The sequence below is a fragment of the Paraburkholderia sp. RL17-347-BIC-D genome (assembly GCF_046027915.1).
Lineage (GTDB): Bacteria > Pseudomonadota > Gammaproteobacteria > Burkholderiales > Burkholderiaceae > Paraburkholderia.
Map to the genome: position 1 here is coordinate 230,448 of NZ_JARESS010000006.1, position 57,671 is coordinate 288,118.

At 63.7% G+C, this 57,671-nt stretch carries 47 protein-coding genes, 6 tRNA genes and 1 pseudogene (2 of these 54 cut by a window edge); 33 read left to right on the plus strand and 21 right to left on the minus strand.

What is annotated here, in order from left to right; translation table 11 throughout:
- On the minus strand, positions 1-535 hold the 5' portion of the coding sequence (locus P0D96_RS11290) for a tetratricopeptide repeat protein (RefSeq protein WP_408313426.1). 266 nt of this gene lie to the left of the window's left edge; only the first 535 of its 801 coding nucleotides appear in the window; its start codon is at positions 533-535; its stop codon lies off the left edge, out of view.
- Between the two features lie 231 nt (positions 536-766).
- Between P0D96_RS11290 and cysS the strand changes: the two genes are divergently transcribed.
- The 6 genes from cysS (at position 767) to P0D96_RS11320 (ending at position 7,752) form a co-directional block, all read left to right on the plus strand.
- Positions 767-2,164, plus strand: a complete 1,398-nt coding sequence (gene cysS, locus P0D96_RS11295) for a cysteine--tRNA ligase (protein WP_408313428.1) — start codon at positions 767-769, stop codon at positions 2,162-2,164.
- Positions 2,165-2,211: 47 nt separating this feature from the next.
- A complete protein-coding gene (locus P0D96_RS11300) occupies positions 2,212-3,261 on the plus strand; it encodes a DNA-3-methyladenine glycosylase family protein (RefSeq protein ID WP_132373882.1) in 1,050 nt (349 codons plus the stop codon).
- Positions 3,262-3,385: 124 nt separating this feature from the next.
- A complete protein-coding gene (locus P0D96_RS11305) occupies positions 3,386-4,357 on the plus strand; it encodes an acetyl-CoA carboxylase carboxyltransferase subunit alpha (protein WP_007181378.1) in 972 nt (323 codons plus the stop codon).
- A 48-nt stretch (positions 4,358-4,405) separates the two neighbouring features.
- Positions 4,406-5,842 (plus strand): tRNA lysidine(34) synthetase TilS, encoded by a 1,437-nt coding sequence (tilS, locus tag P0D96_RS11310; protein WP_408313430.1) that lies wholly within the window; start codon positions 4,406-4,408, stop codon positions 5,840-5,842.
- 384 nt (positions 5,843-6,226) lie between these two features.
- Entirely contained in the window at positions 6,227-7,477 is a 1,251-nt protein-coding gene (locus P0D96_RS11315) for an aspartate kinase (protein ID WP_132373884.1), read from the plus strand.
- Positions 7,478-7,658: 181 nt separating this feature from the next.
- Positions 7,659-7,752: transfer RNA gene (locus P0D96_RS11320), tRNA-Ser, on the plus strand.
- 158 nt (positions 7,753-7,910) lie between these two features.
- Here the strand turns inward: P0D96_RS11320 and P0D96_RS11325 are convergent.
- The gene (locus P0D96_RS11325; RefSeq protein ID WP_408313432.1) at positions 7,911-8,825 is read right to left on the minus strand and encodes an amidohydrolase family protein; all 915 of its coding nucleotides are present in this window, start codon (positions 8,823-8,825) and stop codon (positions 7,911-7,913) included.
- Positions 8,826-9,100: 275 nt separating this feature from the next.
- A pseudogene (locus P0D96_RS11330) lies at positions 9,101-9,459 on the minus strand (porin); the annotation flags it as partial.
- Between the two features lie 668 nt (positions 9,460-10,127).
- Between P0D96_RS11330 and P0D96_RS11335 the strand changes: the two are divergent.
- Positions 10,128-10,475 carry a hypothetical protein gene (locus tag P0D96_RS11335; RefSeq protein ID WP_132373886.1) on the plus strand — a complete coding sequence of 116 codons (348 nt, stop codon included), beginning with the start codon at positions 10,128-10,130 and terminating at the stop codon, positions 10,473-10,475.
- A gap of 145 nt (positions 10,476-10,620) precedes the next feature.
- On the opposite strand, the gene fabI is transcribed toward P0D96_RS11335, so the two are convergent.
- Positions 10,621-11,412: an enoyl-ACP reductase FabI gene (fabI, locus tag P0D96_RS11340; RefSeq protein ID WP_408313434.1), complete on the minus strand. Its 792-nt coding sequence runs from the start codon at positions 11,410-11,412 to the stop codon at positions 10,621-10,623.
- Positions 11,413-11,538: 126 nt separating this feature from the next.
- On the opposite strand from fabI, the gene P0D96_RS11345 reads away from it, so the two are divergent.
- The 5 genes from P0D96_RS11345 (at position 11,539) to P0D96_RS11365 (ending at position 18,113) form a co-directional block, all read left to right on the plus strand.
- Positions 11,539-13,500, plus strand: coding sequence for an extracellular solute-binding protein (locus tag P0D96_RS11345; RefSeq protein ID WP_408313436.1), 1,962 nt, complete (start codon positions 11,539-11,541; stop codon positions 13,498-13,500).
- 35 nt (positions 13,501-13,535) lie between these two features.
- Positions 13,536-14,573 carry a microcin C ABC transporter permease YejB gene (locus tag P0D96_RS11350; RefSeq protein WP_132373889.1) on the plus strand — a complete coding sequence of 346 codons (1,038 nt, stop codon included), beginning with the start codon at positions 13,536-13,538 and terminating at the stop codon, positions 14,571-14,573.
- A complete protein-coding gene (locus tag P0D96_RS11355; RefSeq protein WP_408251236.1) occupies positions 14,573-15,679 on the plus strand; it encodes an ABC transporter permease in 1,107 nt (368 codons plus the stop codon). Before P0D96_RS11350 ends, P0D96_RS11355 begins: the two co-directional genes overlap by 1 nt.
- Complete coding sequence (locus P0D96_RS11360) at positions 15,676-17,310, plus strand: ABC transporter ATP-binding protein (RefSeq protein ID WP_408313438.1); 1,635 nt, start codon at positions 15,676-15,678, stop codon at positions 17,308-17,310. Before P0D96_RS11355 ends, P0D96_RS11360 begins: the two co-directional genes overlap by 4 nt.
- Positions 17,311-17,447: 137 nt before the next feature.
- Positions 17,448-18,113, plus strand: a complete 666-nt coding sequence (locus P0D96_RS11365) for a C40 family peptidase (protein WP_408175917.1) — start codon at positions 17,448-17,450, stop codon at positions 18,111-18,113.
- A gap of 141 nt (positions 18,114-18,254) precedes the next feature.
- Here P0D96_RS11365 and P0D96_RS11370 read toward each other — a convergent pair whose 3' ends face one another.
- The gene (locus P0D96_RS11370) at positions 18,255-19,202 is read right to left on the minus strand and encodes a patatin-like phospholipase family protein (RefSeq protein WP_408313440.1); all 948 of its coding nucleotides are present in this window, start codon (positions 19,200-19,202) and stop codon (positions 18,255-18,257) included.
- A gap of 408 nt (positions 19,203-19,610) precedes the next feature.
- On the opposite strand from P0D96_RS11370, the gene gltX reads away from it, so the two are divergent.
- From gltX to P0D96_RS11405, 7 genes are all read left to right on the plus strand, one after another.
- Positions 19,611-21,020 carry a glutamate--tRNA ligase gene (gltX, locus tag P0D96_RS11375; RefSeq protein ID WP_408175920.1) on the plus strand — a complete coding sequence of 470 codons (1,410 nt, stop codon included), beginning with the start codon at positions 19,611-19,613 and terminating at the stop codon, positions 21,018-21,020.
- 122 nt (positions 21,021-21,142) lie between these two features.
- Positions 21,143-21,218 (plus strand) — tRNA-Ala (locus P0D96_RS11380).
- Positions 21,219-21,373: 155 nt separating this feature from the next.
- Positions 21,374-21,449: transfer RNA gene (locus P0D96_RS11385), tRNA-Glu, on the plus strand.
- Between the two features lie 104 nt (positions 21,450-21,553).
- A tRNA-Asp gene (locus tag P0D96_RS11390) sits at positions 21,554-21,630 on the plus strand.
- A 61-nt stretch (positions 21,631-21,691) separates the two neighbouring features.
- Positions 21,692-21,767 (plus strand) — tRNA-Glu (locus P0D96_RS11395).
- Between the two features lie 81 nt (positions 21,768-21,848).
- Positions 21,849-21,925: transfer RNA gene (locus P0D96_RS11400), tRNA-Asp, on the plus strand.
- A gap of 142 nt (positions 21,926-22,067) precedes the next feature.
- Positions 22,068-22,532 (plus strand): GNAT family N-acetyltransferase, encoded by a 465-nt coding sequence (locus P0D96_RS11405; protein WP_012433487.1) that lies wholly within the window; start codon positions 22,068-22,070, stop codon positions 22,530-22,532.
- 174 nt (positions 22,533-22,706) lie between these two features.
- Here the strand turns inward: P0D96_RS11405 and P0D96_RS11410 are convergent, their stop codons facing one another.
- Positions 22,707-23,606: an AraC family transcriptional regulator gene (locus P0D96_RS11410; RefSeq protein ID WP_408313442.1), complete on the minus strand. Its 900-nt coding sequence runs from the start codon at positions 23,604-23,606 to the stop codon at positions 22,707-22,709.
- Between the two features lie 173 nt (positions 23,607-23,779).
- On the opposite strand from P0D96_RS11410, the gene rraA reads away from it, so the two are divergent.
- Positions 23,780-24,274, plus strand: a complete 495-nt coding sequence (gene rraA, locus P0D96_RS11415) for a ribonuclease E activity regulator RraA (protein WP_408282657.1) — start codon at positions 23,780-23,782, stop codon at positions 24,272-24,274.
- A gap of 78 nt (positions 24,275-24,352) precedes the next feature.
- On the plus strand, positions 24,353-24,754 hold the full coding sequence (locus P0D96_RS11420) for a gamma-glutamylcyclotransferase family protein (protein WP_132373897.1): 402 nt from the start codon (positions 24,353-24,355) through the stop codon (positions 24,752-24,754).
- Positions 24,755-24,962: 208 nt separating this feature from the next.
- On the opposite strand, the gene aceB is transcribed toward P0D96_RS11420, so the two are convergent.
- A complete protein-coding gene (gene aceB / locus P0D96_RS11425) occupies positions 24,963-26,573 on the minus strand; it encodes a malate synthase A (protein WP_408313444.1) in 1,611 nt (536 codons plus the stop codon).
- A 93-nt stretch (positions 26,574-26,666) separates the two neighbouring features.
- Positions 26,667-27,482, minus strand: a complete 816-nt coding sequence (locus P0D96_RS11430; RefSeq protein ID WP_408313446.1) for a haloacid dehalogenase type II — start codon at positions 27,480-27,482, stop codon at positions 26,667-26,669.
- Between the two features lie 151 nt (positions 27,483-27,633).
- Here P0D96_RS11430 and P0D96_RS11435 point away from each other — a divergent pair, with 151 nt between their 5' ends.
- Together P0D96_RS11435 and P0D96_RS11440 are read left to right on the plus strand one after the other, a co-directional pair.
- On the plus strand, positions 27,634-28,536 hold the full coding sequence (locus tag P0D96_RS11435) for a LysR family transcriptional regulator (protein WP_106279585.1): 903 nt from the start codon (positions 27,634-27,636) through the stop codon (positions 28,534-28,536).
- 205 nt (positions 28,537-28,741) lie between these two features.
- The gene (locus P0D96_RS11440; RefSeq protein ID WP_132373900.1) at positions 28,742-29,176 is read left to right on the plus strand and encodes a universal stress protein; all 435 of its coding nucleotides are present in this window, start codon (positions 28,742-28,744) and stop codon (positions 29,174-29,176) included.
- Between the two features lie 254 nt (positions 29,177-29,430).
- Here the strand turns inward: P0D96_RS11440 and aceA are convergent, their stop codons facing one another.
- The 3 genes from aceA to P0D96_RS11455 all read right to left on the minus strand — a co-directional run bounded on the left by aceA (position 29,431) and on the right by P0D96_RS11455 (position 33,551).
- The gene (aceA, locus tag P0D96_RS11445) at positions 29,431-30,735 is read right to left on the minus strand and encodes an isocitrate lyase (RefSeq protein ID WP_132373901.1); all 1,305 of its coding nucleotides are present in this window, start codon (positions 30,733-30,735) and stop codon (positions 29,431-29,433) included.
- Positions 30,736-31,193: 458 nt separating this feature from the next.
- The gene (locus tag P0D96_RS11450; protein WP_132373902.1) at positions 31,194-32,825 is read right to left on the minus strand and encodes a DEAD/DEAH box helicase; all 1,632 of its coding nucleotides are present in this window, start codon (positions 32,823-32,825) and stop codon (positions 31,194-31,196) included.
- A 456-nt stretch (positions 32,826-33,281) separates the two neighbouring features.
- Entirely contained in the window at positions 33,282-33,551 is a 270-nt protein-coding gene (locus tag P0D96_RS11455; RefSeq protein WP_132376843.1) for an acyl-CoA-binding protein, read from the minus strand.
- A gap of 181 nt (positions 33,552-33,732) precedes the next feature.
- Between P0D96_RS11455 and tsaB the strand changes: the two genes are divergently transcribed.
- The 4 genes from tsaB to P0D96_RS11475 are packed head-to-tail and all read left to right on the plus strand — an operon-like array spanning position 33,733 to position 37,274.
- Complete coding sequence (gene tsaB / locus P0D96_RS11460) at positions 33,733-34,554, plus strand: tRNA (adenosine(37)-N6)-threonylcarbamoyltransferase complex dimerization subunit type 1 TsaB (protein WP_408313448.1); 822 nt, start codon at positions 33,733-33,735, stop codon at positions 34,552-34,554.
- Positions 34,551-35,045 (plus strand): ribosomal protein S18-alanine N-acetyltransferase, encoded by a 495-nt coding sequence (gene rimI, locus P0D96_RS11465; RefSeq protein ID WP_132373904.1) that lies wholly within the window; start codon positions 34,551-34,553, stop codon positions 35,043-35,045. Before tsaB ends, rimI begins: the two co-directional genes overlap by 4 nt.
- Positions 35,032-36,264: a uracil-DNA glycosylase gene (locus tag P0D96_RS11470; protein ID WP_408175929.1), complete on the plus strand. Its 1,233-nt coding sequence runs from the start codon at positions 35,032-35,034 to the stop codon at positions 36,262-36,264. Before rimI ends, P0D96_RS11470 begins: the two co-directional genes overlap by 14 nt.
- Positions 36,261-37,274, plus strand: a complete 1,014-nt coding sequence (locus P0D96_RS11475; RefSeq protein ID WP_408313474.1) for a DUF1853 family protein — start codon at positions 36,261-36,263, stop codon at positions 37,272-37,274. The genes P0D96_RS11470 and P0D96_RS11475 overlap by 4 nt, the downstream gene beginning before the upstream one ends.
- Before the next feature lie 375 nt (positions 37,275-37,649).
- Here the strand turns inward: P0D96_RS11475 and thiD are convergent, their stop codons facing one another.
- Entirely contained in the window at positions 37,650-38,456 is an 807-nt protein-coding gene (thiD, locus tag P0D96_RS11480; protein ID WP_408313451.1) for a bifunctional hydroxymethylpyrimidine kinase/phosphomethylpyrimidine kinase, read from the minus strand.
- A 58-nt stretch (positions 38,457-38,514) separates the two neighbouring features.
- Complete coding sequence (lplT, locus tag P0D96_RS11485) at positions 38,515-39,822, minus strand: lysophospholipid transporter LplT (protein ID WP_132373908.1); 1,308 nt, start codon at positions 39,820-39,822, stop codon at positions 38,515-38,517.
- 218 nt (positions 39,823-40,040) lie between these two features.
- On the opposite strand from lplT, the gene alr reads away from it, so the two are divergent.
- The 3 genes from alr to P0D96_RS11500 all read left to right on the plus strand — a co-directional run bounded on the left by alr (position 40,041) and on the right by P0D96_RS11500 (position 42,913).
- Positions 40,041-41,111, plus strand: a complete 1,071-nt coding sequence (gene alr, locus P0D96_RS11490) for an alanine racemase (RefSeq protein WP_408175930.1) — start codon at positions 40,041-40,043, stop codon at positions 41,109-41,111.
- Between the two features lie 3 nt (positions 41,112-41,114).
- Positions 41,115-42,491: a DNA repair protein RadA gene (gene radA, locus P0D96_RS11495; protein WP_132373910.1), complete on the plus strand. Its 1,377-nt coding sequence runs from the start codon at positions 41,115-41,117 to the stop codon at positions 42,489-42,491.
- A gap of 143 nt (positions 42,492-42,634) precedes the next feature.
- A complete protein-coding gene (locus P0D96_RS11500) occupies positions 42,635-42,913 on the plus strand; it encodes a DUF2866 domain-containing protein (RefSeq protein WP_408175933.1) in 279 nt (92 codons plus the stop codon).
- A 223-nt stretch (positions 42,914-43,136) separates the two neighbouring features.
- Here the strand turns inward: P0D96_RS11500 and P0D96_RS11505 are convergent, their stop codons facing one another.
- Complete coding sequence (locus P0D96_RS11505) at positions 43,137-44,195, minus strand: CaiB/BaiF CoA transferase family protein (RefSeq protein ID WP_408176180.1); 1,059 nt, start codon at positions 44,193-44,195, stop codon at positions 43,137-43,139.
- A 133-nt stretch (positions 44,196-44,328) separates the two neighbouring features.
- On the minus strand, positions 44,329-46,284 hold the full coding sequence (locus P0D96_RS11510; protein ID WP_132373912.1) for an ATP-binding cassette domain-containing protein: 1,956 nt from the start codon (positions 46,282-46,284) through the stop codon (positions 44,329-44,331).
- A gap of 135 nt (positions 46,285-46,419) precedes the next feature.
- Here P0D96_RS11510 and P0D96_RS11515 point away from each other — a divergent pair, with 135 nt between their 5' ends.
- Entirely contained in the window at positions 46,420-46,899 is a 480-nt protein-coding gene (locus P0D96_RS11515) for a glutathione peroxidase (protein WP_408175936.1), read from the plus strand.
- An 11-nt stretch (positions 46,900-46,910) separates the two neighbouring features.
- Here the strand turns inward: P0D96_RS11515 and cls are convergent, their stop codons facing one another.
- The 6 genes from cls to dapC all read right to left on the minus strand — a co-directional run bounded on the left by cls (position 46,911) and on the right by dapC (position 53,440).
- Complete coding sequence (cls, locus tag P0D96_RS11520) at positions 46,911-48,362, minus strand: cardiolipin synthase (RefSeq protein ID WP_132373914.1); 1,452 nt, start codon at positions 48,360-48,362, stop codon at positions 46,911-46,913.
- A gap of 390 nt (positions 48,363-48,752) precedes the next feature.
- Positions 48,753-49,637: a 50S ribosomal protein L3 N(5)-glutamine methyltransferase gene (prmB, locus tag P0D96_RS11525; RefSeq protein WP_132373915.1), complete on the minus strand. Its 885-nt coding sequence runs from the start codon at positions 49,635-49,637 to the stop codon at positions 48,753-48,755.
- 17 nt (positions 49,638-49,654) lie between these two features.
- A complete protein-coding gene (gene dapE, locus P0D96_RS11530) occupies positions 49,655-50,794 on the minus strand; it encodes a succinyl-diaminopimelate desuccinylase (protein ID WP_408175938.1) in 1,140 nt (379 codons plus the stop codon).
- A gap of 167 nt (positions 50,795-50,961) precedes the next feature.
- A complete protein-coding gene (locus tag P0D96_RS11535) occupies positions 50,962-51,327 on the minus strand; it encodes an ArsC family reductase (RefSeq protein ID WP_132373917.1) in 366 nt (121 codons plus the stop codon).
- On the minus strand, positions 51,327-52,154 hold the full coding sequence (gene dapD / locus P0D96_RS11540; RefSeq protein WP_027213332.1) for a 2,3,4,5-tetrahydropyridine-2,6-dicarboxylate N-succinyltransferase: 828 nt from the start codon (positions 52,152-52,154) through the stop codon (positions 51,327-51,329). The genes P0D96_RS11535 and dapD overlap by 1 nt, the downstream gene beginning before the upstream one ends.
- A 68-nt stretch (positions 52,155-52,222) precedes the next feature.
- Positions 52,223-53,440, minus strand: a complete 1,218-nt coding sequence (gene dapC, locus P0D96_RS11545; RefSeq protein ID WP_408282628.1) for a succinyldiaminopimelate transaminase — start codon at positions 53,438-53,440, stop codon at positions 52,223-52,225.
- Between the two features lie 611 nt (positions 53,441-54,051).
- Here dapC and P0D96_RS11550 point away from each other — a divergent pair.
- Positions 54,052-55,047 carry a DMT family transporter gene (locus P0D96_RS11550; protein WP_408175942.1) on the plus strand — a complete coding sequence of 332 codons (996 nt, stop codon included), beginning with the start codon at positions 54,052-54,054 and terminating at the stop codon, positions 55,045-55,047.
- A gap of 148 nt (positions 55,048-55,195) precedes the next feature.
- Positions 55,196-57,671, plus strand: partial view of a chromosome segregation protein SMC gene (smc, locus tag P0D96_RS11555; RefSeq protein ID WP_408282626.1) — the 5' portion only. It continues 1,043 nt past the right edge of the window; 2,476 of the gene's 3,519 nt are visible here — the first part of the coding sequence; it begins with the start codon at positions 55,196-55,198; the stop codon falls past the right edge of the window.

Below are 57,671 nucleotides of genomic sequence, written 5' to 3' on the forward strand. Positions count from 1 at the left end.
CGAGATTCTCGTACGCGAGGCTGTAGCCCGGGTTGACCTTGGTTGCCGTTTCCAGCGCGGCGCGCGCTTCGGCATAATGGCCTTGCTTCGCATAAAGCGCGGCGAGGTTGTTATAGGGCTCGGGCAACTCGGGGTACGTCTGCGTGAGTTCGGTGAACGCGGCGATGGCTTCGTCGTCGCGATTCAGATGGGCGAGCACCGTGCCGCGCTTGAACTTTGCTTGCGCGTCGCGTGGATTCGAGGCGATGCGCGCGTCGAGCTGGGTCAGCGAGGCCGCCCAGTTTTTCTGCGCGATCGACGCGTCGATTTCCGGCGTGTTGTCACGCACGGCGGGGCCCTGCGGCCGCGTGGCGGCTTTCTGCGCGAAGGCGGCCGAGGCGGGCACGGCGGCAAGGGCGACAGCCAGGGTGACGCGCAACGTGAGGGCACGCGTGGCGCCGAGAGCGTCGCCGCCGCTCATGCCGCGCGCGACGCCACCGAAGGCCGCCGCGGCGAGGGTCGCAGCGCTGCGCGCGCGGCCGCTTGAAGGTTTCATAGGCTCAGGTCTGGATGTTATACTCCGACCCATTCTAACAAAAGGTCTGCGCGTTCCGTCGAACCGCAAACTGTCTTTTCGCCACTCGTGGTCGTCTCCGCCTTGATCGCAGCCTGACCGCCGCACCAGGTGCACCGGTTTTGCTGTATGCGACGCACCCGCCATTTGTTCGCGGGGCGCGGCGCGCATGAAACACATTGCGGATTTCTTTCGGCCCACGCACCGTTCTCTATGGAATCACTGCGCATCTACAACACGCTCGCGCGTGACAAGCAAACTTTCGTGCCGCGGCAAGAAGGCGTCGTGCGGATGTACGTCTGCGGGATGACCGTGTACGACTATTGTCACGTCGGTCATGCGCGGGTGATGGTCGTGTTCGACATCGTGCAGCGCTGGTTGCGCACGCTCGGCTACGACGTGACCTACGTGCGCAATATCACGGATATTGATGACAAGATCATCCGGCGCGCAGTGGAGAACGGCGAAACGATCAAAGCGCTGACCGATCGCTTCATCAAGGCGCTGCATGAAGACGCGGACGCGCTCGGCATTCAGCGGCCCGACATCGAACCGCGCGCCACGGATTTCATTCCGCAGATGCTTGGCATGATCGAGCAGCTCGAAGCGAACGGCTACGCCTATCAGGCGAGTGACGGCGACGTGAACTATGCGGTGCGCAAGTTCGCGAACTACGGCAAGCTCTCGGGCAAGTCGCTCGAAGATCTGCGCGCGGGCGAACGCGTCGCGGCGAACGACGCGAAGCAGGATCCGCTCGACTTCGTGCTGTGGAAGCAGGCCAAGCCGGAAGAGCCCGCCGACACCGGCTGGGATTCGAAATATGGGCGCGGCCGTCCTGGCTGGCATATCGAATGCTCGGCGATGGGCTGCACGTTGCTCGGCGAACATTTCGACATTCACGGCGGCGGACAGGACCTGCAGTTTCCGCACCATGAAAACGAAATAGCGCAAAGTGAAGCCGCTACCGGTCAAACGTTCGTCAATTTCTGGATGCACAACGGCTACGTACAGATCGACAATGAGAAGATGTCGAAGTCGTTGAACAACTTCTTTACGATCCGCGAAGTATTGGCGCAGTACGATGCCGAGGTCGTGCGTTTCTTCATCGCACGCGCGCATTACCGCTCGCCGTTGAATTACAGCGACGTGCATATCGACGACGCCCGCAACGCCCTCGCGCGTTTGTACACCGCGCTGAAGGACGTCACGCCGGACGACGCCGAGCTCGACTGGAACGAAGCGCATGCGCAGCGTTTCCAGGCAGCAATGAACGACGACTTCAACACACCGGTTGCAGTGTCGGTGTTGTTCGAGTTGGCAACAGAAGCGAACCGCACGCGCGACCCCGCGCTGGCCCGTCAATTGCGCTCGCTGGGCGCGGTGATTGGACTGCTCGGCCGCGAGCCGCGTGCGTACCTGCAGCAGGCAGCGGGGGCAGCAGCCGAAGGCGCGCTCGAGCCCGCCGCGATCGAAGCAAAGATCGCGGCGCGCGTGGCCGCCAAGCAGGCGAAGGACTATGCGGCAGCAGACCGGATCCGGGCCGAATTGCTCGAGGCCGGCGTTGCACTTGAAGACAAACCCGGCGGGTTGACCGAGTGGCGGCGCGTGTGAGCGCACCTCGACTTACCCTTTGATCGACTCGCCAGGCAGGAGGCAGGATGGCAACGGCCACGAAGACGCCGGCTAAACGAGCCGCGTCTCAAACAAACGCGGCAACCGCGGCAAAGTCGACACGCACGTCGGCTCGCACGGGCGGCGGCGCGGTAAGGAAAGCATCGTCGAAAGCCGCCGGGGTGGCGGCCAAGACGGCAGCGGGTGCAGCGACAAAGACCGCCGTGAAGCGCGGGCTCAATGGCGCGTCGGCGCATGCGCCTCTCGCGAAGCGCGCGAAGGCGCCGCGTTTGAAGAGCAATGGCGCCTTGCCGGCTGAATTGGCCGGCGACGTGCAGGAGCTCGCCCGCGTAACGGTGGAGGGGCACGAAGGCGAAGTCGTGCGCAAGACGCGCGCGTCCGCAACCGCGGGCGGCGAAGCGGCGAGCGCGAGCGAAGTCGCGGTGCCGGTGCAGATCGGCGGCCTCACGCCTGAAGTCACGCGCCCGGCCTATTGGGACAAGGCGTGTGCCGACCTCGTCAAGCGCGATCGCATTCTGAAGAAACTGATTCCGAAGTTCGGCCCGGTGCATCTGCTGAGCCGCGGCGATCCGTTCGTCACGCTCGCGCGCTCGGTGGTCGGCCAGCAGATTTCGGTCGCGTCCGCGCAAGCCGCCTGGGCGAAAGTCGAGGCCGCCTGTCCGAAGCTGGTGCCGCAGCAGTTCATCAAGCTCGGTCTGGAAAAGCTCACCACGTGCGGGTTGTCCAAGCGCAAAGCCGAATACGTGCTCGATCTCGCGCAGCATTTCGTTTCGGGTGCGCTGCACGTCGGTAAATGGACGTCGATGGAAGACGAGGCGGTGATCGCAGAACTCACGCAGATTCGCGGCATCGGCCGCTGGACGGCGGAGATGTTCCTGATCTTCAATCTGTCGCGCCCCGACGTGCTGCCGCTCGACGACCTGGGCCTGATCCGTGCGATCAGTGTCAACTACTTCAGCGGCGAACCGGTCACACGCAGCGAAGCGCGCGAGGTCGCCGCCAACTGGGAGCCGTGGCGTACCGTCGCCACCTGGTATATGTGGCGTAGTCTTGATCCGTTGCCGGTCGACTACTGAAAAAGAAGAAACGGGACCATTTCAAAAGCTATCGACTGTTAAAGATTGATAGTTGCGAGATGGTTTTGACATCGGCGAGCGCGGTTAGAATACGCGCTGCCGGTAAGTCCAAGGATTACAAACAATGAAGACCACGTTTCTGGATTTCGAACAGCCGATCGCTGAACTCGAAGCGAAGATCGAAGAATTACGCTTCGTGCAGGACGATTCGGCCGTCGATATTTCGGAAGAGATCGAGCGGCTGTCCAAGAAGAGTCAACAGCTCACCAAAGATCTGTACGCGAACCTCACGCCGTGGCAGGTTTCGCAAATCGCCCGTCATCCGCAACGTCCGTACACGTTCGACTACGTCAACGAGCTGTTCACCGATTTCCATGAACTGCACGGCGACCGCAACTATGCGGATGACCTGTCGATCGTCGGCGGCCTCGCGCGCTTCAACGGCCAGGCGTGCATGGTGATCGGCCATCAGAAGGGCCGCGACACCAAGGAGCGCGCGCTGCGCAACTTCGGCATGCCGCGTCCGGAAGGCTATCGCAAGGCCGAACGTCTGATGCGTCTCGCCGAAAAATTCGGCTTGCCGATTTTCACGTTCATCGACACGCCGGGCGCGTACCCGGGCATCGGCGCGGAAGAGCGCGGCCAGTCGGAAGCGATCGGCCGAAATCTGTACGTCATGGCCGAGCTGAAGACGCCGCTGATCGCGACGATCATCGGCGAGGGCGGTTCGGGCGGCGCGCTGGCGATCGCCGTCGGCGACAGCGTGCTGATGCTGCAATTCTCGACCTATTCGGTGATCTCGCCGGAAGGCTGCGCCTCCATTCTGTGGAAGAGCGCCGCGAAAGCGCCGGAAGCCGCGGAAGCGCTCGGCCTGACCGCGCATCGTCTGAAGGCGCTCGGTTTGATCGACAAGATCGTCAACGAGCCGTTGGGCGGCGCGCATCGCGATCCGAAAGGCATGGCCGCCATGTTGCGCCGTGCGCTCGCCGATTCGCTGCGCCAGTTCCAGGGCATGAGCATCAACGACCTGCGTCAACGCCGTTTCGAACGGTTGATGTCGTACGGCAAGTTCAAGGAAACGACGCCGGGTGCGTAAGCCCGCGCGCGTTCTCTTTCGTCCTGCAGCGCCCAGCGCGCGAGTGACGTGATTCCCACCGCCGAAACGCCCGCCGACCGCCTCGTTCTCGAGGCCGTCGGCTTTTCGTTGTCTACGCTGCCCGCTGACGCGCGTATTGCGATTGCGTTGAGTGGCGGCGTGGATTCGAGTGTGCTGCTCGATGCCGCGGTGCGTGTCGCGGGCGCGTCGCGTTGTCTCGCGCTGCATGTGCATCATGGGCTGAGCGCGCATGCCGATGCGTGGCTCGCGCACTGCGAGGCGTTTGCGCGGGAGCGTGGCGTCGAGTTCGCGGCAGAGCGCGTCGAGGTGTCGCGTGACGCGGGCGTGAGTGTCGAGGCCGCCGCGCGCGCCGCGCGTTATCGCGCGCTGGACGACATGTGCGCATCGCGCGATGTCGCCACGTTGTGGCTCGCGCAGCATGCGGACGATCAGGCGGAAACCGTGCTGTTGCAATTGCTGCGTGGCGCGGGTCTCGCGGGTCTTGCCGCGATGGCGCCTGAGTATTTGCCGGCGGGTGCGTCAGTGACGCGCGTGCGGCCTTTGCTTCATCTGCTGCGCGCGCAACTCGAGCAATACGCGGGCGAGCGTGCGTTGCAATCGATCGACGACGAGTCGAACGCCGATACACGCTACGCACGCAATGCATTGCGCCACGAGGTGACGCCGGCGTTGGCCGTCCACTTTCCAGGGTTTCGCGACGCGCTCGCGCGCACGGCGGCGCACGCGGCGTCTGCGCAGCGTTTGCTCGACGCGCTGGCGCGCATCGATATGGAATCCGCTTCACGCGACGAAGGGCGTGCTCTATCGCACGATGCATTGCTCGCGTTCGACGACGATCGCGCGCTCAACCTGATGCGTTACTGGATGCGCACGTCGGGTTTCGTCGCCGCATCGAGCGCGCGTCTCGGCGATGCACTGCGTCAGCTACGTGAGATTGGCGCGGCGGGCGAGGGCCACGGTCTGCGTATCGATCACGCGGGACATGCGTTGCGCAGCTATCGCGGCCTCGTCTATTGGGAAGCGGGCGACAGCAACGAGCCCGCCGACGAAACCGCGCTCGCCGCTCGCGCGATCAGCGAACTCGCGTGGCAAGGCGAGTCGATCTGGCGTTTGCGGCAATGGCGCGGCACTTTCGTATTCGCCGACGCAGACGTTGCCGCCGGCGACTCCGACACGATTCCCGCGAGCGTTCTACGGCGCGCCGTGTTGAGCGCGCGATCGCGCAGCGGCGGCGAGCGGATGCGCACGAGCGAAGCGCGCAATGCACCGAGCCGCACGCTGAAAAATCTGTTCCAGGAGCGCGGGGTTCCCGCGTGGAAGCGCGACGTGCCGCTGCTTTACGTCGGCGACGATCTGCTGTTCGTGCCTCTGCTCGGCGTCAATCGCGCAACGTTGCCGGAACAGGTCGACGAGGCCGAAACACGCGTCAAGATCATCTGGCGCGAGGATCTGCTGATCGCCTGACCGGCCGGTCGGACACGTGGATTAGCCGGGCGGTGAATCCGGAAATAGGGCGCAAATCCGCATGAAACAGGCCTTTGCAGCCCTTATTTGGCGAATTCCAATAGCCTTTCCGGCTTGTCTTTTTGCCCTCGATCGGGTACGTTTACTTGTTTGCCCGACCCGATTTCGCCGTCGCTTTTGTTGAATTAGTCGGTTTTCGATCGTGATCCGTCGTTTCCGGTAAGCCATCAGCGATCATTCCCGGGCAAATCCGCGCGTGCTGCACGCGTGCTGCATTTACGCCGCCACACACTCTGCCGTCGTTCACAAGACGTTGCGCGCCTGTGCTTTTGTGCGGTCGTCTCCAGCGCGCCAGCGCGGTTTCTCCTCCAGTTCAGAACGACAATGGCACTCATCGTACATAAATACGGCGGCACCTCGATGGGCTCGGTCGAGCGCATCAAGAACGTCGCCAAGCGCGTCGCGAAATGGCACAAGGCTGGCCACAAGATGGTCGTCGTGCCGTCGGCGATGTCCGGCGAAACCAACCGCTTGCTCGGTCTCGCGAAAGAAATCACGGGTCAGCCGAACCCGCGCGAACTCGACATGATCGCCGCCACGGGCGAGCAGGTCAGCTCGGGTTTGCTGGCTATCGCGCTGCAGGAAGCCGGCGTCGAAGCGGTCAGCTACGCCGGCTGGCAAGTGCCGGTCAAAACGGATAGCGCGTTCACGAAAGCGCGCATCAGCGAAATCGACGGCGAGCGCGTGCTGCGCGATCTCGACGCAGGCAAGGTGGTGGTGATCACCGGCTTCCAGGGTATCGATCCTGACGGCAATATCACTACGCTCGGCCGTGGCGGTTCGGATACGTCGGCGGTCGCGGTCGCGGCTGCGTTGAAAGCCGATGAGTGCCTGATTTACACGGACGTCGACGGGGTCTACACGACCGACCCGCGCGTGGTCGAAGAAGCGCGCCGGCTCGATCGCGTGACGTTCGAAGAAATGCTGGAAATGGCAAGCCTGGGTTCGAAGGTGCTGCAGATCCGCTCGGTGGAATTCGCCGGCAAATATCAGGTGAAGACACGTGTGTTGTCGAGCTTGACCGATCCGCTGATACCGCTCGACGCTGAAATGAAGTCGGGCACCCTGATTACTTTTGAAGAAGACGAGACCATGGAAAAAGCAGTCATCTCGGGCATCGCGTTTCAGCGCGACGAAGCTCGCATTGCCGTGATGGGTGTGCCCGACAAGCCGGGCATCGCGTATCAGATTCTCGGTCCGGTGGCGGACGCGAATATCGACGTCGACATGATCATCCAGAACCAGAGCGTGGAAGGCAAAACGGCGTTCACGTTCACGGTCGGCCGCGGCGATTATCAGCGCGCCATGGACATCCTTACGACCCAGGTGAAGGGCCACGTACAGGCCGAGCAGGTGCTGGGCGATCCGAAGGTGTCGAAGGTCTCGGTGGTCGGCGTCGGCATGCGTTCGCACGTCGGTATTGCGAGCACGATGTTCCGCACGCTGTCGGAAGAGGGCATCAACATTCAGATGATCTCGACCTCCGAAATCAAGATCTCGGTGCTGATCGACGAGAAGTACATGGAGCTCGCCGTGCGCGCGCTGCATAAAGCGTTCGAACTGGATCAAGCGTAATTTGCTTCGAACAACGGGGTGGACAAGAGCGCTCCGTTTGTTTTGCGCGGCCGAGGTGAATAAATTGCGTCGCCGGTGACGAAACTGGCACAAAAAATGTTCGCGAGACATTGACCTTCGCGGTTCGGCCCGCTATTATCTTGGCTTCGTCGCGCTGACTCCCTGCGCGACCGAAAGTTTGGGAGACGTGGCCGAGAGGTCGAAGGCACTCCCCTGCTAAGGGAGCATCTGGGCCAAAACCTGGATCGAGGGTTCGAATCCCTCCGTCTCCGCCAGTGATGGTGGCAAACCCCGCAGAGTCTAGGCTCTGCGGGGTTTTGTTTTTGGGCGTTGCAGTTCGAGTGGATTGGTACAGTGACGGCCTGCTGTCGCTCAATCTCATTCGTGACCGTATGTGCAATCACGCACTCAATTCGGTCCTCCAAGTTAACGTTTAGCTTAGCTTGTAAATCCGAACTGCTGTGTCATGCAGCAGTCTTCGCTGTTCCGAAACACTGAACTCTGCAATCACCTCGAAGTACGCGCGATAAAGCTGTTCGAATGTGCAAGACAGCTTGCTGATCGGCATATGACTCGCGAACATGCAGCGGTCAGGCCCAAAAACCTCGATGGCTTGCAGTATCCAAGGGCGAACCTGAGCGACCGTCCAATGAATGCCGAAGATGCATTCCAGCCCAAAAATTTTGACAGCCACATTGGGACACGCGCCGACCAACGTCATTCCACGTCGCCACGCCGCCTGGCCTTCGCTAGTCAGATCGAGCGGCCAGCCCAGCACAGGCAGCACGAACTGAATGTCTGGAAACGCAGTCGCGAGCGATGCGAGTTCGGGAAGTTGCGGGGCGAATATCTCGATTTCGCAGATCAGATTGCGCCCGCGCAGCGAAGCGAGTCCGCGTCGCCATGCCGCGTCCGACATGAGGCGCGGCGCCGTTGCATAGCGAAGCAGCGGGTTCGCCGGGTGCCAACCCAGATGCTGACGAACGCAATGGATCCGATTTGTTGATGCATACGCGTCCAGCGTGCCCGGCAGATCGGGATTCGAAAAATCGACCAAAGCGATGATGCCGTCCGGGCGTCCTGTGGTGTTCGCAAGGTCCTGCGCCCAGCGTGTTTCGCCCACCGGATCGGTCGAAATGAACTCGGCCCAGACTGTGCCGACGACATTCAACGCGCTCGTGTCGCGCGCGTAGTCGTCGGGTAAGTACATGCGGGGGAGCGCACTGTAGTCACCAACGAGGGCTTCGAAGCCTTCGCTGCGCGTCGCGAACACGGGGTAATGGAAGCGCCGGGCGTCGTAGAAGTGTTGGTGACAATCAAGGATCGGCAGGGCGGCGCAGTCCATCATCCAGGTCTCCGTACGCGAGAGCCAGCACTGAAGCGCAGTGCTTGTCCGGCGAGGTTAGCATGAGTCGGTTCGGCGTCCTGTGAGGAGACAGATGGCAGGTTGTCGTCGCCTTGCTGTCGGCGTGTTGAGAAGCAGCGAACGTTGTCTGAATGGCTGGCTTCGCCGGATCACTGAGCGTGGGTTAGCTGGAACCCGCGAAGTCCCACGGCGTGCTCTCGCGGCCGATTTCGTGCGCGGGTCTGCCGTTCGTCAATCGCCGCTGCAAGCCGCACTCGAAATGCGTGCTGCGGCCCCACCATCCCAACGAACTGCAATGGCCCCGACGACAGCGACGTCCTATTCTGCGAGTCGCCCACCACCGCCACCGCATCGGTAATGCTCGTGGCGCCGCCCGCCGCGATCAGCGTCTTGCCGCGTGCGAGCTGTTACGCCTTCAGCGCGTACACCGTAGCGGGCGTAGAGCGGTTGTAGGTCTGCTCCAGTGATATCTAGTGATAGCGCGCCGGATCGCTCATGCCGTTTGCCTTGCTCGCGCACGTGCTGCTGTACCCGGCGCCGACTGTCACAGTGGGCGTGATGCGATATGTCGAAATCACGCCGTACGTGTTGAACACGGTTCGCTGGCGAACAGCGAGCTATCGGCATTTGGTGTCAGTCATCGTATCACTGGTATGCGTGTGAGATACTCTAGGCAAAACCGTTCAATTTTGTCGATTTTCTGGTGAATTTCAATGATATCGGGCGTTTCAACATTAGGTGGCCGACTAGAGATCGGACGACCGGTCACCTTTAAATTTTCGCAGTTCGTTTCGCCTGCGCGACACAAATGGCAGATGGCTGCGTGAGTCCGCTGTGGCGGCGGCGTGCTATGCCTTAAACGAGCGTCGCCGTATGAGCCGGATCGACTGGCGCCTCGAAGCAGGTCGCATTCGATTCAATCCAAATCGAGCGAGAGCGTTTCTGCGCCGAGGCAGGGCAGACGCATGAATAAATAATGCTTCGACATCCTACAGATATTGTCCGCACTGGAAATGACAAATGCCATGCGTGCCTGGCTGCGCATATCGCCGTCGGCCGAATGCCCCGCTGCATGAACGTGCGGCGAGCAGAGCCGCCTTGCATTGCGCCGCGCTCTGATTACAACGCCACCGCTTCTTCACCAAAACCATGTCCAATGTAACGAGACGTAACCGGCCGGCCACGCACGCGATGTTATGCATCAGTTATTACAAACTTGAAATACGCGCAGCGGCGCCTTGCGCTATATTTCCGCCAACAACACATTCTTCCAAAGGGTGATCGATGAAGTCCGCTCGTCTTGTTCCACTTTTGATCGGGGTTTTCGCGCTGGGTGCGTCGGGTGCCGCAATGGCCGGCGGTCTCAGTGTTGGTGTCAACATCGGCATTCCCGCGCCGGTCTACGTCGCGCCGGCACCGGTTTATGCACCGCCGCCTCCGCCCCCGCCGCCGGTCGTCTATCAACCGGCGCCCGTCTACTACGGCGGCCCGGCGATCGTGGTCGGCTGGCATGGCGACCGCTACTGGGACGGACGCCGCTACTGGGCGCGCGATGACTGGTATCGTCATCATCCCCCGGGGCATTACAACTACGGTCACGACCACTACGACAATCATCGCGGCTGGCACTAAGCATCCAGACCCGCGGTTGATCGAATCGCGGCGTCAAAGAAAAACCGCCTGAAAAAGGCGGTTTTTTTGTTGGGCTTCTGCAATAAGCCAGCAAAATGCAGTGGCGCACACAAAGCGCCACGCGCTCACGCGCAAGGCGTGTTGTTCAATCCGTCACGGCAGCCATGCCACCCACCACCGCGCTAAAGCCGCTATCGACGTGCACGATTTCCGCCGTCACGCCGGCCGCCAGATCCGACAGCAGGAACGCCGCCGTATTGCCGACCTGTTCGATCGTCACGTTGCGCTTGAGCGGCGCGTTCTGTTCGACGAACTCGAGAATTTTGCCGAAGCCCTTGATGCCGCTCGCGGCCAGCGTCTTGATCGGGCCGGCCGAAATACCGTTGACGCGCACGCCTTTCGCGCCGAGCGAGACCGCCAGATAACGCACGCTGGCTTCGAGTGAAGCTTTGGCGAGACCCATGGTGTTGTAGTTCGGAATCGCGCGCTCGGCGCCCAGGTAGCTCAGCGTGAGCAGAGACGTGTCCGGCGTGAACATGGATTGCGCGGCCTTGGCGAGCGCGGGGAAGCTATACGCGGAGATCTCGTGCGCGATGCGGAAATTTTCGCGCGTCATGCCGTCGAGAAAATCGCCGGCAATCGCTTCGCGCGGCGCAAAGCCGATCGAGTGAACGAGACCGTCGAGGCCGTCCCAGCGTTGCTTGAGCGAGACGAAGAGGGCGTCGATCTGCGCGTCGTCGGCGACGTCGCAGGGGAACACCAGATCGCTGCCGAACTCGTTGGCGAACTCGGTGATGCGGTCCTTGAAGCGCTCGCCGACATAGGTGAACGCCAGCTCGGCGCCTTCGCGCTTGCAGGCTTGCGCGATGCCGTAGGCAATCGAACGGTTCGACAGCAGGCCAGTCAGCAGGATACGTTTACCAGCGAGGAAGCCCATGAAATCTCCTGATCGGATCGGCGCGCCGCGCACGGCGACAGTGTGCGCAGCAGACGTGCGGATCGCGCGGGTTTATTGGGTAGAATTCTCTCACACTGCAATTGCCCACTGACCAACAAGGCCCCCATGACAACTGGCTCGCGACGGGTTCCAACGCCTCGTGCACTCCGGTGCAGCGTGATTCACAGACCCTTGCGTGCCGGCCTCGCGATTGCGCCGCGTTCATGGCGCTCTGCTTGCGCCGCGCTGATGTGCGGCGTGCTGGCCGTGGCTGGTCTTCTCGTGGCGCCGCGGGCGCACGCGGTCTATGCGATCGCGCAATACGGTGAGCCGAAATATCCGGCGGAATTCAAGCACTTCGACTACGTCAATCCGGACGCGCCGAAGGGCGGCACGCTGGTGCTGGCCAATCCGAGCCGCCTCACCAGCTTCGACAAATTCAATCCCTTCACGCTGCGCGGCAATACGGCGCCGGGTGTGGACCTGATGTTCGAAAGCCTTACCACCGGCAGCAGCGACGAAGTGGCGTCCGCTTACGGGCTGCTCGCCGACGACATCAACATCGCGCCGGATGGACTGTCGGTGACCTTCCACATCAATCCGCGCGCGCGGTTTTCGAACGGCGATCCGGTCACCGCCGACGACGTCAAGTTCTCGCTCGACACGCTAAAAAGCCCGCAGGCCGCGCCGCAATTCGCCTCGATCTTCGGCGAGATCACGCGCGCGGTGGTGGTCGATCCGCATACGATCCGCTTCGAGTTTCACCAGCGCAATCGCGAGCTGCCGTTGCTTGCGGGCGGCATACCGGTGTTCTCGCGCAAGTGGGGAATGAAGCCGGACGGCAGCCGCATTCCGTTCGACCAGCTCGCGTTCGAAAAGCCGATCGGCAGCGGACCTTATCTGATCGAGCAATACGACAACGGCCGCACGATTACGTACCGGCGCGACCCGAATTACTGGGGCGCGGCGCTGCCGGTGCGCGTCGGCATGTATAACTTCGATCGCGTCGTCTACAAGCTGTATTCGGATAGCACGGCGCGGCTGGAGGCGTTCAAGGCCGGCGAGTACGACGCCCTGGTCGAATACGTCGCGCGCAACTGGGTGCGGCGTGATGTCGGCAAGAAATTCGATAGCGGTGAGCTGATCAAGCAGGTGTTTGCGCAACATAACGGCACCGGCATGCAGGGCTTCATGCTGAACACGCGGCGGCCGTTGTTTCAGGACGTGCGCGTGCGCAAGGCGCTGGATCTTGCGCTCGACTTTCAGTGGCTCAATCGGCAGTTGTTCTTTAATCAGTACACGCGTATCGACAGTTTCTTCGCCAACACCGATTTGCAGGCGAAGGGTCTGCCTTCGCCTGGTGAGTTGGCCTTGCTCGAGCCGTGGCGCGCGAAGCTCGCCCCGGCCGTGTTCCGTCCGCCGCCGAAACAGCCGGATACCGATCCTCCCGGCTCGCTGCGCGCCAACCTGCTGGAGGCGCGCGCGCTCTTGCAGGAAGCCGGCTGGACCTACCGCGATGGCGCCTTGCGCAACGCCAAGGGCGAGCCGTTCCGCTTCGAGATTCTCGACGACTCCGGCTCGTCCGCGCAGATGGAGCCGATCGTCGCGACCTTCATCCGCAATCTGCAGAAGCTGGGCATCCAGGCCACGTTTCGCGTGTCGGATTTCGCGGTCTATCAGAAGCGGCTAGACGCATTCGATTTCGACACCACCACCATCCGCATGCCGGACGTGCAGGTGCCCGGCTCCGAGCAGATCGAGCGATTCGGCAGCAAGGCCGCCGATACGCAGGGTTCCGATAACATGATCGGGCTGAAGTCGCCGGTAGTGGATGCGATCCTGAACGCGCTCGTGCATGCGCAGACGCGCGAGCAACTGGTCGACGCCACGCACGCGCTCGACCGTGTGTTGATGCATGGCTACTATGTCGTGCCGCACTGGTACAGCGCGACGCATCGGGTGGCGTTCAAGCGCGGCCTTGCATGGCCGAAAACGCTGCCCCTGTACTATTCGGCGGAAGGCTGGATCACGTCGATGTGGTGGTTCGCGCAGCCACAGTCGCAATCGCAGCCGCAAGCGCAACCTTAACCGCGCTAACGCGTCATTCATTCGGAAACGCCGCCATGTGGAGCTACATCCTCAAACGCCTGCTGCTGATGATCCCGACTTTGCTCGGCGTGCTGACGCTGACCTTCGCCGTGATCCAGTTCGTTCCCGGTGGCCCGGTCGAGCAGATGCAGCACGAGTTGCGCAAAGGCGCCGAGAACGGCGCGCCGTTCGGTCTGCGCGCGCATACCGGTGTCGACGCGCAGCAGATCGCGCAACTCAAGGCGCTATACGGCTTCGACAAACCGCCGCTCGAACGCTACGTGCTGATGCTCAAGCGCTTCTCGACGTTCGATCTCGGTCAGAGCTACTTCCGCCATCAAAGCGTGTGGTCGCTGATCGTCTCGAAGCTGCCGGTATCGATCAGCATCGGCTTATGGACGTTCTTTCTGACGTATCTGATATCGGTGCCGCTCGGCATTGCAAAGGCGATACGCAACGGTTCGCGCTTCGATGTCGCGACGAGCCTCGTGGTGCTGGTCGGCTACGCGATTCCGGGCTTCGTGCTGGGTGTTTTGCTGCTCGTGCTGTTCGGCGGCGGTACGTTCCTGCAACTGTTCCCGCTGCGCAATCTCACTTCGGACAACTGGGCGCAACTAAGTGTCGTAGGCAAGATTCTCGACTATCTGTGGCATATCGCGTTGCCGATCACGGCCTCGGTCGTGGGCAGTTTCGCGGTCGTCACCATGTTGACGAAAAACGCTTTTCTCGATGAGATCCGCAAGCAATACGTGCTCACCGCGCGCGCCAAAGGGTTGTCCGAAAAGCGCGTGCTGTGGAAGCACGTGTTCCGCAATGCGCTGTTGCCGCTGATCGTCGGTTTTCCGGCCGCGTTTATCGGCGCGTTCTTTACCGGCAGTCTGCTGATCGAGACGCTGTTTTCGCTTGATGGCCTCGGGCTGCTGTCGTACGAATCGGTTGTGCGGCGCGATTATCCGGTCGTGCTCGGCACGCTGTATCTGTTCACGCTGATCGGGCTGGCGACCAAGCTGATCTCCGATCTTTGCTACGTGTGGGTCGATCCCCGCATCCAATTCGAACAACTGGAGCGCTGATGAATCGAGCCCGTCTTTCCGCCGATGCGTCGGCGCGCACCGAACCAGCGCGCGCGTTCGTCTCGCCTTCGCCCGCGCGCCGTGTGTGGCAGCGTTTTCGCCAGCAGCGTCTGGGCTACTGGAGCCTGATCGTGTTCGTCGTGGCATTCGCGGCAAGTCTGGCCGGGCCGTTGTGGTCGAACGACAAACCGCTCGTGGTGCGCTACGACGGCAGCCTGTATTTCCCGATGTTCAAGACCTACGCCGAGACCACCTTCGGCGGCGATTTCCCGACGCCGGCCGATTATCTCGATCCGTATATCAAGCATCGTTTCGACGCGCCGGGCAATTTCGCCGTGTATCCGCCGAATCACTACTACTACGACACGCTGAATTACTTTTCGAAGGCGCCGAACCCGGCGCCGCCGTCGCGCGAGAACTGGCTCGGCACCGACGACCGCGGCCGCGATCTGTTCGCGCGTTTGCTCTACGGCTTCCGCGTATCGGTGGAATTCGGGCTGGTGCTGACGCTGATCGGTACCATACTTGGAATCGCGGCGGGCGCCGTGCAAGGTTATTTCGGAGGACGTACCGATATCATCGGGCAGCGTTTGATCGAAATCTGGAGCGCCATGCCGGAGCTTTACCTGCTGATCATCTTTTCGTCGATCTTCGAGCCGGGCTTCATTCTGCTGATCGTGCTGCTCTCGCTGTTCGGCTGGATCGGCTTGTCCGATTACGTGCGCGCGGAGTTCCTGCGCAATCGCCAGCAGGATTACGTGCGCGCGGCGCGCGCGATGGGGCTGTCGAACTGGCAAATCATGTGGCGGCATGTGCTGCCCAATAGTCTCACGCCGGTGATCACGTTCCTGCCGTTTCGCATGAGCGGCGCGATTCTCGCGCTGACGAGCCTCGACTTTCTCGGTTTGGGCGTGCCGTCGCCGACGCCCAGCCTCGGCGAACTGCTCGCGCAAGGCAAGGCGAATCTCGACGCGTGGTGGATTTCGTTGTCCACCTTCGGCGTCCTGGTGGCAATGCTGTTGCTGCTGACCTTCATGGGCGACGCGCTGCGCAATGCACTCGACACCCGTATCTCCGATGCAATGCGCGCCGGAGGCAATCAATGAGCGCGAACTTGCAAAACAATGCGCCACCGGCCACGACCAAGCCGCTGCTCGAACTGGACCATCTGCATGTGCGTTTCGGCGATACGGTCGCGGTGAGCGACGTCACGCTCGCGATCCAGCGCGGCGAACGGGTGGCGCTGGTCGGCGAATCGGGTTCGGGCAAGAGCGTGACCGCGCTGTCGATCCTGCGTCTGTTGAGCGACGCGCAAGTGAGCGGGTCGATCCGTTTCGACGGCGCAGACCTGCTCGGCAAAACCGAGCGCGAGATGCGCGGCTTGCGCGGCTCGGACATCGCGATGATCTTTCAGGAGCCGATGACCGCGCTCAATCCGCTCTACACGGTCGGCGACCAGATTGCGGAAACCATCGTCGTGCATGACGGCGTGACGGCGAACGAGGCGCGCAAGCGCGCCGTGGCGCTCCTGGGACGCACCGGCATCGCCGAGCCGGGCAAGCGCGTGAACAGCTATCCGCATCAGCTGTCGGGTGGCCAGCGCCAGCGCGCGATGATCGCGATGGCGCTGGCGTGCCGTCCGCGTCTTCTGCTGGCCGACGAGCCGACCACGGCGCTCGACGTGACGATCCGCGCGCAGATCGTCGAACTGCTGCTGGAGTTGCAACGCGACGAAGCGGAAAAACGCGGCATGGCCGTGTTGCTGATCACGCACGACCTGAATCTGGTGCGCCACTTCGCGCAACGCATCGCGGTGATGGAGAAGGGCGTTCTGGTGGAGAGCGGGCCGGTCGAGCAGGTGTTCGCGTCGCCGCAGCATCCGTACACGCAACGTCTGTTGGCCAGTCGCCCGGAACGCACGGTGGTGCCGGTTTTGCCGATTTCGCCCGTGCTGCTCGAAGCGCGCGGGATTTCGGTCGATTTCAAAACGAAGTTGCCGGGTTTCAGCGGGTGGTTTCGCTCGGGACGGTTTCGCGCTGTTGCGGACGCGAACGTGTCGGTGCGCCAAGGCGAGACGCTCGGGATCGTCGGCGAATCGGGTTCGGGCAAATCGACGCTGGCGATGGCCTTGCTCGGCCTGCAACGCACCGTGCACGGCGAGATCGAGTTTCAGGGCCGGGCGCTCGGCAGTTATCGCGGCGCCGAACAGACCGCCTTGCGCTCGAACATGCAGGTTGTCTTCCAGGATCCGTTCAGTTCGCTTTCGCCGCGCCAGACCATCGAACGGATTGTCGGCGAAGGGCTCGCGTTGCACCGGCCGACCATGACGCCGCAAGCGCGCCGGGAGAAGGTGATCTCAGTGCTGCGCGAAGTCGGCCTCGATCGCACGGTGCTGCAACGCTATCCGCACGAATTCTCCGGCGGGCAGCGTCAGCGGATCGCGATTGCGCGCGCGCTGGTGCTGGAACCGCGCATCCTGATCCTCGACGAACCGACCAGCGCGCTCGATGTTTCCATTCAACAGCAGGTGCTGAAACTGCTCGCCGGGTTGCAACAGAAGTACAACCTTGGCTTCGTTTTTATTAGCCACGACTTAGCGGTAATCGGGGCAATGGCGCATCGTGTCGCGGTCATGCAAAACGGTTCGATCGTCGAAAGCGGCGAGGTTGAGGAGATTTTTGCGACACCCGCCCACCCCTACACTCGAAAGCTGCTGAAAGCCGCGCTGGACCATTGATTTACCGCTTTTTCACCAATTGGGTGCGGGTCTCGATTGTATTTTTCTATTTGTTTTGACATGTGAATACTTACTGGCTAGTATCGACCAAACTTTTTTCCGTAGACCCCTGATTTTTAGGCAAAAAATACCGACCAATGCGGCACAGAAACCTAACCCAGGCTTGCACGCGCGTCGTCGCCGGGATGTTCATTGGCGTCTTGATGGCAGCAGCTCCCGGCGCGTTCGCCGACGAAGTAAGCAGTTTCAATCAGAATGCCTCATATTCGACCCTCAGCGGGTCGAATTCTTTGTCCGCTCCCAATTCGCAAGCCGTCGCTCCCCCTAGCGACAGCAGCGCCAAATCGTTCCTCTCCGGCATGGCCGGCAAGGCGGGCGACGTGGTCGTCGGCGCCCTGAACATGATCGGCGTGCGCTACCGTTGGGGTGGCAACACCCCGGATTCGGGGCTCGATTGCAGCGGCTTCGTCCGCTACGTGTTCCAGGACACGCTCGGTATGGCGTTGCCGCGCCGCGCCGAGGAAATGAGCCGCGTCGGCGAAAAGGTTCGCGTCAGCGACCTGAAGCCGGGCGATCTGGTGTTCTTCAACACCATGCGCCGCACGTTCTCGCACGTCGGCATCTATATCGGCGACAACAAGTTCGTGCATTCGCCCTCCACGGGCAGCACGATCCGTGTCGACGACATGGATGACGGCTACTGGGAAAAGCGCTTTACCGGCGCGCGCCGGATCGAGGCGTCGTATCAGGACGGCGAGGATTTGCGCAAGCGCGTGAATGCGACCATCGGCGGCAATCAGTAAGAGATTGCGCCGGCGGTTCGCGGCATAAAAAAGCCTGCTTCGAACGAAGCAGGCTTTTTTGCGTTTGACCGGCCGATGCGGCCGTTCCAAGGACCGCTTCAGGTCAGCTTCAGGTCAGCTTCAGGTCAGCTTCGGGTCCGCTTACGCCGCAGCGCGGCTCGCCGCCAGCTTGCGTTGCAACTCCGGCATCATCTTCGCCACCGCTTCTTCGCCCGCCAGAATCGCCGCGTTGCGCTGCGAGAAATCGCTGCCGCTCATGGCGGCCAGATTCGGCCGGATCACGACGTCCGCGTACTTGTCGAGTTCATAAGCCTTGATCGTCTGGCCCATGATCGTGAAGGTCTGCATCAGCACGTCGAACGAACTGGCCGTCAGGCCGCTTTCCGGCCGCTGCGAGATATCCACCGCGATCACGAAATCCGCGCCCATCTTGCGCGCGAACGACGCCGGCACCGGGCTCACCAGGCCACCGTCCACATACTCGTGGCCACCGATCTTCACGGGCTCGAAAATCGACGGCACGCTGCACGACGCGCGCACCGCAATGCCGGTGTTGCCGCGCTGGAACAGGATCGGCTGGCCGGTTCTGAGGTCGGTGGCGACCACCCCGAGCGGCTTGGCCATTTTCTCGATCGGGCGGTTGTTGAGCGTCGTGTTCAGGTAGTTCTGCAGCGCGACGCCTTGCAGAAAGCCGCGCGTGCGAAACGGCATGGCCCAGTCGCTGATCGACGCTTCGTCCATGGTCAGGGCGAGCTTGTTCAGCGCGAAGCCGTTCATGCCCGACGCGTACAGCGCGCCCACCACCGAGCCGGCGCTGGTGCCGGCCACCAGATCGATCTGGATATTGCGCGCCTCGAGCCCCTTGATCACGCCGATGTGCGCGAAGCCGCGCGCAGCGCCGCCGCCGAGCGCGAGCGCGACGCGCAGCGGCCGTTGCGGCTTGTCGAGCGGCGGCGTGGCCGTAACGGGCGTGGTGGCGACGGGCGTGCTATCGGCCTTGCCTCCGGTCGTGGTGCAGGCGGCCAGCACCGCGGAGGCGGCGGCCAGTGAAAAGTTGCGGCGGGCGAGGCTAGGCGATGAGGGCTTCAACGAGTTCTCCAGCAACGGCGCGGGCAACGCAGTCGGCGTCGCCGGTGGCCGCGATCAGGCGGATAGTCAGACGGACGGCATCGCCGGCGGCGATACCATGCGCCGTGGATCTATCTCCGGCCGCAGCGCGCGCACATCATAAAGCAAAGCTTCGCGCGCGCGGCGGCGCGGTAATGAAACGTTGCAGAGGAAGCCCTCGGACGCTATGCGGCGCGGTATGCACGCCGCGCCTGGCCGTTCGGACCAGGGCAGGTAAGACGCTTCTCGAAGGTATAATTCGCCTCTCGCATTTAATTCCTTCGTGCCCATGCACGGCGCTGTTTTGCCGAATGGGCGCGCTCCGCTGCCGCGCTTCATGGGCGATTGTCTGCCCGCAGGCGCCGGCGCCTGTCTTCCGAGTAACCGCTAATGACCACCTCCGTTCGTACCCGTTTCGCACCGAGTCCCACCGGCTTCATCCACCTCGGCAACATTCGCTCCGCGCTTTATCCGTGGGCGTTCGCGCGCAAGATGAAAGGGACCTTCGTGCTGCGGATCGAGGACACCGACGTCGAGCGTTCCACCAGCGAATCGGTCGACGCCATTATCGAAGGCATGGCGTGGCTCGGGCTCGATTTCGACGAAGGCCCGTTCTACCAGATGCAGCGCATGGACCGTTACCGCGAAGTGCTCAAGCAGATGCAGGACGCGGGGCTGGTGTACCCGTGCTACATGTCGACGGAAGAACTCGACGCGCTGCGCGAGCGTCAGCGCGAAGCCGGCGAAAAGCCGCGCTACGACGGCACGTGGCGTCCGGAGCCGGGCAAGGTTCTGCCGGAACCGCCGGCCGGCGTGCAGCCGGTGCTGCGCTTCCGTAACCCGCTCACCGGCGTGGTGGCATGGGACGACGCCGTGAAAGGCCGTATCGAGATCTCGAACGAAGAGCTCGACGACCTCGTGATCGCGCGTCCGGACGGCACGCCGACCTACAACTTCTGCGTGGTGGTCGACGATCTGGACATGCGCATCACGCACGTGATTCGCGGCGACGATCACGTCAACAACACGCCGCGGCAGATCAACATTCTGCGCGCGCTCGGCGGCGAGCCGCCGGTCTACGCGCACTTGCCGACCGTGCTGAACGAGCAGGGCGAGAAGATGAGCAAGCGCCACGGCGCGATGAGCGTGATGGGTTATCGCGACGCCGGTTTCCTGCCGGAAGCCGTGGTCAACTATCTGGCGCGCCTCGGCTGGTCGCATGGCGACGCGGAAATCTTCTCGCGCGAACAGTTCGTCGAGTGGTTCGATCTGGAGCATCTGGGCAAGTCGCCGGCGCAATACGACCACGACAAGCTGAACTGGCTGAACGCGCACTACATCAAGGAAGCGGATAACGAGCGCCTCGCCGGGCTGGCCAAGCCGTTCTTCGCCGAACTGGGTATCGACGAGGCCGCGCTTGCCCAGGGCGCCGATCTGGCGGCCGTGGTGGGCTTGCTGAAGGACCGCGCATCGACGGTGAAGGAGATCGCCGAGAACGCTGCGATGTTCTATCGCACGCCGGCGCCGGATGCCGAGTCCCTCGCGCAGCACGTGACCGACGTGGTGCGTCCGGCGCTCGCCGATCTGGCCGCCGCGCTGAAGACCGTGGAGTGGACCAAGGAAGCGATCGCGGCCGCGTTGAAGGCGACGCTCGGCGCACACAAGCTGAAGATGCCACAACTGGCGATGCCGGTGCGTCTGCTGGTGGCGGGCACCACGCATACGCCGTCGATCGACAGCGTGTTGATGCTGTTCGGGCGTGATGTTGTCGTCGGCCGGATCGAAAAAGCGCTGGCTTGAGCGCGTTCGCGCGAGCCTTGAGAGGGTTTGCATGCGACTTGTGAAAAAAGTCGCATGCAATTGCTCAAAGGGTATTTACAAAGCGCAAATTGGCCTCTAAAATCTCGTTTCTGTTCTGCAAGGGGGGTATAGCTCAGCTGGGAGAGCGCTTGCATGGCATGCAAGAGGTCAGCGGTTCGATCCCGCTTACCTCCACCATCAGAGCAGAGTGAAGTTGTTCCGAAGTCTGGAACTTGTAGCAAAAAAGACTTCACAAACAGTTGTAACGTAGCTAGAATATCGGTCTTTGCTGCTGACGAAGTGAAAGTTAGCGTGAGTTAGCAGCAAGATAAAGACAGATCTGAAAAGATTATGTCCCCTTCGTCTAGAGGCCTAGGACATCACCCTTTCACGGTGAGTACAGGGGTTCGAATCCCCTAGGGGACGCCAAACATCAGCGTCGCTTTAGTGCTCGAAGTCATGCTTCGAGTAGCAGTAAAGCAGCGCAGCTTGCAGAGAAATAACCGACGCTCGCAAGCCAGGGTGTAAAGACTGGAGTGGTAGTTCAGTCGGTTAGAATACCGGCCTGTCACGCCGGGGGTCGCGGGTTCGAGTCCCGTCCACTCCGCCAGACAAAGCCCGTTCATCCAAACTTGAACGGGCTTTTTCATTAAAGGTGTAAGCAGTACGTTGTCCCCTTCGTCTAGAGGCCTAGGACATCACCCTTTCACGGTGAGTACAGGGGTTCGAATCCCCTAGGGGACGCCAGCACATCGGCGTCGTTCGGTTGGAAGTTGAGCGGTGCAGCGGTAAATGAGCCAGTCTCGTGAGCCGCGGTGCAGAAAATCTGGAGCGGTAGTTCAGTTGGTTAGAATACCGGCCTGTCACGCCGGGGGTCGCGGGTTCGAGTCCCGTCCGCTCCGCCAGATTTGAGAAAGCCCACTTCGAAAGAAGTGGGCTTTTTTTATTCCGCTGTCCCGCGCGCCTGGGTATGCTCGGGAAAAACAGCCATTGCCAGCGCGCGCGGCCTGTTTTACCGTTGACCCGACTCTTCCATGTCGCCCCGCCATGTTCGATCCCACCGAAGCTCCGTTACCGTTTCATCTGCGCAAAGCCAGCATGGACGATTTCGAGTTCGCCGAGGCGCTGACTCGCAACAACATGGGCGGTTACTACCGTCGCCACCATCTTGTCTGGCGCGGTGATCTGTTTCTAGGTAGCTGGCGCGAGTCGGAGAATTTCATTCTCGAAATGGACGGCACACCCATCGGCGTGTTGCGCATCACGCAAGAGGGCGACTCGCTGCATATCCGCGACGTGCAGATTGCGGAAGGCCATCGCCGGCTCGGCGCCGGCACGTATCTGCTCGATGTTTCGCATCAATGGGCACGCGAGCGTGGCCTGCGCGAGTTGCAACTGCGCGTGTTCGTCGACAATCCCGCCGCGCGGCTTTATCAGCGCAAAGGTTATAAGCTGGCCGGGCCGCGCCTTGCGCAACTTGGCGCGATCCGTCATCTGGCGCGACGGGTTTGAGGCGGCGGTGTTCTTGACACGCGGGGCCTGAGCGCGGACGTTTGGCGCGCCGGCTTTGTGGCGTCAGGTTGACGCGCAGGGGATCGACACGCAGGGTTAGCGGCGCGCAACCAGGCACCCAGCTAGGCGCTGCGTCAAAGCGCACGTTTGGCACCCGGGATTTCAAGCACTCAGTCAGCGTCCGGCATCGCTCTCTGCATCCGCGCGATCTCGCGCGGTCTCGTCGTCCACCTCTGTGTCGCCATGCTCCCCATGCCCCACCCGATGTTCAGAGCCACGCTCGATAAACGCGCGCGGACTCTCGCCGAAGGCACGCCGGAACATCGCGGAAAACGCGCTTTGACTCTGATAGCCCAGTTCCAACGCGACATGCGACAGCGGCCGTCCTTGGCTCAATAGCGGAATCGCGCGCGCCAGAATCGCCTGCTGGCGCCATTGCGAAAAACTCACCCCCAGCTCCTGACGAAACAGCCGCGCAATGGTGCGCGTGCTCGCGCCGACACCGGACGCCCATTGTTCGAGCGACTCGCCATGCGTCGGGTCCGCGATCACCGCTTCGCACAGCGCGCGCAGACGCTTTTCATTCGGCATCGGCACGGAGAGCGGCAGCGGTTCCGAGCGAGTCAGTTCGTCGAGTGCGAGCGCGCCGAGCAACTGCTCACGCGTAGCCGAGATACCCGGTGTGTCGAGCGCGGCAATCACTTCGCGCAGCAGATCCGAGACTTCGACCACGCGCGGCGTATCGAGTCCGGCCGGCACCGTGCTTTCGGTGATGTAGAGCGTACGCAGGAATGCGTCTTCGACGGCGACCACTTCGTGCGTCACATGCGGCGGCACCCAGATTGCCCGCGACGGCGGCACCATCCACGTCGTGCCGGTCGTCGCCACCCGCAGCACACCGCGCGACGCATAGGCCACCTGCGCCCACGCATGCGTGTGACGCGCGATGCGCCAGCCCGAGGGCATCTGCCGCGAGCGTACGCGGATCGGATGCGTTTCGTTCGGCTGGAACTCGGGCGGAATATCGGCGAAGCGCACGAGGCTCGACGGGTTTGAGTCGGCGGATGAAGTCATGGTGAAGATCGATCCCGATAACGGACCGCGGCAAGCGCGGACCTCGAAAGTCATCCGAAAGCACCGCAAGGCAAAACCCGCTACGGCAAACCGCTGCGGGATCCTCATTGTAGGTGTTGCAAGGAACCGGGCGTTGCATAATGTCCTGATTGCCCGGACCCGAGGAGAACGCCATGAGTTTTGCTACCGCGGACTTGTGCGACGCGCACGAGGATCAACTGGCGCTCGGCACGTTGCGCGTGCTCGAGCCGGTCTTTCACCTGTTCAGCCGCGCTGAGTGTTTCAGCGGTGAAGCGGTGACAGTGAAGGTCTTCGAGGACAACGCACTCGTGCGGGTCACGCTCGAGGAGAAGGGCGCGGGCCGCGTGCTGGTGATCGACGGCGGCGGCAGCCTGCGTTGCGCGCTGGTGGGCGGCAACCTTGCGCAGATCGCGGAACAGAACGGCTGGGCGGGCATCGTCCTGAACGGCTGCGTGTGCGATACGCTGGAGCTCAATGAGGTCAACGTCGGCGTCGCGGCTTTGGCAACCTGTCCAAGGCGCGGCCAGAAGCTCGGCGCCGGCGAGCGCGGCGTAGCGGTGCAATTGCCCGGCGCGCTGGTGCGTCCCGGCGAATGGATCTACGCGGATATCGACGGCGTGCTCGTGGCGAGCGCGGCGCTCGACTGAACCGCGGCCGGCACTTACGTTCGAACAGAGCCAGAAACAGAAGCCACCCAAACCCCCATTCAAGGAGAGCAAACGACGATGCAGACCGTCTTTGTATACGGCACGCTGCGTGCCGGTGAAGTGAACGACATCAGCGAAGCCGCGGCGCGCAACGAGATCGCCGCGCCAAATCGGCTCGGCACGGCCACGGTCCGTGGCCATCTGTTCGATTTCGGCTCGTATCCGGGCCTCGTGATCGACGAAGCGGGCGTCGACGTAGTCGGCGACGTCTACGAGATCGACGACGAACTCGTTGCCGTGCTCGACGAAATCGAGGCGGTCTATCCGGGCGTCGAGGATCGTTTCCTCGCGCGCGAAGTGATGGTGAAAGTCGACGGCGATGTCGTGAACTGCCGCTTTTATCCGGTTGCGCCGAATGCAGTGAAGGGCTTGCCTGAAATCAAATCGGGCGACTGGACCGAGTACCGCCGCACGCGCTAACAAACGCGCTACCTCACGCGCGCAAAAAAAACGGCCCGGCAAGCATACGCCTGTCGGGCCGTCCGGTCGGTCAGCCTTGCGACTCAAGCCGCTTTCGCGCTAGAGGTGACACGCTAAAGCAGGCTTGCTACTGCGTCGTCCGTTATCAACGCATCGGAGCGCATCTGAATGAATGCCCCCGACGCATCCATGAGGCCTGACGTTGGCCTCAGATTTCCTCGTACAGCGGCAGCGTGAGGAAGTCGGTGAACTGCTCCGACGTCGACATCTCTTCGAAGATCTGCGCGGCGCGCTCATACGGCTTGGTATCGCCGCCCACGGCTTGCTTCACCTTGTCGAGTTCCTGCACCGACAACTCGCGCACCAGATCGGCCGTCACCTTGCGGCCGTCTTCGAGCTTGCCCTTCGGCGAGCGAATCCATTGCCACACCTGCGAGCGCGAGATTTCCGCGGTGGCGGCGTCTTCCATCAGGTTGTGAATCGGCACGCAGCCATTGCCCGCGAGCCACGCGCCCAGGTAGTGAATGCCGACGTTGATGTTGTTGCGCAGACCGCCTTCGGTGATCGGCGCTTCCGGACGGAAGTCCGTCAGGTCGGTGGCCGTGACGAGCACGTCGTCGCGCTGCTTGCCGATCTGGTTCGGCTTGTCGCCGAGCACCTTGACGAACTCTTCCATTGCGATCGGCACGAGGCCCGGATGCGCGACCCAGCCGCCGTCATAGCCGTCGCCGGCATCGCGCGCCTTGTCCGAGCGCACGCCGCCCATCGCCTTTTCGTTCGCAGCCGGATCGTTCTTGATCGGAATCAGCGCGCTCATGCCGCCGATCGCCGGCGCATTGCGGCGATGACAGGTCTTCAACAACAGCAGCGCGTAGGCGCGCATGAACGGCGACGTCATCGTGATCTGTGAGCGGTCGGCGAGGCAGAAGTCGCGGTCGGCCTTGAACTTCTTGATCGCCGAGAAGATGTAGTCCCAACGCCCGGCGTTCAGACCCGAACTGTGTTCGCGCAGCTCGTACAGGATCTCGTCCATTTCGAAGGCGGCGACGATCGTTTCGATCAGCACCGTCGCGCGAATCGTGCCGCGCGGCACGCTGACCGCTTCCTGCGCGGCGACGAAGATGTCGTTCCATAGACGCGCTTCGAGATGGCTCTCCATCTTCGGCAGATAGAAGTACGGGCCCGAGCCGCGCGCGACCAGTTCCTTCGCGTTGTGCACCATGAAGAGCGCGAAGTCGAAGATGCCGCCCGACACGCGCTTGCCGTCCACCTTCACGTGCTTCTCGTCCAGATGCCAGCCGCGCGGACGCACGATCAACGTGGCGACCTTGTCGTTCAGCGTGTACGACTTGCCGTTCTGTTCCAGCGAAATCGTGCGGCGCACCGCGTCCTTCAGATTGATATGGCCGGTGATCTGGTTGTCCCAGCTCGGCGCATTCGAATCTTCGAAGTCGGTCATGTACGAATCCGCGCCCGAATTCAGCGCGTTGATGATCATCTTGCGTTCGACCGGACCGGTGATCTCCACGCGGCGGCATTGCAGGTCCTGTGGCAGCGGCGCGATTTTCCAGTCGCCTTCACGCACGCTTTTCGTTTCGGCGAGGAAGTCGGGGCGTTCACCTGCGTCGAGGCGCTTCGTGCGTTCCACACGCGCTTGCAACAACTGCTGACGGCGCGGCTCGAACGTGCGATGCAGCGCGGCGACGAGTTCGAGCGCTTCGCGCGTGAGAATCGCGTCATAGCCCGACTTGATTTCAGCCGTGATTTCCATGCCCTGCGGCAGTTGCAATGATGAATGCGATGACTGCGGGTTCGCCATGTTTTCTCCTTGGTCGGTCGGATTGCAAAGATGCAAATGTTGAGATGCGGTTGAATTGCGGTCGATGTGCGTCGCGTTATCCAGTGGTAGCCGTCATGCGCCAGGGCTGTGGCGCGCGCGGCTGCCGCCGGTGCCGCTGCTGCGGCCGGGCGACGCGCGGGTCTTCAGAAAAGCGAGCAGATCGGACATGCCTCCGCCCGCGCCATGCGGCGTGACGCCCAGTTCTTCGGCTGGGGCGTTTTGCCGGTTGAGCCAGAAAGTGGCGAAGCCGAACCACGTCGCGCCCGCCACGTCCCAACCGTTCGACGACACGAAGACGATCTCGCGCGGCAGCGCGTCGAAGGCTTGCGTGCCGAGCGCGTAAGCGGCGGGCGAGGGCTTGTAGGCGCGCACGGCGTCGACAGATAAAACGTGGTCGAACAGGCGCGTCATGCCGGCGCTCTTCACGGCGATGTCGAGCATTTGCGGATTGCCGTTAGAGAGAATCGCGAGAAGCGGACGCGCGGCGGATTCGCCGCCCGCAGACGCTGCTGAATTCGGCGTTACGTCGCGCAAATGGCGCAGCGCGGGCACGGCATCGGGGAACGCGGACAGGCACGCGTATTCGTCCATCAGACGCTTTTCGGCCGTGCGACCCAGCGTGAGCTGAAGTTTTTTCGCAGCGAAACGCAAGGCGTCGAGTGTGATGTCCCAGAACGGCCGGTAGTGCGCACCGGGTGCGTCTGCCGGATCGGCGAGCGTGCGCAACTGCGTGTATTCGATCTGTTTTTGCCGCCACAACTGCGAGAGCGCATCGCCGTGGCCGGGGAACATCTGCTCCGCGGCAGCGATCACCGAATGCACGTCGAAAAGCGTGCCGTAGGCGTCGAAAATCACTGCTTTTGGGAAGAGTGTCGTTGTGGCCGACATTGCCGTGCACTCCTATCAGAGGTCAGGACGAATTGTATTAGTGATGCTATATGCTAAAAAAGAGGCTAAACATCACTTGATCTTTTACTTTCATCCACCTAATCTGGCGCGCACCGACCACTTTCCCGCCCAAGTGCGGTTCCCATCGCTCATGGACCGTTTCAAGCAGATCGAGACTTTCGTGACCGTCGCGGCCAAAGGCAGCCTGTCTGCCGCGGCTTCGGCCGAAGGCGTCGCGCCGGCCATCATCGGCCGCCGCATCGACGCGCTCGAAGAGCGCCTCGGCGTCAAATTGCTGGTGCGCACCACGCGTAAGATCACGCTGACCTTCGAAGGCTCGGCCTTTCTCGAAGACTGCCAGCGCATCATTCACGAGATGCAGAACGCCGAGGCGAGCGTCTCGGCGGGCGGCGTCAAGGCGAGCGGCCATTTGCGGCTGTCCGCGCCGGCGGGCTTCGGACGGCGTCACGTCGCGCCGCTGGTGCCAGCGTTCACGGTCGCGCATCCGGATGTGTCGATCACGCTCGACCTGTCCGACCGACTCGTCGACCTGGTCAACGAGGGTTTCGATTGCGCGGTGCGGCTCGGCGAGTTGCCGGATTCGTCGCTGGTGTCGCTCAAGCTCGGCGAGAACCGCCGTGTGTGCGTGGCCTCGCCGTCGTATCTGAGCCGGCGCGGCGCGCCGCACAGCCTCGCCGATCTGGCACATCACAACTGTCTCGCGCTCGGCGCGAGCGCCAATCAGCAACGCGGCTGGATGTTCCAGCAGGGCGACAAGGTCGTCTCGATCAAGGTGTCCGGCACGATGGAATGCTCGGACGGCGCCGTGCTGCACGAATGGTGTCTCGAGGGCTACGGTCTCGCGTGGCGCTCGTGGTGGGAAGTCGGCACGGACATCGCGGCTGGGCGGCTCGTCAGCGTGCTCGACGAATTCGCCGCGCCGCCCATCGGCATTCATGCGGTGTTTCCGCAGCGCCGCCATTTGCCGTTGCGGGTGCGATTGTTTCTGGACTTTCTCAAGCATACGTATGGGCACCCTGACTACTGGGGCTAAAACGGCGGGAGCTGACGGCGGGCGCCGCGCGGCCTTGCCCGGCGGTTGCGCCGCCGCCGCGAACAAGGGGTTTCCCATATGCGGACAGACCCTCAACAGATTCATACGCTCAATTCCGCGACCTACAATCGATTGAAGCGGCTTGTCAGCCGAGCCTCGTTGGACGCTGAGGCCGCGCTGCGCGCAGCCGGCGACGGAGGACATCATGTTCAGACACATCCTGGTTCCGACCGACGGTTCAGATCTGTCTCGCAAGGCAATCGACGGCGCCATCGATCTCGCGCAAGCCGTCAATGCGCACGTGACCGCCTACGCGTGCCTGCCGCAATATCCATACTCGCCGTTCTCCGACGTGGTGGTCGAACCGCCCTCCGAATTCCTGCAGCGCAGCGAGCGCGAAGCGCGCGTGCATCTGCGCGAGGTGGAGATGGCGGGGCGTCGTGTCGGCGTGACGGTCGACAGCCGGACCAGCGTGCACCCGGCGCCGTATCTCGGCATCATCGAAGCGGCGGAGCAGGGCGGCTGCGACGTGATCTTCATGGCCTCGCATGGCCGCCGCGGTCTGGGGAGCCTGCTGATCGGCAGCGAAACGCAGCGGGTGCTCACGCATACGAAGATTCCGGTGATCGTGTATCGCTGAATCGTCGAATCACGGGCCACAAAAAAACGCGCCGGCGGTGAGGCCGGCGCGCGCTGTGTTCGCCGCACAATGCGTTGTGCTGGCTTTTTCTCCACTGCTGCTGCGATCTCTCCCAAGTTCCACTGCGAGATTCCGGCCGTCGGCGCTGTTCGACTCGCGCGCCGACGACCGAGCTCCTCCCTGTGACGGCGGCTCTCTGGCGGAGCCGCTTTTCGTCTGTCTGCCTTGTCCCTGCGATCAGACCACGGGGTGGATTACGCGACCTTCTTGTCGAAGAACTGTTCGTCTTCCGTCGAGCCATGCAGCGCGGTCGTCGATGCATCGCGTTCGACCGTTTGCGTTACAGCGTCGAAGTAGCCGGTGCCGACTTCGCGCTGGTGCTTGACCGCGGTGAAGCCCTTTTCGGCCGCAGCAAATTCAGCCTGCTGCATTTCGACGAAGGCGGTCATCTGGTTGCGGGCATAGCCGTGCGCGAGGTTGAACATCGAGTAGTTCAGCGCGTGGAAGCCGGCCAGCGTGATGAACTGGAACTTGTAGCCCATCGCGCCGAGTTCGCGCTGGAACTTGGCGATCGTCGCGTCGTCGAGGTTCTTCTTCCAGTTGAACGACGGCGAGCAGTTGTACGACAGCAGTTGATCCGGGTACTCCTTGTGGATCGCGTCGGCGAATTTCTTCGCGAACTCGAGGTCCGGCTTGCCGGTTTCGCACCAGATCATGTCAGCGTACGGCGCGTAGGCGAGGCCACGCGAGATCGCCTGCTCGAGACCCGGCTTCGTGCGGTAGAAACCTTCCACGGTGCGCTCGCCAGTCAGGAACGGCTTGTCGTTTTCGTCGATATCCGACGTGATCAGGTCGGCGGCTTCCGCATCGGTACGCGCCAGCAGCACGGTCGGCGTGCCGGAGACGTCGGCGGCCAGACGCGCGGCCGTCAATTTGGCGATGTTTTCACGGGTCGGCACCAGCACCTTGCCGCCCATGTGGCCGCACTTTTTCACCGACGCGAGCTGATCTTCGAAGTGCACGCCGGCGGCGCCCGCTTCGATCATCGCCTTCATCAGTTCGAACGCGTTCAGTACGCCGCCGAAGCCGGCTTCCGCGTCCGCCACGATTGGCTGGAAGTAGTCCACGTAGCCTTCGTCGCCCGGATTCTTGCCTTCCGACCACTGGATCTGGTCAGCGCGCGTCAGCGTGTTGTTGATGCGCTTCACGACGAGCGGCACCGAGTTCGCCGGATACAGCGACTGGTCCGGGTACATTTCGCCGGCGACGTTCGCGTCGCCCGCCACCTGCCAGCCCGACAGATAGATCGCCTTCAGGCCGGCCTTGACCTGTTGCATGGCCTGATTGCCGGTCAGCGCGCCGAGCGAGTTGACGAACGGCTCGTTGTTCACGCTTTCCCACAGTTTTTCCGCACCGCGCTTGGCGAGCGTGTGCTCGACTTGCACCGAGCCGCGCAGGCGGATCACGTCTTCCGCCGTGTAGCTGCGCTTCACGCCTTTCCAGCGCGGATCGGTTTCCCATTGCTGTTGGAGTTGCTTGGCTTGTTCTTGACGGGACATGGTGTGCTCCTTGGTTGCCTGTATGGATGGGTGACTCTTTTCTTCGTCGAAACGGTTGGCCGGTTGGGGCGTTTCGTTTCGTGAAGTCTTATATAAGAGTCTAGGCAAATCAATGGTCGCGCAATAGTCGCCGGGGAGCCTTTCTGGAATATTTGTTTGTGTTTAAAATCAATGAATTACACTGAGCGTTTCGCATTAAGAAACGACTTTTTCCATCTTGCAATAGGCCGTCTTGTGCCTTGCAGCACGATTTTTTACGACGCAAAAAAATTTTCCACATCGTGAAATTTGGGGCGCGCCGCAGTACGGACGAAAAAAAACCGGTGCCTGAGCACCGGTTTCTTTCGACTGACGAACGGCGCGAGGCCATCCGGGTCTGTTTTCAAGCTGACTGCGCAGTACCGCCTGGGCGCTGCAACGGGCCGAAGCCCTGAAGCAGAATGCACCCGGTTCAGTACTTAGCTGCCGCGACGCGCCGTACGCGGGCCGTCGCTGCGGCGTGCGCCGTAGCCGCCATCGCGCGAGCCACCGTAGCCTTCACGCGAACCGCCACCGAAGCCGCCTTCACGCGAGCCGCCGCCAGCCGATTTGCCGGCCCAGCCGCCGCCATTGCCGCTGCCGCTGCGTGAACCGCCGCCGTTACCGGCCGGCTTGCCCGAACCGCTACCAAAGCGACGGCCACCGCCGTTGCCACCGCCCGGACGGCCGCGGCCGCCAAAGCCAGGACGGCCGTTACCCGACGGAGCCGACTTGCGCGGCTCGAAGCCTTCGACGACATTGACCGGCAGCGGGGTGCGCACGAAGCGCTCGATGCGCTTCAGCGCGCCTTGTTCCGCGTGATGCACGAGGCTCACCGCGATACCCGAGCGGCCAGCGCGGCCGGTACGGCCGATACGGTGCACGTAGTCTTCAGCGAACTTCGGCAGGTCGTAGTTGAACACGTGCGTGATGCCCGGGATGTCGATACCGCGAGCGGCGACGTCCGTTGCCACCAGCACGCGCACGCGGCGCTCGCGCAGTGCGCGGATCGTGCGGTTACGCGCGCCTTGCGGCAGGTCGCCGTGCAGGGCGGCCGATTCGAAACCGGCGTCGGCCAGGCGGCCGGCCAGCTGGTCGGCGTCCATCTTGGTTGCCGTGAAGACGATAGCCTGGTCGAGGCCTTCGTCGCGCAGCAAATGGTCGAGCAGACGATCCTTGTGATCGCGGTCGTCGACGTAATGGACGGTTTGCGCGATGTTGGTGCGCTGTTCCAGACGCTGAACGATCTCGATGCGTTCCGGATCCTTCAACAGGCGGCCGGTCAGCGAGCTGATCTTGCCGTCGAGCGTGGCCGAGAACAGCATGGTTTGACGCGAAGCCGGCGTAGCGGCAACGATCGTTTCGATGTCTTCGATGAAGCCCATGTCGAGCATGCGGTCAGCTTCGTCGAGCACGAGGATCTGCAGTTGCGACAGATCGATACGGCCGCGTTCCAGGTGGTCGATCAGACGGCCCGGCGTGGCAACCAGGATTTCCGGGTTCTTCGCGAGCAGCATCAATTGCTGGCCGTAAGCGACGCCGCCCAGAATGCTGACGGTGCGCAGGCGCTTCAGGTGCTTGCCGTACGTGGCAGCGGCGGTGGTGACCTGCATCGCGAGTTCGCGGGTCGGCGTCAGAACCAGCATGGTCGGACGGGCAACCGGTTGCGGACGGCGCGTGCGGGCGCCGTCGGCCGGACGCGGTTCACGCGGCTGGCTGGCTTGCGCCTTCTGCAGTTGCGAGAAACGCTCGATGGCGGGCAGCATGAACGCGGCGGTCTTGCCCGAACCAGTCGGGCTCGAGACCATCAGGTCGCGGCCGGCGATACCGGCGGGGATGGCGCGTTGCTGAACCGGCGTGGGGTTCTGATAGCCAGCGGCGGTCAGCGCGGAGACGACATCCGCGGACAGACCGAGCGACGCGAACGACGGGCCGGCCGGTGCTGCGGCTTCAGCGGCGACGGCTTCCGGAGCGGCAGCAACGGCTGCGGCTTGTGCGGGTGCGTCGGCGAGACCGAGGGCTTGGTCGGCGATGGCGTTCAACGGGCTGCTGGGGGTATTGCTCGAAGTCATGAGAATCCTTGGTAAATCCTTGGTACACACGGAATTAAAACGTCGGCGCCAATCGGCATACCCAAGTCGTCGGATTCAGCGAGCAAAGAAGCAGCGAGCAAATCGAAAAACGGGGGCAGCTCGCGACAATGAAGGCGAGCTTTTCGTTAGAAGCTGTATCGGATGCGACATGCCAACACGGCGTGCCGCCAGCCTGGGACATGATCGCCCGTAGGGGGCTAGGCAGGAGGGGACAGGTTCTAAACTGGATTGGAGCTAAACGCTACGAGGCGCTGCGCCGCAAAGGCCGCTAGAGGAAAGCCGGGCAAAGCAGTGAAGCGCAGGCAGCATTGTATAGGGTTTTGCTGCACTGCGCCACTGTTAGGAGTTTTCCTGGTGGAAAAGTTTGTGCCGGGTGCTGGTCTGGCGGGCGGTCCGGTTGTCGCGCGGGCCGCCAATGGTCGCTTCACAGCTGCTTCAGGCCGCCTCGCCGCTCTTGAGCGCTTCGACCAGTTCGACGTATTGCTGCTTCGCGGCGTCCTGCGCCGTGCCCTTGAGCGCCGCCCACGCGTCGTACTTGTATTTGCCGACGATGTCGGTGAAGCCCGGCTTGTCGCCGTGAACGTCGCCGCGGGTGGCCTGCTTGTAGAGGGCATACAGGCGCAGCAGGGTGAGATTGCCCGGACGCTCCGGCAACTGCTGGACGTCTTCGTGGGCTTGGGTGAACTGGGTGTCGATGTCGGTCATTGTCATGTTGCCCGCCGGGCGGGATCGGGATTGAGATCGGCTGACGATCATAACAATTGCGTACCGCCGCGGGGCCGAGGGCTTATTCCAAACATCGGCCGGCAGACGGTCGCAACGCCGAAGCATGCCGCGCGCATGCCAAACCACATTTGCGTGCGCCGTGCCGATTACAATACGGTCCATGACTCAAACTGTGCTCCTCGCCCTCGATACCTCGACCGAATTCTGCTCGGTGGCGCTTCTGTCCGCTCCCGGCAGTGCGGCCGGCGCCACGCCTGAAGAGGCTTGCGCCGAACCGCGTCTCTGGGTGCGCCACGAGCAAACCGGCGCGGTGTCCAGCACGCGCCTTCTGCCCGCCATCCGCGAACTTTTCGACGAAGCCGGCCTGAAACTGACGGACTGCGACGCCATCGCCTTCGGTTCCGGTCCCGGGTCGTTCACCGGCCTGCGTACCGCGACCGGCGTCGCCCAAGGCCTCGCGTTCGGCCTGAATCTGCCAGTCGTGCCGGTCAGCACGTTGCTCGCCTGTGCCGAGAGCGCCCGGCTGCGCGATCCGTCGGTGACACGCGTGCTCGCCGCGCTCGACGCCCGCATGGACGAAATCTATTGGGCCGACTACGCCTGGGACGACGCGCAAGGTGAATGGCGCACGCTGCAGGCGGCGTCGCTCGATGCACCGGACCGGCTCGTTTTGCCCGATGTCCCTTTCACGCTGGCAGGCAATGCCGCCGCGGCCTTCGGCGCGCGGCTGCCGGCGCTCGCCGCGGCGAAGAGCGTCGACGGCGAAGCGCTGCCGCACGCCGTGCCGCTCGCCCACGCTGCGCTGCGCGCATTGCGCGCCGGCCGCACGGTGCCCGCCGACCAGGCTGCGCCGGAATACGTACGCGACAAGGTCGCCCAGACCACCGCTGAGCGGGTTGCAGACAAAGCTGAAAAAGCCGCCAAGGCCGAGCAGGCCGCCAGACTCGCGCACGACGCAGCGCAAGGCGAGGGCCGGCAATGAGTGGCGTGTTGCTCGCGGACCGCTACATGTCGCCGATGACCGAAGGCGACCTGGACGAAGTCGCCGCCATCGAAAAAATCGCTTATGAGTTTCCATGGAGCCGGGGCAATTTCGGCGACTCGCTGCGCAACGGCTACTTCGGCGTTTGTCTGCGCCATGTCACGGGCACGCTGATCGGCTATTGCGTGCTGATGCCGGTCGTCGACGAAATGCATTTGCTCAATCTGTGCGTGACGCCCGCGGCGCAAGGCGCCGGCGCCGGGCTCGCGCTGCTGCGCGAAGCGGTGCGCATTACCCGCGCTGAAAAACTCGACGGCCTGCTGCTGGAAGTGCGGCCGTCGAATTATCGGGCGATCCACTTGTATGAGCGCTTCGGCTTTGCTTCGATCGGCCGGCGCAAAAACTATTATCCGGCGCGGCATCGCAGCCGGGAGGACGCCATCGTGATGCGTTTCTCGTTTGCCACGGAGGGCGCAGATGGCGCTGCATGAATCGGTACTGGAAGAGTTCGGACTCGCGCCGCTGTGGGTGCGTCGCGGGATGGCGGTGGCGCAGGAGGTGGTTGAGCCGCAAGCGCAAGCCGCAGCCGAGGCCGCAGGCGTGGTTGGGCAGAGCGCCGGTGCGCTGGCCGGGCCGGATGCGCGTCGAGCAGAGACGCGCGGCGCGGCGCCGGGATTGCCACCCGTTGCTCGCGCACAGCAAACCTCGCAGCCCGCGGCGCGGGCGGCAGACGTTCAACAAGCCAATGCCGCGCCAGCGCAAGGCGAACGCCGCACGCCTGGCCGTCCGGAGCAGGCATCGCCTGCGGAAGGGGCGCGCGATCGGTTCGATGATCGCCAGCCGACGGCTGAGACGCGCGCAGGCGAGTCGCCGCGTTCCATGCAGAACGGCGAGCAAGCTGAACGTCATGGACGGCCTGCACAAGATCCAACGCAAGGACGGACGCAAGCGCCGGTCGAGACACGCCAGTCGCAACCATCGCAGTCAACGCAAGCCCAGCAACCCCGCAGCTCCGAGCCGCCGACATTCGACGCGTCACCCGATGACGATTTCGCTTGGTTCGACGACCTGCCGACCCAAGCTCCCGCCGACGCACGCGACGAAGCCCCTGCAGCGCCGGCAATCCACACGCTAGACTGGGACGCGTTGAGCGAGCGCGTCGCCGCCTGCCGGCTTTGCCGTCTGTGCGAGAAACGCACGAACACGGTGTTCGGCGTCGGCGATCGCGGCGCCGACTGGATGCTGATCGGCGAAGCGCCAGGTGAGAACGAGGACCGTCTTGGCGAGCCGTTCGTCGGCCAGGCCGGCAAGCTGCTCGACAACATGCTGCGTTCGCTGACGCTCGCGCGCGACACGAACGTCTATATCGCGAACGTGATCAAGTGCCGGCCGCCCGGCAACCGTAATCCCGAGGCGGACGAAGTCGCACGTTGCGAGCCGTATCTGCAACGTCAGGTGGCGCTGGTCAAGCCGAAGCTGATCGTCGCGCTCGGCCGCTTCGCGGCGCAAAGTCTGCTGAAAACCGAGGCGAGCATTTCGTCGCTGCGCGGCCGCGTGCACGAATACGAGGGCGTGCCCGTGATCGTCACGTATCACCCGGCGTATCTGCTGCGCAGCCTGCCCGACAAGGCCAAAGCCTGGGCCGACCTGTGCCTTGCGCGCGACACGTGGCAGGCGGCGGGCGGCGCGCCGTCGAACGCGTCGAAGTGACGGCCGCCGAGGGGCCGGCGGCCGGTTCCGCTGCCGTGCCCGGAATCGATGCCGTAAGCCGCGATACGCTGCTCGACACCTTGCACGACTCCGCCGTGCGCGATCTCACGTGGTTGTTGCTGAGCGCCGATCTGTTGCGCCCGCAACCACCGGTGGGCGCGCTGGCGAATCCCTTCGACACGCCGCAGGAAGCGCAGGCGACCATCGACTGGCTGCGCGCGCTCGACGCCGCGCCCGAACCCTTGCATCACGAGCTTGCGGCGACGCGCATCACGCGTCTCGGCCGGTACGCCGAACGGCTGCTCGGCTGGTTCCTGCAACATGGACCGGCGGCGCGGCTGGTGGCTGCCGGCGTGCCGTTGCGGCGCGCTGGTGTCACGCTTGGCGAATGCGATTTTCTGGTGCAGACGCGGCAGGGTGCGCGGCTCCATTGGGAGCTGGCCGTGAAGTGCTATCTGCATGCTGGCGGAGGGCATGCTCAGTCGTCCGCTCGGTTATCCGATTACGTCGGCCCGAATCTGAAAGACCGCTTCGACCTCAAGCTCGCGCATGTGCTGAATCACCAGTTGCCGTTGAGCGCGCGTGAGGAGTTCGCCTCGGTCGGCTACGCGGGTCCGTGGACGCCGCAGATGTTCATCAAAGGCTGGCTGTTTTACCGGCATGGCGAGACGCCGCTCGATCCTGTTGAGGTCGATCCGGCGCATGGCCGTGGGTGGTGGGTGACGCGCGGTGATTGGCCGGAATTCGCGGCGGCGCAGGCGCAAAAGTGGCGAACATTGCCGCGGCTGGAATGGCTTGCGCCGCGGTGTCATACGCCTCTTGAGGTGCAGACCGCGGGCCTCGCTTTCGTCGATGCGCAAACGCTCGCCGGACAAACGTTGCATCAGCACGGACCGGCGATGGTCGCCGCGTTCGCTGAGGACAGCGCAGGCAATCTAATAGAACGTTCGCGTGGCTTTATCGTGCCGGACGAGTGGCCCGAGCTGGCGCAAAGCTATGCGCGGCAGTAGCAGCGGGTGAACGGGAAAGAAGCGGAAAAAAAAGAGGCGCCAGAAAGACTGAGGCGCAGACCCGAGCAGCGCAGCCAGTCGGCTACGACGCACAAGACCCGTCTCCAACGTCGATCAAAGTACGCAGTAGGGCCGTGCAACGCGGTGGGTCCGCTACAACGCGCGAGCACCTCACCGCTGTCGTTAAAAGTGCCGTAGAACCGGGCAACGCCGCAGGTCCACAACCACGCGCGAGCGCCTCACTGCCATCGTTAAGAGTGCCGTAGAACTGGACAACGCCGCAGGTCCGCTACAACGCACAAGCGCCGCGCAACCATCAGCCAAGCCCCTAGACCGGGCGAACGCAGCCAGAGCACCACAACACCCAGCCGCACCTCACCACCACCGATAAAAATGATGCACCGGCCCGACGCCGCTGCCGACGTCGAGTCGATCGCTCGCCTGCAGCGCGCCGGTCAGATACTCCTTCGCGTCGGCGACGGCGCTCGCCAGATCGCCACGCTGCGGAATCAGCGCCGCAATCGCCGACGACAGCGTACAGCCCGTCCCATGCGTATTCTTCACCGGTACACGCGGGCCGCCGAGACGCAGCGTGCCGCTCTCCTGCACCAGCCAGTCCGGACTATCGGTAGCGCTCAAATGGCCACCCTTCATCAGCACCGCGCGTGCACCGAGCGCACGCAGCGCTTCGCCTTGCTCGACCATGCCGGCTTCATCGGTCGCGGCTTGCACGCCGAGCAATGCGGCCGCTTCCGGCAGATTGGGCGTTAGCAGATCGGCAAGCGGCAGCAATTCGTCGCGCACCGCCGCGACCGCGTCCGGCAGCAGCAACGCGTGGTTGCTTTTCGAAATCATCACCGTGTCGAGCACGATGTGCTTCGGCTTATACCGGCGCAGCGCGTCGGCGACCGCGCGCGCGATCGGCGCGTTCGCCAGCATGCCGATCTTCACGGCGTCGATGCGGATGTCGTCGAACACCGCGTCGAGTTGCGCGGTAACGAAGCCGGGGTCCGGCGCGTGAATCGCGGTGACGCCGCGCGTGTTCTGCGCGGTCAGCGCGGTGATCACGCTCGCGCCGTACGCGCCGAGCGCCGAGAAAGCCTTCAGATCGGCCTGAATGCCGGCGCCGCCGCCGGAATCGGAACCGGCGATCGTCAGCACATTGGGAATCGGTTGAGTCATGGCAAAGCGAGGAAGGAGGAAGGCGCGGGCCGCGACGTGAGCGGGCAGCCAGCGCGGATCAGTGCTTGACTTCGCCGATCAGCGCGACCGAATCGAACGCGCGCTGGTTGGCCTGGTGGCGCCGCATCACGAACCACATCATCACGCAGACGAAGGTGCCGAACAGCACGATCACCGCCGTGACCGGCACGTCGAGCCACACCAGCACGGCGTAGAGGCACAGCATCACGAGCACCGAGAGGTTTTCGTTGAAGTTCTGCACGGCGATCGAATGACCCGCCGACAGCAGCACGTGCCCGCGATGCTGGAGCAGCGCGTTCATCGGCACGACGAAAAAGCCCGACAGGCCGCCGACGATCATCAGAAACACATACGCGACGATCAGATAGCCCGGCACATGCACGCGGCCGAAATAGAGACCCCAATGGGCAGGGAACAGGTCGCGCGTGTAGAACGCCATCAGCATCACAGCGATGCCCATCATGATGCCGACCGGCAACACCGACAGCGACTTTTTCAACGGTACGCGGGACGCCGCGAAGATCGCGCCGGCCGCCACGCCCACGGCCACCACCGCCTGCAGGATGGCTGCTTCGGAGAGCGACATGTTGAGCGACACCTCGGCCCATTTCAGCACGATGAATTGCAGCGTCGCGCCGGCGCCCCAGAACAGCGTGGTGACGGCGAGCGAAATCTGGCCGAGCTTGTCGCGCCATAGCACGAGGAAACAGTCGGCGAAATCGGTAACGAGTTTGATCGGGCCGCGTTCCTGTTTCGGATAGCGCGCGCCGGTGTCGGGAATGCGCAGATTGAACAGCGCGGCGATGATATAGATCGCCATGATGACCAGCATCGCCGCCTCGGCGGGCGTGTTGACCGAGGGAATGTGGTGCCGCAGGATCGGCGCCGCAATGTGCGGGCTGATGAGCGCACCGCCGAGCACGGTGCCGAGAATGATCGAGCCGACGGTCGTGCCTTCGATCCAGCCGTTCGCGGCGACCAGCCGGTCAGGTGGCAGCAGTTCGGTGAGAATGCCGTACTTCGCCGGCGAGTAGGCCGCCGCGCCAAAGCCGACGATCCCATACGCGAGCAGCGGATGCGCGCCGACCAGCATCGTGATGCAACCGACGACCTTGATGGTATTGGTGATAAACATCACGCGTCCTTTCGGACGGGAGTCGGCGAAGGCGCCCACGAAGGCGGCGAGAACGACGTATGACAGCACGAAGAACAGCTTGAGCAGCGGCGTCATCCAGTTCGGGGCGTGAAGATCTTTCAGCAGTGCGATAGCAGCGATCAGAAGCGCATTGTCGGCCAGCGACGAAAAAAACTGCGCGGCCATGATGGTGTAAAAACCTTTTTTCATCTGATGCGATGCTGTCCTCGCTGCGGTCTGTCCGCCCCGGCCGCTGGTTGAGCGTCCGGGCTTATGCCGTTCGAAATGGGTTGTGCGCACGGCTTTATATCATGAAAATAGATGGATTCGGACTAGCAGAATCCTTGATCGCACCGCCCAGCGGGCTGCCGAGCGTTGAAAACGCCCTGTAAGCCGCTGATTCGCAAGCGTCTTTACGAAAATATCCCATGCCGCGCCCCCTCTCAGCCACGATTCATACCTCCGCTCTCGCCAATAATCTCGCCGTTGCCCGGCGCTACGCGCCGAAATCCAAAATCTGGGCCGTCGTCAAGGCAAACGCCTACGGGCACGGCCTTGCGCGCGTTTTTCCCGGCCTGCGCGCAACCGACGGCTTTGGGTTGCTGGACCTCGAAGAAGCCGTGAAGTTGCGTGAATTGGGCTGGGCCGGCCCGATTCTTCTGCTCGAAGGCTTCTTTCGTCCGACCGATATCGACGTGATCGACCGCTACAGCCTGACCACCGCGCTGCATTCGGACGAACAGTTGCGCATGCTCGAAATGGCGCGCCTGTCCAAGCCGGTCAACATCCAGTTGAAGATGAACACCGGCATGAATCGCCTCGGTTACACGCCGGAGAAATTCCGCGCCGCGTGGGAGCGGGCGCGCGCCTGCCAGGGCGTCGGCCAGATCACCTTGATGACCCATTTCTCGGACGCCGACGGCGATCGCGGCGTCGACTATCAGATGCAAGCGTTCGAGCGCGGCGCGCAAGGCATTGCCGGCGCGCGCAGCCTCGCCAATTCGGCCGCCACGCTGTGGCATCCCGCCACGCACTTCGATTGGGTGCGCCCGGGCATCATCATGTACGGCGCGTCGCCGTCCGGCGTGACAGCCGCGATCGAAGGCACGGGCCTGCAACCGGCCATGACGCTCGCTTCGGAACTGATCGCCGTGCAAATGCTCAACGAAGGCCATACGGTCGGCTACGGCTCGTCGTTCAAGGCGCGCGGTTCGATGCGCATCGGCGTGGTGGCGTGCGGCTACGCGGACGGCTATCCGCGCGTCGCGCCGGAAGGCACGCCGGTGATCGTCGACGGCGTGCGCACGCGGGTCGTCGGGCGCGTCTCGATGGACATGCTCACCGTCGACCTGACGCCGGTGCCGACCGCCAACGTCGGCTCGCGCGTCGAGTTGTGGGGTACCTCGCTGCCGATCGACGACGTCGCGCAGGCATGCGGCACCATCGGCTATGAGCTGATGTGCGCCGTGGCGCCGCGCGTGCCGGTACGGGCGGAATAACGCGTGGCTAAACCGAAGACGTTGTACATCTGCAGTGAATGCGGCGGGCAATCGCCGAAATGGGCCGGCCAGTGCCCGTCATGCAATGCGTGGAACACGCTGGTCGAGTCGGTGGCGGAAGCGCCGTCCACGCACCGCTTCCAGTCGCTCGCGAAGAGCGCGCCGGTGCGCCGGCTCGCCGATATCGACGCGTCCGATGTGCCGCGCTTTTCCACCGGCGTGAGTGAGTTCGACCGCGTACTCGGTGGCGGTCTGGTGCCGGGCGGCGTGGTGCTGATCGGCGGCGATCCGGGCATCGGCAAATCGACGCTGCTGCTGCAATCGCTCGCGGAGATCGCCGCCGACAAACGCGCGCTCTATATCAGCGGCGAGGAATCGGCCGCGCAGATTGCGTTGCGCGCGCAACGGCTTTCGTTGCTGGAGCCGGGCTCGAAGGCGAGCGAGCTGCAACTGCTCGCTGAAATCCAGCTCGAAAAAATTCAGGCGACGATCGCCGATCAGCGGCCCGATGTCGCGGTGATCGACTCGATCCAGACGGTCTATTCCGATGCGCTGACTTCCGCGCCGGGCTCGGTCGCCCAGGTGCGCGAGTGCGCGGCGCAACTCACGCGGATCGCCAAGCAGTCGGGCACCACCATCATCATGGTCGGCCACGTGACCAAGGAGGGCGCGCTCGCCGGGCCGCGCGTGCTCGAGCACATCGTCGACACGGTGTTGTACTTCGAGGGCGACACGCATTCCTCGTATCGGCTGGTGCGCGCGATCAAGAACCGCTTCGGCGCGGTCAACGAGCTCGGCGTGTTCGCCATGACCGAGCGCGGATTGCGCGGCGTGGCCAATCCGTCGGCGCTGTTTCTGTCGCAGCACGAGCAGTCGGTGCCGGGTTCCTGCGTGCTGGTGACGCAGGAGGGCACACGCCCGCTGCTGGTCGAAGTGCAGGCCCTCGTGGATGCCGCCAACGCGCCGAATCCGCGGCGCCTTGCGGTCGGCCTGGAACAGAACCGGCTCGCGATGCTGCTGGCGGTGCTGCACCGGCATGCCGGTATCGCGTGTTTCGATCAGGACGTGTTTCTGAACGCCGTGGGCGGCGTGAAGATTACCGAGCCCGCGGCCGACCTGGCCGTGCTGCTCGCGATTCATTCGTCCATGCGTAACAAGCCGTTGCCCAAGGGGCTGGTGGTGTTCGGGGAAGTGGGTCTCGCCGGTGAGATCCGGCCGTCGCCGCGCGGTCAGGAGCGTCTGAAGGAAGCCGCCAAACTGGGCTTTTCGGTCGCGGTGATTCCCAAGGCCAATGCGCCGAAGCAGCCGATAGAAGGCTTACAGGTCGTTGCGGTCGAGCGGATCGAACAGGCGATCGATCGGGTCCGCACGCTCGAATAGACGGGGGTTCGGGCGTCCTGGGGCGCCCGACGTTCCGTAATGCCCGGTAAATATCTCCATATTGGCTGTAACCTACCCGACATTCCTTTTTCCTAAGCTGCAAGGGTATGCATCCCTTCTGATGCCCGAAAAAGGATCGCGCCTTGAAACAGTCATATGAAACCGTAGCCGAGCAGCCGATCCAGGTGCGCGGCTGCCGCGTCTCCGCGCCTATTCGCCAGCCTTGGGGCGGCGCTTGCCGGATCGTCGAATGGATCGACACGGCAGGGCAGATTTCGCGGCGGGTGGTGGCCGAAGACGCCACGGCCGCCGAAGTTCGCGCGACGATCAATCGTCATGTGGAAGGCCGCAAGCACGTGCTGTACGACGACGAAAAGACGCCGCGTCAGACGTTGCCGCGGCAAACTGCGGCGCGGCGCTGAGGTTTGTGCGGGCGGAGCGGGCTGGCCCGGAGTGTGTCGCGTGGTTATTTTCCTGCGCTCGCGGCTCGCGGCTCGCGGCTCGCGGCTAGCCTTTGCTCCTTACGCCTTTAGCCCTCGTGGCTTCTGAGCCTTTTCTCGCCGCACAGAGCTAAGAAGTGGCGCACCAGGTGGCATTTCACCGCCGGCCGGCTGGGCCCCGCCAAGGCGCTGCTTCTCCTGCGCCTTACCTGATCAGGCTCTCTTCATCGTTTTCACCGCTCGCGCTCGCCGCATCGTAAGCCTGCGGATTGAACAGCGGATGCCGCGCGGCTTCGGCAGCCGTGAGCACCGGCGAGACACAGCAGTCGAGCGACTCCAGCAGCAAAACCCATTCTTCCAACGGACGCTTGCCGATCACGTCGGCTAGTTCCTGAGTGAGCGCGGTGGCGTCCGGACCGCCGATCGCCTGGCCGAGACTCCAGTGGCGCGTGGCCCATTCGGGCCGGTCGAGCGCCATGCAGAGCGTTTCCCAGAATTTCAGTTCGAGCGCGCCGACCGCGAGCCAGCGGTTATCGAGCGTGCGGTACAGGTTGTAGCAAGGCACACCGCCGTTCAGCAGACCGGCGCCGACGGCAGGCGCCGCGCCTTCGTTAGCGAGCGCGACCTGCGCCACGACGTTGTGCGCGTAGGTGGCATGCGTCATGGAGACATCGACGAAGCGGCCTTCGCCGCCGCGCGACACATGCCATAGCGCCGCGAGAATCTGCGTGACCGCACTCAAGGCGCCGCCGAGCAGGTCGGCAATCTGGAAATTCGGCAGGATCGGCGCGCCGTCACGGCCCGCCAGTTGATCGAGCACGCCCGCGTAGCCGATGTAGTTCAGATCGTGTCCGGCATGGTCGACGAACGGGCCGCTCGCGCCGTATCCGCTGATCGCGCAGAACACCAGCCGCGGATTGAGCGTGCGCAGCGTTTCGTAGCCGAGGCCCAGCCGCTCCATCACGCCTGGCCGGAAACTCTCGATCAGCACGTCCGCTTCCGCCGCGAGCGCGCACAGCACGTTGCGTCCCGCTTCGGATTTGAGGTCGAGGCGCGTTTCGCGCTTGCCGCGATTCACCAGCCGGTAAAACGCGCCGGGCCGCCCGGCCACGCGATCGCTCGACGACTGCATCATCGTGCGGGTGGGATCGCCGGCGCCGGGCGCTTCGATCTTCAGCACGTCGGCGCCCAGTTCGGCAAGGCGCAGGGCGGCGACCGGTCCCGGCAGCAGGCGCGTCAGGTCGAGCACACGCAGCCCTTGCAGCGCGGGCGGCGCGGAGACAGCCGACGCGGCGGCCGAAACCGTGGCCGATGAATCAGGCGTTGAGACGGATGATGTCGCGGATGACAAAGCCAACCTCCCGTCGATGCCGGCGCGGACCTGAAACTGCGTGCCGCTAGCCGATTTGTTCGAGTTCCTCATGAGTCTCGAGCCATTCGGCTTCGAGCGTTTCGAGGCGCGCGTTCACATCTGCCTGACGGCGGATCGCCTCCGTCAGTTTGCTTTTCTGCTCGGGCTCGTAACTCGCCGGATCGACGACAAAAGCATCGAGCGTCGCCTTCTCCGCGTTGAGCGCGTCCATTTCCTTTTCGATCTTCGTGATCCGGCTTTGCAGCGGTTTTTTCAGGTGCGCGAGCTTTTGACGCGTTTCCGCCTCGAGGCGCCGCTGTTCCTTGCGGTTCACGCCGTTGTCCACGCCGCTGTCGCCGCCATTGCCGCCGCTCGATGCCGCGTTCGCTTTGAGCGCTGCGCGTTGCTCGGCCGCATGTTGAAGCAGCCAGTCCCGATAGTCGTCGAGGTCACCGTCGAATTCCTGCAGGCGATGTTTCGCGACCAGCATGAATTGATCCGTGGTGGCGCGCAGCAAGTGCCGGTCGTGCGACACCAGAATCAGCGTGCCTTCGAACTGCGCGAGCGCCATGGTCAGCGCGTGACGCGTTTCGAGATCCAGGTGATTGGTCGGTTCGTCGAGCAGCAGCAGATTCGGCTTTTGCCAGATGATCAGCGCGAGCGCGAGGCGGGCTTTTTCACCGCCAGAGAAGGGCGCGATCTTCGAGGTCGCCATCTCGCCGGAAAAATTGAAGCTGCCGAGGAAGTCGCGCAATTCCTGCTCGCGCGTGTCCGGTGCGAGACGCGCGAGGTGCTGCAACGGGGTGTCGTCGGGGCGCAGCGTTTCGAGCTGATGCTGCGCGAAGTAGCCGATGCGCAGCCCTTTGCCTTCGCGCACGTGGCCGCCGAGCGCCTCGAGCGTGCCGGCGAGCGTCTTGATCAGCGTGGATTTGCCTTGGCCGTTGGCGCCGAGCAGCCCGATGCGCTGACCGTTCTGGATCGACAGCATGACGTGATCGACGATCGGAATCTCGACGGCGGGGTCGCTCTCGCTCCGATAGCCGCAGCGCACGCCTTCCATCACCATCATCGGATTCGGCGCGGAATCGGGCGTGCGGAATTCGAACGTGAACGGCGAGGACGCGTGCGCCGGCGCGATCAGCTCCATCTTTTCCAACGCCTTGACGCGGCTCTGCGCCTGGCGCGCCTTGGTGGCCTGCGCCTTGAAGCGGTTGATGTAGCTCTGCAAATGCTCGACCGTGCGCTGCTGCTTTTCGTACGCGCTTTGCTGCAACGCGATCTGTTGTGCGCGCAGCACTTCGAATTGCGAGTAGTTGCCGCCGTAGCGCTTGATCTGCTGCTGTTCCAGATGCAGCGTGACGTTGCAGACCGAATCGAGGAATTCGCGGTCGTGCGAGATCACGATCAGTGTGCCCGGATAACGGGCCAGCCAGTCTTCCAGCCAGACGATCGCGTCGAGATCCAGGTGGTTCGTCGGTTCGTCGAGCAGCAGCAGATCGGAGCGGCACATCAGCGCCTGCGCGAGGTTCAGGCGCATGCGCCAGCCGCCAGAAAAGCTGCTGACCGGCTCGCGCGTCTGTTCCAGCGTGAAGCCGAGGCCGAGCAGCAGGGCTTCGGCGCGCGCGGGCGCGGTGTAGCCGTCGGCGTCGGCGAATGCGGCGTGCGCTTCGCCTTCGGCCGCGCCGTCGTGCGCGGCGGAGGCGGCGGCAATCGCCGCTTCGATCGCGCGCAAAGCGGCGTCGCCGTCCAGCGTGTAGGCGAGGGCGGTCTTGTCCGCGGCAGGCGTTTCCTGCGCGACGTGGGCGATCTGCCAGTTCGGCGGGATCGAAAAATCGCCGCCGTCAGCATGCAGCTCGCCAAGCAGCACGGCGAACAGCGTCGACTTGCCCGCGCCGTTCGCCCCCACCAGGCCGGCCTTTTCGCCGGGGTTGAGGGTGAACGTGGTGTTGTCGAAGAGCGGCTTGGTGCCGCGCGCGAGGCTGAACTGGTTAAAGCGGATCACGAAAAGGCCGACTGAAGAAAACCGCTATTTTAGACTGCCGGGCCCGACACCGGGCGCTCAACCGGGATCGGCCATTCGGCCGACTGTACCGGCGAAGCTTTTGGCATAGACTGACGGCTTTCACGGGGGGAACACATGACATCGATTTATTCGTTTGCAGCACGTACGTTGGGCGGCGAGGAAGTGAGCCTCGGGCAGTACGACGGCAAGGTTCTGCTGATCGTCAACACGGCGAGCGAATGCGGGTTCACGCCGCAGTACGCGGGCTTGCAAAAGCTGTACGACACCTATGCGGCACGCGGGCTCGCGGTGCTCGGATTTCCCTGCAACCAGTTCGGCAAGCAGGAGCCGGGCGACGCCGCGCAGATCGGCAGTTTCTGTGAAAAGAACTACGGCGTGACCTTTCCGATGTTCGACAAGGTCGACGTGAACGGTGCGAACGCGCATCCGCTGTTCCGCTATCTGACGGGCGAGGCGCCGGGCCTGCTGGGGCTGGAAGCGATCAAGTGGAATTTCACCAAGTTCCTGATCGGCCGCGACGGCAACGTGGTGAAGCGCTATGCGCCGCTGACGAAGCCCGAGGCGATTACCGAAGATATCGAAAAGCTGCTGTAAGCCGGCGGCCGCTACAGGATCGGCGAAAAGAGACGCGCCACGTGCATCAACACGCGTTTCAAAGCGGTGGCCTTGCGGTATTCATTGCGGTCGATTTCACGCGATTCGGCGAAGTCGGCCAGCAGCATCGTTTCGACCTCTTTGGCGAAGCCGCGATCCACGGTCAGCACCATGATCTCGAAGTTCAGCCGGAACGAGCGGTTGTCGAGATTGGCGCTGCCGATCGCCGCGGCCGCGCTGTCGATCAGCACGACCTTCTGATGCAGAAAGCCCGGCTGGTAGCGGAAGATCCGGATTCCCGCGCGTAGTGAGTCGTACGCGTACAGTTTCGAGGCGGCGAACACCACGAGGTGATCGCGCCGGCTCGGAATCAGAATGCGCACGTCCACACCGCGCAGCGCCGCGAGCCGCAAGGCCGAGAATACCGCCTCGTCGGGGATCAGGTAGGGCGAGGTGATCCAGACTCGCTCGCGCGCCGCGTTGATCGCTTCGACGAAAAAGAGCGAGCAGGTCTCCTGCTTGTCCGCCGGACCGCTCGGCACGACGAGGCAGTGCATGCCTTGGCCCGCCGCGGGGTCGGCGACCGGAGCGGGCGGCATGTCGAACTCGGGCAACTGCTGCGTGGCCCAGTGCCAGTCTTCCGTGAACACGAACTGGATGCTGGCGACCGCCGGGCCGCGCACCTCGATATGCGTATCGCGCCACGGCGAGAGCGGCGGCTTGCCGCCGAGATATTCCACGCCCACGTTGTGTCCGCCGACAAACGCGCGTTCGCCATCCACCGAAACGATCTTGCGGTGATTGCGGAAGTTCAGTTGCAGACGATTGACGAAGCGGCGATTGGTAGCGAACGGATGCGTCTCCACGCCGCCGGCGCGCAGCGCCGCCACATAGCGGTGTGGCAGATCGAAGCTGCCGATGCTGTCGTACAGGAAATAGACGCGCACGCCTTGTTGCGCTTTCGCGATCAGCGCGTCTTTGAGCATCTCGCCGAGCGCGTCGTCGCGCACGATGAAGAACTGCACGATCACGTAGCGGCGCGCGTTCTCGATCGCTTCGAAGATGGCCTCGAAGGTCGCCGCGCCGTTCACCAGCGTGCGTACCGAGTTGCCGGGCAGAAACGGCATGCCGCCGAGGCGCGTGAGCGAATGCACGAGCCTGCCGCCGAGCTCCAGCGTGGGCAGGCCCGCCGACGACGCGCGCGTGTCCCATTCCGGCGGATGCGCGCGCGTGCGCAGCAGTTCGTTCTCGACGCGGCGTGCGTCCGCGTAGCCGGCAAACTTGCTACGGCCGAGGAACAGATACGGCACCAGCGTCAGATAAGGCATCGCGACCAGCGACACGGCCCACGCGATCGCACCTTGCGAAGTGCGCGTGTTGAGAATCGCGTGGCATGCCGCGGCCACGCCGAGAATGTGGCAGAGGGCGACCAGCGTGCCGATGTGAAGCAGGTCGAATTGCATAGGCAGGGTTGGGTTGGCGAAGCGCTGCCTCGGCCGGCTCGATAGGCGCCGGGCAGCTGACCGCGCCCATCTTACCGAACGTGCGTGCGTTGAGGGTGGGGAATGGTCAAGCCGCAGTCAAGCTTCGGGGGCGCGTGCGCGAATGCGGTGTGGTCGACGTGGGCAGAACATTTTTGCTTTTGCCTGGTCGTAAGCGCGCGAGTCGGGCGTGGGATGTTGGACGAGACTTGGGATCGAAGCGAGCGCTCGTGAAAGCGGCTTCGTTTGGACGCGCGACGCGCAGAGATTGGGCGCAAAGCGAGCGCCCGGTAAAGCGGCTTTGCTCAGGCGCACTGCGCACAGCAGGTCAAGCCCGCCATGCGCACCGCATCCCGAAGAAGCGATAAAACCTCAAACCGGCAAATCGGCCGCCTGGATCAGGAACACGTTATCGTCGCCGGCACTGGTGGACAGCCAGACCAGATCGAGCCCGCCGAACGCCGCTTCCACGTTCGCCCGCTCGTTGCCGATCTCGACGACCAGCACGCCTTCGTCGGTCAGCCAGTTGCGCGCTTCGGCGATGATCCGCCGCACGATGTCCATGCCGTCGACGCCACCCGCCAGCGCCATGTCCGGCTCGTGCTTGTATTCGGCCGGCAGATCCTGCATCGACGCCGCGTTCACGTACGGCGGGTTGCTGATGATCACGTCGTAGCGGCGCTCGGCGAGCGGCGCGTACAGATCGCCTTCGAACAGCGCGACGCGGTCGTCGAGCTTGTAGTCCGTGACGTTGCGCGCGGCGACTTCCAGCGCGGGCGCCGACAGATCCACCGCGTCGATATCCGCGTTCTGGAACGCATGCGCGGCGAGAATCGCGAGGCAGCCGGAGCCGGTGCACAACTCCAGCACGGCGCTCACCTGCTCGGGATCTTCCACGTAGGGCTGCAAACCGTCCTGCAGCAATTCGCCGATGAACGAACGCGGCACGATCACGCGCTCGTCCACGTGGAAGCGGAAGCCGTGCATCCAGGCTTCCTGCGTGATGTAGGCGGCCGGCACGCGCTCGGTGGCGCGGCGCTCGATCACGTTCAGCACGGCGTCGATTTCAGCCGCGGTCAAACGCGCGTCCAGAAACGGATCCAGCAGATCGAGCGGCAGATGCAGCGTGTGCAGGACCAGATAGACGGCTTCGTCGTAGGCATTGGCCGAGCCGTGGCCGAACGACAGATCGGCCTGGTTGAAGCGCGAGACCGCGAAACGCAGCAGGTCGCGAACGGTGGAAAACGGGAGCGTCATCGCAAATAGTCCTTGGGTCACGCAATCAGTTGTTCGAGCACGCGGCGATACACGTTCTTCAGCGGCTCGATGTGTGCGACTTCGATATGTTCGTCGATCTTGTGGATGCTGGCGTTCAGCGGGCCGAATTCGATCACCTGCTTGCAGATGCGCGCGATGAAGCGGCCGTCCGAGGTGCCGCCGGTGGTCGACAGTTCAGTGGTGACACCGGTTTCGTCCTTGATCGCCTTGGCGAGCGCGTTCGACAGATCGCCGCGCGGCGTGAGGAACGGCAAGCCGCTCACGGTCCATTGCAGATCGTAGTCCAGATCGTGCTTGTCGAGGATCGCGTGCACGCGGGCCTGCAGACCTTCAACCGTGCTGGCCGTCGAGAAGCGGAAGTTGAACATCACGTCCGCATGGCCCGGAATCACGTTGGTCGCGCCGGTGCCGCTATGAATGTTCGACACCTGCCACGTGGTGGGCGGGAAGTATTCGTTGCCGTCGTCCCAGCGTTCGGCGACCAGTTCGGCCAGCGCGGGCGCGAGCAGATGCACCGGATTCTTCGCCAGATGCGGATAGGCGATATGGCCTTGCACGCCTTTGACGATCAGCTTGCCCGACATCGAACCGCGCCGGCCGTTCTTCACCATATCGCCGAATTGCGCGCTCGAAGTCGGTTCGCCGACGACGCAGTAGTCCATGCGCTCGCCGCGCGCCTGCAGGGCCTCGACGACCTTGACGGTGCCGTCGGTGGCGGGGCCTTCTTCGTCGCTCGTGATCAGGAAGGCGATCGAGCCGCGGTGCGCCGGGTGCGCGGCGACGAACTCCTCGCTCGCCACCACGAAGCCCGCGATCGACGCTTTCATGTCCGCCGCGCCGCGGCCATACAGCTTGCCGTCGCGACGGGTCGGCTCGAACGGCGCCGAGTGCCATTGTTCGAGCGGGCCGGTCGGCACCACGTCGGTATGGCCGGCGAACGCGAGCAGCTTGCCCGCGGTGCCGTCGACGCCGCGTTTAACGGCCCACAGGTTGGTCACGCCGTTCGATTCGATGGTCTCGTGCTCGAAGCCGAGCGCGGACAGGCGCTCGATCAGGAGGCGCTGGCAATGCTGGTCGTCGGGCGTGACGGACGCACGCGCGATCAGTTGTTCGGTAAGGGCGAGGGTGCCGGACATGGATTCGATACAGCCACTTTGAAATGAAAAAATGCCGGCTGGCGGTTGAACACCGCAGCCGGCAACAGCTTTTGAGCCACGCGGCCGAGGCCGCGTTTTACTACGTACCGCGACTACGTGTTGCGCTCAGTTGCGCGAAATCACGCTTCAGGCCAGGCCGCGCAGGCTCACGCGAACAGCGCTGTGTAGTCGTCCGCCGAAAAGCCGAGCGACTTGACGCGCCCGTTGACCACCAGCACAGGCCGCTTGATTACCGACGGCTTGTGGATCATCAACGCGATCGCGCCCGACTGCGTGTCCGCGGCCGCCTTCATGTCGTCGGACAGGGCGCGCCACGTGGTGCCGCGCCGGTTCAGCAAGGCGTCGAGCTTCACGTCTTTCAGCCAGTCCTGCACGAGCGGTTCGGTCACGCCGTGTTTCTTGAAGTCGTGGAACTCGAACTCGACGCCGTGCTCTTCAAGCCACACGCGGGCTTTCTTCACGGTATCGCAGTTCGGGATGCCGTAGACGACGGTTTTCGTGCCGCGCGCCATCAGTCGCCTCGCAGCAGCTCGTTCAAGCCGACCTTCGCGCGCGTCTTGGCGTCGACCTTCTTGACGATCACGGCGCAGTAGAGGCTGTGCGAGCCGTCTTTCGACGGCAGGTTGCCCGCCACCACCACCGAGCCCGCCGGAATGCGGCCATACGTGACTTCGCCGGTTTCGCGGTCGTAAATCTTGGTGCTCTGGCCGAGGTACACGCCCATCGAGATCACCGAGTTTTCTTCGACGATCACGCCTTCCACCACTTCCGAACGCGCTCCGATAAAGCAGTTGTCTTCGATGATCACCGGGTTCGCCTGCAGCGGCTCGAGCACGCCGCCGATGCCCACGCCACCCGACAGGTGCACGTTCTTGCCGATCTGCGCGCACGAACCGACGGTGGCCCACGTGTCGACCATCGTGCCTTCGTCCACGTACGCGCCGATGTTCGTGTACGACGGCATCAGCACGACGTTCTTCGCGATGAACGAGCCGCGGCGCGCGATCGCGGGCGGCACCACGCGGAAGCCGCCGGCGGCGAAGTCTTCAGCGGTGTAGTTGGCGAACTTCGACGGCACCTTGTCGTAGAACTGCGAGTAGCCACCGGCCGGCATCGGCGCGTTGTCTTCCAGGCGGAACGACAGCAGCACGGCTTTCTTCAGCCACTGATTGACGACCCAGTCGCCGTCCTTCTTTTCCGCGACGCGCAGCGCGCCCTTGTCCAGTTGCTCGATGGCGTGGGCGACGGCTTCGCGCACGTCGGCCGGAGCGGCCTTCGGCGACAGTTCGGCGCGGTTTTCCCAGGCGGTGTCAATGATCTGCTGAAGTTGTTGCGACATATGCGTGCTTTATCGAAGAGTTGAAGTCTGAAGAAGGGATGCGGTGCGCGGGGTCGCAAAGTGAAAACTCAACCCGCCAGCGCGCGGCAAAAATCGACGATCCGCTGCGCGCCCTGCGTGCATTCGTCGACGTCGGCGACGAGCGCCATGCGCACGAAATTGCGGCCGGGGTTCACACCGTGCGCAGTGCGCGCGAGGAACGAGCCCGGCAGAACCGTCACATTATAGTCGGCGTAGAGGCGCTGGGCGAACTCGGTGTCCGTGAGGCCCGTGCGCGAGACATCCACCCACAGGTAGAACGCGGCGTCCGGCAGGCGCACGTCGAGCACCTCGGCGAGCATCGGCGTCACGGTGGAAAACTTCCGCACGTACTTCGCGCGGTTCTCGCGCACGTGCGTCTCGTCATTCCAGGCCACGATGCTGGCACTCTGGAACACTGTCGACAAGGCCGCGCCGTGGTATGTCCGGTATAGCAGGAAGTCCTTGAGAATCGCCGCATCGCCCGCGACGAAGCCCGAGCGCATGCCCGGCACGTTCGAGCGTTTGGACAGGCTCGACAGCATGACGAGCCGCTCGAAACCGCGGCCGAGCCGGTGGGCCGCTTCCAGGCCGCCGAGCGGCGGGTTGGCTTCGTCGAAATAGATTTCGGAGTAGCACTCGTCCGAGGCGATCACGAAGCCGTAGCGGTCCGACAGCGCGAACAGTTCGCGCCAGTCGTCGAGCGTGAGCACCGCACCGGTCGGATTGCCGGGCGAGCAGACGTAGAGCAGTTGCGTGCGCGCCCAGATGTCGGCCGGCACCGCCGAGTAGTCGCAGGCGAAGTTGCGCGCCGGGGCGCTATTCACGAAGTACGGCTGCGCGCCGGCCAGAATCGCCGCGCCTTCGTAGATTTGGTAGAACGGGTTCGGACAGAGTACGATCGCAGGCTCGCTGTCAGCATTCTTTTTCGGATCGAGCACGGTCTGGGCGAGCGCGAACAGCGCCTCGCGCGAACCCGACACCGGCAGCACCTGGGTGGCCGGATCGACCGGCGGCAGGTTGTAGCGCCGCGTGACCCACTTTGCGATCGACTCGCGCAGCGCCGGCGACCCGATCGTGGCCGGATACGAGGACAAACCGCCGAGCGAGGCCACCACCGCGTCGCGGATCAGCGCGGGCGTAGGGTGTTTCGGCTCGCCGATGCCGAAGCTGATATGCGCGAGGCCGGCGGTCGGCGTGAGCTCCGCGAAAAGCGCGCGCAGCTTTTCGAACGGGTAGGGCTGAAGGGAGTCGAGTAGCGGATTCACTGGGCGGATCGAGCCTGATCGAAGAGGGGCACAGACGGATGCGGAAAGAAGCGGGGCACGCGCGCCGGCGGTCAAGCGCACAAGGTGCGCGAAACACACGGCAGAGCGGCAAGCGGATGATTATAGCGTGGTGCGCATGGCGTGGCGGGCGTAGCCTCGCGCAGCCGTTCACGGGCAGATTTGGCGCCGGCGGCACGCACAGGCGATTCACGGCCGCGCCGTAAAAGGTAAGTTGAACGGTTAAGCAGTTGAACAGGTAAGAGGACATCGCGCCGTTGAGCAACGGCGCAACCCGCCAGGCGGCGCAGGCAATGCGCTGCAGCGGGAACGACGCGAACCGCCGACGGTTCGCGCAAAAAAGAAGCAGGAGCAGCAATGTACGCAGCAGTCTTGGAGACAACCGGACACAACAGGCGCAGGAGCGCCGCGGTCCTCGGTCGGAACGCCCGCAGCGCCTTTGCGAGTAGAGCGGCAGTGCGCGGCCGGAACACCACTAGCGCCTATGCAAGGAAAGTCGCGGTCGTCGGCCTGAAGGCCACCAGCGCCTGCGCAAAGAGCACCGCGGTCCGCGACAGAAACGCCCCAAAAACCTCCGCAAGGAGCCCCGCACCATGACCAACTGGCTTCGCAACGGTTGGCCGACGCTCGCGATCATGCTGGGCGCGTCGGTGTGGGGCGTGATTTGGTATCCATTGCGCATGCTGGCGGCGCTCGGTGTGACGGGCACCGCAGCCAGCGCGCTGACGAGCGGCGCCGGCTGCCTGTTCGTGCTGCTGGTGCGCTATCGCGCGCTCAAGACCGTGCGCTGGCACTGGCTGCTGCCGGCTCTCGCGCTGGCGGCGGGCATCACCAACCTCGGCTTCGTGTGGGGCTCGATTCACGGCCAGGTGATGCGCGTGCTGCTGCTGTTCTATCTCACCCCCGCGTGGACCGCGCTCTTCGCGCACTTCATCCTGCACGAACGGCTGACTTGGGCTGGCGCGGGTCTGGCAGCATTGTCGCTGGCCGGCGCGATGACCATGCTGTGGTCGCCGCAACTAGGCATTCCCGTGCCCGGCAATCTCGCCGAATGGGCAGGCCTTGCGGGCGGCATGGGCTTCGCCATGAGCAACGTGCTGATTCTCAAGACGAGCCGCGTGTTGCCGGACATGAAGCCGGAAATGCGCACCGCGACGATCTTTGGCGGCGCGGCGCTGTTCAGTGCCTGTGCCTCGCTGTTCGAGGCGATGCCCACGCCGCCCACCGGCGCGCATCTCGGCACGGCCGCCTGGCTGGTGCTCGGCCTCGGGTTTCTGCTGGCGTCGAACAATATGCTGGTGCAGTACGGCCTCGCGCGCGTGCCGGCCAACCGGGCGTCGATCATCATGCTGTTCGAGATCGTGGTCACGGCGCTGTCCGCGTGGCTCTTCGCCGGCGAGACGCCCGGTCCGCGCGAATGGGCGGGCGGCGTGTGCATCGTGCTGGCTTCGGCGCTGTCGAGTTGGGTGCATCGGACCAAGACCATGCCGCCCGATCCGGCCATTCAGGAGGAGAGTCTCGCTGACGGACGCGATGCCGGACTCGACGACCGTAAGGACGGCAAAAACCGCTCACGCGCGATGGTATGATTGCCCCTCATTAGCCGGCACATGCCTCACCGCGTGAAGCCGGCATCCGAGGCCCGAGGGTTCGCGGGCCGTATCGCTCTGTTGGCGAACGGCTGGCGCGGCCTTCACGAGCCACTTATTTTTTCCCTTTTCAAACAGCGAAATCGCCGTGCGTCTGACCTCGATCAAACTCGCTGGCTTCAAGTCATTCGTCGATCCTACGCATTTCCAGGTCCCGGGCCAGCTAGTCGGCGTGGTCGGACCGAATGGGTGCGGCAAGTCCAACATCATCGACGCCGTGCGCTGGGTGCTCGGCGAATCGCGCGCCTCCGAGCTGCGCGGCGAGTCGATGCAGGACGTGATCTTCAATGGCTCGACCGCGCGGAAGCCCGGTAGCCGCGCCAGCGTCGAACTGGTGTTCGACAACGCCGACGGCCGTGCCGCCGGGCAGTGGGGGCAGTATGCCGAAATCGCCGTGAAGCGCGTGCTCACGCGTGACGGCACCTCGAGCTACTACATCAACAATCTGCCGGCGCGCCGCCGCGACATTCAGGACATCTTCCTCGGCACCGGCCTCGGGCCGCGTGCTTACGCGATCATCGGGCAGGGCATGATCGCGCGCCTGATCGAGGCGAAGCCGGAAGAGTTACGCGTGTTCCTCGAAGAAGCCGCGGGCGTGTCGAAGTACAAGGAACGCCGCCGCGAAACCGAGAACCGTCTGCACGACACGCGCGAAAATCTGACGCGGGTCGAGGACATCGTCCGAGAACTGGGCGCGAACCTCGAGAAGCTGGAAGCGCAGGCCGTGGTCGCCACGCGCTACAAAGAACTGCAGGCCGACGGCGAAGAGAAGCAGCGTCTTCTGTGGCTGTTGCGCAAGAACGAAGCCGGCGGCGAGCAGGAACGCCAGCAACGCGCGATCGAGCAGGCCCAGATCGACCTCGAAGCGCACACCGCGAAGCTGCGCGAAGTCGAAGCGCAACTCGAAACGCTGCGCGTCGCGCATTACTCCGCCAGCGACGCGATGCAGGGAGCGCAAGGCGCGCTCTACGAGGCGAATTCGGAAGTCAGCCGGCTCGAAGCCGAGATCAAGTTCATCGTCGAATCGCGCAATCGCGTGCAGGCGCAGATCGCCGCGCTGAACGCGCAGCGTGAGCAATGGCAGTCGCAGGCGCAAAAAGCGCAAGACGATCTCGCGGACGCCGAGGAACAACTGGCCGTCGCCGAGGAAAAAGCCGCGCTCGCCGAAGACGAAGCCGCCGCCAAGCACGACGCGATGCCCGCGCTCGAAGCACGTTGGCGCGATGCGCAAACGGAGTTGAACGCCGAGCGCGGCGGGATCGCGCAGACCGAACAGGCGCTCAAGCTCGAAGCCGCGCATCAGCGCAATGCCGATCAGCAATTGCAGCAACTGCAGGCGCGTCACGAGCGCCTGAAATCGGAAGCGGGCGGTCTCGACGCCCCCGACGAAGCGCAGCTCGAAGACCTGCGCATGCAGCTCGCCGAGCACGAGGAAATCCTGCACGACGCGCAAACGCGTTTGGCTGACGCGCAGGAAACGCTGCCGCGGCTCGACGGCGAACGCCGCGCCGCGCAGGAGCGCGTGCAAACGGAAAGCGCCCAGATTCACCAGCTCGACGCGCGCCTTGCCGCGCTCAAGCAGTTGCAGGAAAACGTCCAGACCGAAGGCAAGATCCAGCCGTGGCTCGAGAAGCACGAATTGGGCGGCCTGCCGCGTCTGTGGAAGAAGCTGCATGTCGAAGCCGGTTGGGAAGCCGCGATCGAGGCCGTGTTGCGCGAACGGCTCGCCGCGCTGGAAGTGTCGAACCTCGACTGGGTCAAGGCGTTCGCGACCGATGCGCCGCCCGCCAAGCTCGCCTTTTATGCGCCGCCGGTAGCCGGCCAGCCGGCTGCGACGCCGCCTGCATTGCGGCCGCTGCTGTCGCTGGTGCGAATCGACGACGCGGGCATCCGCGCGGTTCTGAACGACTGGCTCGGCCTCTCGTTCGTCGCCGACGATCTGCAGCAGGCGCTCGCCATGCGCTCGCAGTTGCCGGAAGGCGGCTCGTTCGTCGTCAAGGCGGGGCATGTGGTGACGCGCGTCGGCGTGCAACTGTATGCCGCCGACTCCGAGCAGGCCGGCATGCTGGCCCGTCAGCAGGAAATCGAAAATCTGGCGCGTCAGGTTCGTGCGCAAGCCTTGCTCGCCGACGAAGCGAAGGCCGCCGCGATCCGCGCCGAAGCCGCTCACACGCAAGCCGCCCATGCGCTGACCGATGTGCGTCAGCAGGCGGAGCGCGCCACGCAGCGCGTGCATGCCTTGCAAATGGACGTGCTCAAGCTCACCCAGGCGCATGAGCGTTACACCCAGCGCAGCACGCAGATTCGCGAGGAACTCGAAGAGATCACCGCGCAGATCGAAGAGCAGCGTGCCATGCGGGCGGAGTCGGAAGCGAACTTCGAGCGTCATGATGGTGAGCTCGCCGAATTGCAGGCGCGTTTCGAAGATCATCAACTGGCCTTCGAAGCACTCGACGAACAACTCACCGCCGCTCGCGGCCAGGCGCGCGATCTCGACCGCGCCGCCACCGACGCGCGCTTTGCCGCGCGCAACATGGCGAACCGCATCGACGAACTGAAGCGCA

Excerpts from the sequence above, each read along its gene's own strand:
- gltX (WP_408175920.1), top strand. The coding sequence starts at position 19,611 with ATGACCACCTCCGTTCGTACCCGTTTCGCACCGAGTCCCACCGGCTTC.
- P0D96_RS11345 (WP_408313436.1), top strand. The coding sequence starts at position 11,539 with ATGACAACTGGCTCGCGACGGGTTCCAACGCCTCGTGCACTCCGGTGC.
- P0D96_RS11300 (WP_132373882.1), top strand. The coding sequence starts at position 2,212 with ATGGCAACGGCCACGAAGACGCCGGCTAAACGAGCCGCGTCTCAAACA.
- P0D96_RS11470 (WP_408175929.1), top strand. The coding sequence starts at position 35,032 with ATGGCGCTGCATGAATCGGTACTGGAAGAGTTCGGACTCGCGCCGCTG.
- P0D96_RS11355 (WP_408251236.1), top strand. The coding sequence starts at position 14,573 with ATGAATCGAGCCCGTCTTTCCGCCGATGCGTCGGCGCGCACCGAACCA.
- lplT (WP_132373908.1), bottom strand. The coding sequence starts at position 39,822 with ATGAAAAAAGGTTTTTACACCATCATGGCCGCGCAGTTTTTTTCGTCG.
- rraA (WP_408282657.1), top strand. The coding sequence starts at position 23,780 with ATGAGTTTTGCTACCGCGGACTTGTGCGACGCGCACGAGGATCAACTG.
- dapE (WP_408175938.1), bottom strand. The coding sequence starts at position 50,794 with ATGTCCGGCACCCTCGCCCTTACCGAACAACTGATCGCGCGTGCGTCC.
- cls (WP_132373914.1), bottom strand. The coding sequence starts at position 48,362 with ATGCAATTCGACCTGCTTCACATCGGCACGCTGGTCGCCCTCTGCCAC.
- P0D96_RS11420 (WP_132373897.1), top strand. The coding sequence starts at position 24,353 with ATGCAGACCGTCTTTGTATACGGCACGCTGCGTGCCGGTGAAGTGAAC.
- P0D96_RS11450 (WP_132373902.1), bottom strand. The coding sequence starts at position 32,825 with ATGACTTCGAGCAATACCCCCAGCAGCCCGTTGAACGCCATCGCCGAC.
- P0D96_RS11455 (WP_132376843.1), bottom strand. The coding sequence starts at position 33,551 with ATGACCGACATCGACACCCAGTTCACCCAAGCCCACGAAGACGTCCAG.
- aceA (WP_132373901.1), bottom strand. The coding sequence starts at position 30,735 with ATGTCCCGTCAAGAACAAGCCAAGCAACTCCAACAGCAATGGGAAACC.
- P0D96_RS11410 (WP_408313442.1), bottom strand. The coding sequence starts at position 23,606 with ATGACTTCATCCGCCGACTCAAACCCGTCGAGCCTCGTGCGCTTCGCC.
- P0D96_RS11550 (WP_408175942.1), top strand. The coding sequence starts at position 54,052 with ATGACCAACTGGCTTCGCAACGGTTGGCCGACGCTCGCGATCATGCTG.
- rimI (WP_132373904.1), top strand. The coding sequence starts at position 34,551 with ATGAGTGGCGTGTTGCTCGCGGACCGCTACATGTCGCCGATGACCGAA.
- P0D96_RS11315 (WP_132373884.1), top strand. The coding sequence starts at position 6,227 with ATGGCACTCATCGTACATAAATACGGCGGCACCTCGATGGGCTCGGTC.
- P0D96_RS11305 (WP_007181378.1), top strand. The coding sequence starts at position 3,386 with ATGAAGACCACGTTTCTGGATTTCGAACAGCCGATCGCTGAACTCGAA.
- alr (WP_408175930.1), top strand. The coding sequence starts at position 40,041 with ATGCCGCGCCCCCTCTCAGCCACGATTCATACCTCCGCTCTCGCCAAT.
- dapD (WP_027213332.1), bottom strand. The coding sequence starts at position 52,154 with ATGTCGCAACAACTTCAGCAGATCATTGACACCGCCTGGGAAAACCGC.
- P0D96_RS11535 (WP_132373917.1), bottom strand. The coding sequence starts at position 51,327 with ATGGCGCGCGGCACGAAAACCGTCGTCTACGGCATCCCGAACTGCGAT.
- thiD (WP_408313451.1), bottom strand. The coding sequence starts at position 38,456 with ATGACTCAACCGATTCCCAATGTGCTGACGATCGCCGGTTCCGATTCC.
- cysS (WP_408313428.1), top strand. The coding sequence starts at position 767 with ATGGAATCACTGCGCATCTACAACACGCTCGCGCGTGACAAGCAAACT.
- P0D96_RS11365 (WP_408175917.1), top strand. The coding sequence starts at position 17,448 with ATGCGGCACAGAAACCTAACCCAGGCTTGCACGCGCGTCGTCGCCGGG.
- P0D96_RS11405 (WP_012433487.1), top strand. The coding sequence starts at position 22,068 with ATGTTCGATCCCACCGAAGCTCCGTTACCGTTTCATCTGCGCAAAGCC.
- P0D96_RS11515 (WP_408175936.1), top strand. The coding sequence starts at position 46,420 with ATGACATCGATTTATTCGTTTGCAGCACGTACGTTGGGCGGCGAGGAA.
- aceB (WP_408313444.1), bottom strand. The coding sequence starts at position 26,573 with ATGGCGAACCCGCAGTCATCGCATTCATCATTGCAACTGCCGCAGGGC.
- P0D96_RS11335 (WP_132373886.1), top strand. The coding sequence starts at position 10,128 with ATGAAGTCCGCTCGTCTTGTTCCACTTTTGATCGGGGTTTTCGCGCTG.
- P0D96_RS11360 (WP_408313438.1), top strand. The coding sequence starts at position 15,676 with ATGAGCGCGAACTTGCAAAACAATGCGCCACCGGCCACGACCAAGCCG.
- fabI (WP_408313434.1), bottom strand. The coding sequence starts at position 11,412 with ATGGGCTTCCTCGCTGGTAAACGTATCCTGCTGACTGGCCTGCTGTCG.
- prmB (WP_132373915.1), bottom strand. The coding sequence starts at position 49,637 with ATGACGCTCCCGTTTTCCACCGTTCGCGACCTGCTGCGTTTCGCGGTC.
- tsaB (WP_408313448.1), top strand. The coding sequence starts at position 33,733 with ATGACTCAAACTGTGCTCCTCGCCCTCGATACCTCGACCGAATTCTGC.
- P0D96_RS11440 (WP_132373900.1), top strand. The coding sequence starts at position 28,742 with ATGTTCAGACACATCCTGGTTCCGACCGACGGTTCAGATCTGTCTCGC.
- P0D96_RS11430 (WP_408313446.1), bottom strand. The coding sequence starts at position 27,482 with ATGTCGGCCACAACGACACTCTTCCCAAAAGCAGTGATTTTCGACGCC.
- P0D96_RS11350 (WP_132373889.1), top strand. The coding sequence starts at position 13,536 with ATGTGGAGCTACATCCTCAAACGCCTGCTGCTGATGATCCCGACTTTG.
- P0D96_RS11325 (WP_408313432.1), bottom strand. The coding sequence starts at position 8,825 with ATGATGGACTGCGCCGCCCTGCCGATCCTTGATTGTCACCAACACTTC.
- P0D96_RS11435 (WP_106279585.1), top strand. The coding sequence starts at position 27,634 with ATGGACCGTTTCAAGCAGATCGAGACTTTCGTGACCGTCGCGGCCAAA.